The organism is Rhizobium leguminosarum (genome assembly GCF_010668065.1).
Taxonomy (GTDB): Bacteria; Pseudomonadota; Alphaproteobacteria; order Rhizobiales; family Rhizobiaceae; genus Rhizobium; species Rhizobium leguminosarum_S.
In genome coordinates, this window is sequence record NZ_WUEN01000012.1 from 110,334 (window position 1) to 166,010 (window position 55,677).

Annotated in this window: 56 protein-coding genes and 1 pseudogene (2 of these 57 running past the window's edge); 31 read left to right on the forward strand and 26 right to left on the reverse strand. The window is 62.4% G+C overall.

The window, feature by feature from the left end; all coding sequences use genetic code 11:
* Together GR198_RS27055 and GR198_RS27060 are read right to left on the reverse strand one after the other, a co-directional pair.
* A protein-coding gene (locus GR198_RS27055; protein WP_011651107.1) for a hypothetical protein crosses the window boundary here: on the reverse strand, positions 1-281 show its 5' portion. It extends 97 nt beyond the left edge of the window; only the first 281 of its 378 coding nucleotides appear in the window; its start codon is at positions 279-281; its stop codon lies beyond the left edge, outside the window.
* Positions 282-375: 94 nt separating this feature from the next.
* Positions 376-1,776 (reverse strand): MFS transporter, encoded by a 1,401-nt coding sequence (locus GR198_RS27060; protein WP_164023120.1) that lies wholly within the window; start codon positions 1,774-1,776, stop codon positions 376-378.
* Between the two features lie 123 nt (positions 1,777-1,899).
* Here GR198_RS27060 and GR198_RS27065 point away from each other — a divergent pair, with 123 nt between their 5' ends.
* A complete protein-coding gene (locus tag GR198_RS27065; protein WP_011651109.1) occupies positions 1,900-2,862 on the forward strand; it encodes a LysR family transcriptional regulator in 963 nt (320 codons plus the stop codon).
* A gap of 7 nt (positions 2,863-2,869) precedes the next feature.
* Here GR198_RS27065 and GR198_RS27070 read toward each other — a convergent pair whose 3' ends face one another.
* From GR198_RS27070 to GR198_RS35960, 8 genes and pseudogenes are all read right to left on the reverse strand, one after another.
* The gene (locus GR198_RS27070; protein ID WP_164023119.1) at positions 2,870-3,250 is read right to left on the reverse strand and encodes a VOC family protein; all 381 of its coding nucleotides are present in this window, start codon (positions 3,248-3,250) and stop codon (positions 2,870-2,872) included.
* A 148-nt stretch (positions 3,251-3,398) separates the two neighbouring features.
* Positions 3,399-4,652, reverse strand: a complete 1,254-nt coding sequence (gene otnK / locus GR198_RS27075; protein ID WP_164023118.1) for a 3-oxo-tetronate kinase — start codon at positions 4,650-4,652, stop codon at positions 3,399-3,401.
* Position 4,653: 1 nt separating this feature from the next.
* Positions 4,654-4,776 (reverse strand): annotated as a pseudogene (locus tag GR198_RS27080) (D-erythronate dehydrogenase); the annotation flags it as partial.
* A gap of 289 nt (positions 4,777-5,065) precedes the next feature.
* On the reverse strand, positions 5,066-5,908 hold the full coding sequence (locus tag GR198_RS27085; protein ID WP_164023117.1) for a transglutaminase-like domain-containing protein: 843 nt from the start codon (positions 5,906-5,908) through the stop codon (positions 5,066-5,068).
* Positions 5,909-5,935: 27 nt separating this feature from the next.
* Complete coding sequence (locus GR198_RS27090) at positions 5,936-6,211, reverse strand: DUF1488 domain-containing protein (protein ID WP_003546691.1); 276 nt, start codon at positions 6,209-6,211, stop codon at positions 5,936-5,938.
* Positions 6,202-6,519 (reverse strand): hypothetical protein, encoded by a 318-nt coding sequence (locus GR198_RS27095; RefSeq protein ID WP_164023116.1) that lies wholly within the window; start codon positions 6,517-6,519, stop codon positions 6,202-6,204. Before GR198_RS27095 ends, GR198_RS27090 begins: the two co-directional genes overlap by 10 nt.
* Positions 6,516-6,851 carry a hypothetical protein gene (locus GR198_RS27100; protein ID WP_028741524.1) on the reverse strand — a complete coding sequence of 112 codons (336 nt, stop codon included), beginning with the start codon at positions 6,849-6,851 and terminating at the stop codon, positions 6,516-6,518. Before GR198_RS27100 ends, GR198_RS27095 begins: the two co-directional genes overlap by 4 nt.
* The gene (locus GR198_RS35960) at positions 6,848-7,111 is read right to left on the reverse strand and encodes a hypothetical protein (RefSeq protein WP_003546697.1); all 264 of its coding nucleotides are present in this window, start codon (positions 7,109-7,111) and stop codon (positions 6,848-6,850) included. The genes GR198_RS27100 and GR198_RS35960 overlap by 4 nt, the downstream gene beginning before the upstream one ends.
* A gap of 510 nt (positions 7,112-7,621) precedes the next feature.
* On the opposite strand from GR198_RS35960, the gene GR198_RS27110 reads away from it, so the two are divergent.
* From GR198_RS27110 to GR198_RS35550, 4 genes are all read left to right on the forward strand, one after another.
* Complete coding sequence (locus GR198_RS27110; RefSeq protein ID WP_003546699.1) at positions 7,622-7,939, forward strand: co-chaperone GroES; 318 nt, start codon at positions 7,622-7,624, stop codon at positions 7,937-7,939.
* 49 nt (positions 7,940-7,988) lie between these two features.
* The gene (groL, locus tag GR198_RS27115) at positions 7,989-9,623 is read left to right on the forward strand and encodes a chaperonin GroEL (RefSeq protein WP_164023115.1); all 1,635 of its coding nucleotides are present in this window, start codon (positions 7,989-7,991) and stop codon (positions 9,621-9,623) included.
* Between the two features lie 66 nt (positions 9,624-9,689).
* Entirely contained in the window at positions 9,690-10,082 is a 393-nt protein-coding gene (locus GR198_RS27120; protein WP_003546705.1) for a hypothetical protein, read from the forward strand.
* 67 nt (positions 10,083-10,149) lie between these two features.
* A complete protein-coding gene (locus GR198_RS35550) occupies positions 10,150-10,320 on the forward strand; it encodes a hypothetical protein (protein WP_204328502.1) in 171 nt (56 codons plus the stop codon).
* A gap of 131 nt (positions 10,321-10,451) precedes the next feature.
* Here GR198_RS35550 and GR198_RS27125 read toward each other — a convergent pair whose 3' ends face one another.
* From GR198_RS27125 to GR198_RS27135, 3 genes are read right to left on the reverse strand one after another with little or no spacing between them, the layout of a single operon-like run.
* The gene (locus tag GR198_RS27125; protein ID WP_164023114.1) at positions 10,452-11,618 is read right to left on the reverse strand and encodes a Gfo/Idh/MocA family protein; all 1,167 of its coding nucleotides are present in this window, start codon (positions 11,616-11,618) and stop codon (positions 10,452-10,454) included.
* 7 nt (positions 11,619-11,625) lie between these two features.
* Positions 11,626-12,549, reverse strand: a complete 924-nt coding sequence (locus GR198_RS27130) for a TIM barrel protein (RefSeq protein ID WP_164023113.1) — start codon at positions 12,547-12,549, stop codon at positions 11,626-11,628.
* A 44-nt stretch (positions 12,550-12,593) separates the two neighbouring features.
* A complete protein-coding gene (locus tag GR198_RS27135) occupies positions 12,594-13,508 on the reverse strand; it encodes a sugar phosphate isomerase/epimerase family protein (protein ID WP_164023112.1) in 915 nt (304 codons plus the stop codon).
* A gap of 206 nt (positions 13,509-13,714) precedes the next feature.
* Here GR198_RS27135 and GR198_RS27140 point away from each other — a divergent pair, with 206 nt between their 5' ends.
* Positions 13,715-14,728 (forward strand): LacI family DNA-binding transcriptional regulator, encoded by a 1,014-nt coding sequence (locus GR198_RS27140; protein WP_164023111.1) that lies wholly within the window; start codon positions 13,715-13,717, stop codon positions 14,726-14,728.
* 69 nt (positions 14,729-14,797) lie between these two features.
* Here GR198_RS27140 and GR198_RS27145 read toward each other — a convergent pair whose 3' ends face one another.
* Positions 14,798-15,703, reverse strand: coding sequence for a S1C family serine protease (locus GR198_RS27145; RefSeq protein WP_029875269.1), 906 nt, complete (start codon positions 15,701-15,703; stop codon positions 14,798-14,800).
* A 136-nt stretch (positions 15,704-15,839) separates the two neighbouring features.
* The gene (locus GR198_RS27150) at positions 15,840-16,784 is read right to left on the reverse strand and encodes an AraC family transcriptional regulator (protein WP_164023110.1); all 945 of its coding nucleotides are present in this window, start codon (positions 16,782-16,784) and stop codon (positions 15,840-15,842) included.
* Between the two features lie 126 nt (positions 16,785-16,910).
* On the opposite strand from GR198_RS27150, the gene GR198_RS27155 reads away from it, so the two are divergent.
* The 3 genes from GR198_RS27155 to GR198_RS27165 all read left to right on the forward strand — a co-directional run bounded on the left by GR198_RS27155 (position 16,911) and on the right by GR198_RS27165 (position 20,279).
* Positions 16,911-17,870 carry an SDR family NAD(P)-dependent oxidoreductase gene (locus GR198_RS27155; RefSeq protein WP_164023109.1) on the forward strand — a complete coding sequence of 320 codons (960 nt, stop codon included), beginning with the start codon at positions 16,911-16,913 and terminating at the stop codon, positions 17,868-17,870.
* 327 nt (positions 17,871-18,197) lie between these two features.
* On the forward strand, positions 18,198-19,601 hold the full coding sequence (locus GR198_RS27160) for an aminotransferase-like domain-containing protein (RefSeq protein ID WP_011651124.1): 1,404 nt from the start codon (positions 18,198-18,200) through the stop codon (positions 19,599-19,601).
* A 309-nt stretch (positions 19,602-19,910) separates the two neighbouring features.
* Positions 19,911-20,279, forward strand: coding sequence for a DUF983 domain-containing protein (locus GR198_RS27165; protein WP_027665144.1), 369 nt, complete (start codon positions 19,911-19,913; stop codon positions 20,277-20,279).
* Between the two features lie 99 nt (positions 20,280-20,378).
* On the opposite strand, the gene GR198_RS27170 is transcribed toward GR198_RS27165, so the two are convergent.
* A complete protein-coding gene (locus GR198_RS27170) occupies positions 20,379-21,278 on the reverse strand; it encodes a LysR family transcriptional regulator (RefSeq protein ID WP_164023108.1) in 900 nt (299 codons plus the stop codon).
* 143 nt (positions 21,279-21,421) lie between these two features.
* Between GR198_RS27170 and GR198_RS27175 the strand changes: the two genes are divergently transcribed.
* The 4 genes from GR198_RS27175 to GR198_RS27190 all read left to right on the forward strand — a co-directional run bounded on the left by GR198_RS27175 (position 21,422) and on the right by GR198_RS27190 (position 24,156).
* Positions 21,422-22,033, forward strand: coding sequence for a glutathione S-transferase family protein (locus GR198_RS27175; protein ID WP_077976281.1), 612 nt, complete (start codon positions 21,422-21,424; stop codon positions 22,031-22,033).
* Positions 22,034-22,095: 62 nt separating this feature from the next.
* Positions 22,096-23,028 carry a pyridoxamine 5'-phosphate oxidase family protein gene (locus tag GR198_RS27180; RefSeq protein ID WP_164023107.1) on the forward strand — a complete coding sequence of 311 codons (933 nt, stop codon included), beginning with the start codon at positions 22,096-22,098 and terminating at the stop codon, positions 23,026-23,028.
* Positions 23,029-23,113: 85 nt separating this feature from the next.
* Positions 23,114-23,575 carry a nuclear transport factor 2 family protein gene (locus tag GR198_RS27185; protein WP_017959680.1) on the forward strand — a complete coding sequence of 154 codons (462 nt, stop codon included), beginning with the start codon at positions 23,114-23,116 and terminating at the stop codon, positions 23,573-23,575.
* A gap of 20 nt (positions 23,576-23,595) precedes the next feature.
* Positions 23,596-24,156: a TetR/AcrR family transcriptional regulator gene (locus GR198_RS27190; RefSeq protein ID WP_164023106.1), complete on the forward strand. Its 561-nt coding sequence runs from the start codon at positions 23,596-23,598 to the stop codon at positions 24,154-24,156.
* Between the two features lie 145 nt (positions 24,157-24,301).
* Here GR198_RS27190 and GR198_RS36165 read toward each other — a convergent pair whose 3' ends face one another.
* Positions 24,302-24,433 carry a hypothetical protein gene (locus tag GR198_RS36165; RefSeq protein WP_003546730.1) on the reverse strand — a complete coding sequence of 44 codons (132 nt, stop codon included), beginning with the start codon at positions 24,431-24,433 and terminating at the stop codon, positions 24,302-24,304.
* 157 nt (positions 24,434-24,590) lie between these two features.
* On the opposite strand from GR198_RS36165, the gene GR198_RS27195 reads away from it, so the two are divergent.
* Together GR198_RS27195 and GR198_RS27200 are read left to right on the forward strand one after the other, a co-directional pair.
* The gene (locus GR198_RS27195) at positions 24,591-25,295 is read left to right on the forward strand and encodes a hypothetical protein (RefSeq protein ID WP_164023105.1); all 705 of its coding nucleotides are present in this window, start codon (positions 24,591-24,593) and stop codon (positions 25,293-25,295) included.
* 50 nt (positions 25,296-25,345) lie between these two features.
* A complete protein-coding gene (locus GR198_RS27200) occupies positions 25,346-25,651 on the forward strand; it encodes a Dabb family protein (protein WP_007626707.1) in 306 nt (101 codons plus the stop codon).
* 237 nt (positions 25,652-25,888) lie between these two features.
* Here the strand turns inward: GR198_RS27200 and GR198_RS27205 are convergent, their stop codons facing one another.
* Positions 25,889-27,115, reverse strand: a complete 1,227-nt coding sequence (locus GR198_RS27205) for an MFS transporter (protein ID WP_164023104.1) — start codon at positions 27,113-27,115, stop codon at positions 25,889-25,891.
* A 373-nt stretch (positions 27,116-27,488) separates the two neighbouring features.
* On the opposite strand from GR198_RS27205, the gene GR198_RS27210 reads away from it, so the two are divergent.
* The 8 genes from GR198_RS27210 (at position 27,489) to GR198_RS27245 (ending at position 34,810) form a co-directional block, all read left to right on the forward strand.
* Entirely contained in the window at positions 27,489-27,737 is a 249-nt protein-coding gene (locus GR198_RS27210) for a hypothetical protein (protein WP_003546763.1), read from the forward strand.
* Positions 27,738-27,792: 55 nt separating this feature from the next.
* Positions 27,793-28,464 carry a response regulator transcription factor gene (locus GR198_RS27215; RefSeq protein ID WP_029875259.1) on the forward strand — a complete coding sequence of 224 codons (672 nt, stop codon included), beginning with the start codon at positions 27,793-27,795 and terminating at the stop codon, positions 28,462-28,464.
* Positions 28,454-29,857 (forward strand): sensor histidine kinase, encoded by a 1,404-nt coding sequence (locus tag GR198_RS27220; RefSeq protein ID WP_018070966.1) that lies wholly within the window; start codon positions 28,454-28,456, stop codon positions 29,855-29,857. Before GR198_RS27215 ends, GR198_RS27220 begins: the two co-directional genes overlap by 11 nt.
* Positions 29,858-29,975: 118 nt before the next feature.
* On the forward strand, positions 29,976-30,398 hold the full coding sequence (locus GR198_RS27225) for a hypothetical protein (protein WP_164069813.1): 423 nt from the start codon (positions 29,976-29,978) through the stop codon (positions 30,396-30,398).
* A 257-nt stretch (positions 30,399-30,655) separates the two neighbouring features.
* Positions 30,656-31,855, forward strand: coding sequence for a c-type cytochrome biogenesis protein CcmI (gene ccmI, locus GR198_RS27230; RefSeq protein ID WP_441005370.1), 1,200 nt, complete (start codon positions 30,656-30,658; stop codon positions 31,853-31,855).
* The gene (gene ccmE, locus GR198_RS27235) at positions 31,852-32,364 is read left to right on the forward strand and encodes a cytochrome c maturation protein CcmE (protein ID WP_164069815.1); all 513 of its coding nucleotides are present in this window, start codon (positions 31,852-31,854) and stop codon (positions 32,362-32,364) included. Before ccmI ends, ccmE begins: the two co-directional genes overlap by 4 nt.
* Positions 32,361-34,358, forward strand: coding sequence for a heme lyase CcmF/NrfE family subunit (locus GR198_RS27240; RefSeq protein WP_164069816.1), 1,998 nt, complete (start codon positions 32,361-32,363; stop codon positions 34,356-34,358). Before ccmE ends, GR198_RS27240 begins: the two co-directional genes overlap by 4 nt.
* Positions 34,355-34,810: a cytochrome c-type biogenesis protein gene (locus tag GR198_RS27245; RefSeq protein ID WP_164069817.1), complete on the forward strand. Its 456-nt coding sequence runs from the start codon at positions 34,355-34,357 to the stop codon at positions 34,808-34,810. Before GR198_RS27240 ends, GR198_RS27245 begins: the two co-directional genes overlap by 4 nt.
* A gap of 193 nt (positions 34,811-35,003) precedes the next feature.
* On the opposite strand, the gene GR198_RS27250 is transcribed toward GR198_RS27245, so the two are convergent.
* Positions 35,004-35,423: a cupin domain-containing protein gene (locus GR198_RS27250; RefSeq protein WP_062944189.1), complete on the reverse strand. Its 420-nt coding sequence runs from the start codon at positions 35,421-35,423 to the stop codon at positions 35,004-35,006.
* A gap of 57 nt (positions 35,424-35,480) precedes the next feature.
* Here GR198_RS27250 and GR198_RS27255 point away from each other — a divergent pair, with 57 nt between their 5' ends.
* The 6 genes from GR198_RS27255 to GR198_RS27280 all read left to right on the forward strand — a co-directional run bounded on the left by GR198_RS27255 (position 35,481) and on the right by GR198_RS27280 (position 44,066).
* Positions 35,481-35,957 (forward strand): MarR family winged helix-turn-helix transcriptional regulator, encoded by a 477-nt coding sequence (locus GR198_RS27255; protein WP_204337242.1) that lies wholly within the window; start codon positions 35,481-35,483, stop codon positions 35,955-35,957.
* Positions 35,958-36,295: 338 nt separating this feature from the next.
* Positions 36,296-37,891, forward strand: coding sequence for a Do family serine endopeptidase (locus GR198_RS27260; protein WP_029875253.1), 1,596 nt, complete (start codon positions 36,296-36,298; stop codon positions 37,889-37,891).
* 67 nt (positions 37,892-37,958) lie between these two features.
* Positions 37,959-38,714 (forward strand): response regulator transcription factor, encoded by a 756-nt coding sequence (locus GR198_RS27265; protein ID WP_017990850.1) that lies wholly within the window; start codon positions 37,959-37,961, stop codon positions 38,712-38,714.
* Positions 38,711-40,123: a sensor histidine kinase gene (locus GR198_RS27270; RefSeq protein WP_029875251.1), complete on the forward strand. Its 1,413-nt coding sequence runs from the start codon at positions 38,711-38,713 to the stop codon at positions 40,121-40,123. The genes GR198_RS27265 and GR198_RS27270 overlap by 4 nt, the downstream gene beginning before the upstream one ends.
* Positions 40,124-40,357: 234 nt before the next feature.
* Positions 40,358-43,315, forward strand: coding sequence for a bifunctional [glutamine synthetase] adenylyltransferase/[glutamine synthetase]-adenylyl-L-tyrosine phosphorylase (locus tag GR198_RS27275; RefSeq protein ID WP_164069818.1), 2,958 nt, complete (start codon positions 40,358-40,360; stop codon positions 43,313-43,315).
* A gap of 100 nt (positions 43,316-43,415) precedes the next feature.
* Positions 43,416-44,066 carry a glutathione S-transferase family protein gene (locus GR198_RS27280; protein ID WP_164069819.1) on the forward strand — a complete coding sequence of 217 codons (651 nt, stop codon included), beginning with the start codon at positions 43,416-43,418 and terminating at the stop codon, positions 44,064-44,066.
* A 127-nt stretch (positions 44,067-44,193) separates the two neighbouring features.
* Here GR198_RS27280 and GR198_RS27285 read toward each other — a convergent pair whose 3' ends face one another.
* The 3 genes from GR198_RS27285 to GR198_RS36170 form a co-directional block, all read right to left on the reverse strand.
* The gene (locus GR198_RS27285) at positions 44,194-46,503 is read right to left on the reverse strand and encodes a PAS domain-containing sensor histidine kinase (RefSeq protein ID WP_164069820.1); all 2,310 of its coding nucleotides are present in this window, start codon (positions 46,501-46,503) and stop codon (positions 44,194-44,196) included.
* 192 nt (positions 46,504-46,695) lie between these two features.
* On the reverse strand, positions 46,696-49,344 hold the full coding sequence (gene pepN / locus GR198_RS27290; protein ID WP_164069821.1) for an aminopeptidase N: 2,649 nt from the start codon (positions 49,342-49,344) through the stop codon (positions 46,696-46,698).
* Between the two features lie 188 nt (positions 49,345-49,532).
* Positions 49,533-50,639, reverse strand: a complete 1,107-nt coding sequence (locus GR198_RS36170) for a methyl-accepting chemotaxis protein (protein WP_164069822.1) — start codon at positions 50,637-50,639, stop codon at positions 49,533-49,535.
* A gap of 347 nt (positions 50,640-50,986) precedes the next feature.
* On the opposite strand from GR198_RS36170, the gene GR198_RS27300 reads away from it, so the two are divergent.
* Both GR198_RS27300 and GR198_RS27305 read left to right on the forward strand, forming a co-directional pair.
* Complete coding sequence (locus tag GR198_RS27300; protein ID WP_164036757.1) at positions 50,987-51,925, forward strand: DMT family transporter; 939 nt, start codon at positions 50,987-50,989, stop codon at positions 51,923-51,925.
* 245 nt (positions 51,926-52,170) lie between these two features.
* Complete coding sequence (locus tag GR198_RS27305; protein WP_164054414.1) at positions 52,171-53,043, forward strand: hypothetical protein; 873 nt, start codon at positions 52,171-52,173, stop codon at positions 53,041-53,043.
* Here the strand turns inward: GR198_RS27305 and GR198_RS35555 are convergent, their stop codons facing one another.
* The 4 genes from GR198_RS35555 to GR198_RS27320 all read right to left on the reverse strand — a co-directional run.
* Positions 53,044-53,202: a hypothetical protein gene (locus tag GR198_RS35555; RefSeq protein ID WP_204337243.1), complete on the reverse strand. Its 159-nt coding sequence runs from the start codon at positions 53,200-53,202 to the stop codon at positions 53,044-53,046. It lies immediately after the preceding gene.
* Positions 53,203-53,246: 44 nt separating this feature from the next.
* A complete protein-coding gene (locus GR198_RS27310) occupies positions 53,247-53,438 on the reverse strand; it encodes a hypothetical protein (protein WP_003546802.1) in 192 nt (63 codons plus the stop codon).
* A gap of 131 nt (positions 53,439-53,569) precedes the next feature.
* The gene (locus GR198_RS27315; RefSeq protein ID WP_029875243.1) at positions 53,570-54,472 is read right to left on the reverse strand and encodes a uracil-DNA glycosylase; all 903 of its coding nucleotides are present in this window, start codon (positions 54,470-54,472) and stop codon (positions 53,570-53,572) included.
* 69 nt (positions 54,473-54,541) lie between these two features.
* On the reverse strand, positions 54,542-55,677 hold the 3' portion of the coding sequence (locus GR198_RS27320; protein ID WP_164069823.1) for an Hsp70 family protein. It continues 157 nt past the right edge of the window; the window shows 1,136 of its 1,293 coding nt (coding positions 158-1,293); its start codon lies beyond the right edge, outside the window; its stop codon occupies positions 54,542-54,544.

Below are 55,677 nucleotides of genomic sequence, written 5' to 3' on the forward strand. Positions count from 1 at the left end.
TGGTGTTCGAGCGCTTGTGAGAGCATGGCTGGCGAGGTGACGCCCTCTTCGAACAGCCTGATCAACAGCATGGCGGCGACGTTAAAGACACGTTCGTTACCGATCAGGATTTTGGCGTCGTAGCCGGCGTCGTCGAGCACGCCTTGCAGCATGTCGAGATCGGACGAAGTCAGATGCGACTTTTCGAAAGTGGAAGACATCGGTCCTCCTTTCATCGGGGCAAGGGTATAAAAACCCTCAGTCGGCAGCGCCCTTACACTGGCTGCCGAAGTTGCGACCATGCGCCTTTCACCCAGGCAACGCAACGGGATTCTTTGCAGCTGTCGCTCCGGTTCATGAGCAGCCCGCACCGGTCAGGGTGCGGGCCGATGGAGGTCATTCCGCCGCCTGGTAGCTGGGTCTCCGGGCGGCCGATGTCCGCGGCCCGGCGGCTGCAAGCAGGGTAATCGCCACCGCAAGCAGCGCCACGAAAGCGATGCCGGCGACATAGGGGTTCCAGCCGAAATGCGGTGCGGCGCCGAAGACTGCCGAGGCCGCCGCAAGCACGATGCCGCCGCCGATCTGGAAGGAGGCGAAGAGCAGCCCGGAGGCGAGCCCCGACTTGTCGTCCTCCACGTCGGAAAGGGCCGCGACCTGCACCGAGGGGTAGGTCATGGCGTAGCCGAGGCCGAGCGGGATCTGCGAGAACAGCACGAGCAGGATCGGGTCGACATGTCCGAGTGCGGTCACCCAGAAGATATAGCTGAACGCCTGCAGGCCGACACCCGCTGCCATCAGCCCGGTGGCGCCGCGATTTTGCGCGAGCGTCGCAAAACGTGGCGCCAGGAACATCACGAAGACGCCGCCAAGCGCAAAGCAGAAGCCGGTGGTGAAGGCCGACCAGCCGATGACGTTCTGATAATAGAGCGTCGCCAGGAACTGGAAGCCGACATAGGCGCCCTGGAAGAGGGCGGCGATCGCATTTGCATGCCGGAGCTTGGCCCGGCGGAACATGCCGAGCGGCACCATCGGATCGGCATGGCGCGCTTCGACCACGAGGAAGAGCAGGATCAGCACCAGCGACGCGACGAGCGAACCCCAGGTCGCAAAAGCCTGCCAGCCGGCGGCCGCAGCATTGGTGATGCCGAAGACGAAGAGCAGCAGCCCGGGGGTGATCGTCAGCGCACCGGCCCAGTCGAAGCTCGGCCGCGGTCCTGTCCTTTTCGGGTCGGCCGGCAGTGCCAGCGGCGCAAGAAGGAGTGTCAGGATGGCGACGGGCGCGCCCATGACAAGCGTCGCCCGCCAGCTGAAGATCGTTGCGGCACCGCCGAGCACCATGCCGAGCACGAAGCCGGTGGCGCCGGTCGAGGCGAAGACCCCGAGCGCCTTTGCCCGTGCGGTTCCCTCGCCGAAGACGGAGAGCAGCAGCGCAAGGGCGGCAGGCGCGGTGAAGGCGGCGGCAATGCCCTTGATCAAGCGGGCGGCGATCAGCGTCGGCCCGCTATCGACGAAGCCGCCGGCGATGCTGGCGGCGGCAAAGATCGCCAGCGACCAGAGGAAGACGCGGCGATGGCCGAAGACGTCGGCGACCCGGCCGCCGAGCAGCAGGAAGCCGCCATAGCCGAGCACATAGGCGCTGACGGCCCATTGCAGCGATGTCGCCTCCATGCCGAGTTCGGCCTGGATGGCAGGCAAGGCAACGCCGATGGTGGAGACGTCCATGGCGTCGAGGAAATTGGCGGTGCAGAGCAGCAGCAATGCCAGCCCCGCCCCGCTTCGCGATTTGGAAAGAGTCATCGAAATCGTTCCTTCGTTGCTGCCGCCTCATCGGGGGAGGTTGCCGGGCGGCAGGGAACGAGAAAATGTACAGCTTCCTTTCCTATTGCAAATTGATAGTAGCCATGCCAGGTATTACTGACGATGATGAATGACGCCACTCTTCGCAAGATCGACCTCAATCTCCTGCTGGCCTTTTCGGTGCTGATGCAGGAGCGCAATGTCAGCCGTGCCGCCGAGCGGCTGCTGCTCGGCCAGCCGGGCCTGTCCGCCGCCTTGCGGCGCCTGCGCGAGGCGCTGGACGACGAATTATTCGTGCGTGTCGGCCGCGGCCTGCAGCCGACGCCGCGCGCCCTTTCCATCGCCCCGGCGATCGAGGATGCGCTGTCGGGCATCGAGCGCGCCATCCGCCCGCAGGCCGAGTTCGATCCGGCAAGCTGGCAGGGCGAGTTCCGCATCGGCATGTGCGACAATCTCGAATCGGCTTTCTTCGGCCCGCTTGCCGCCCGTCTTCTCCAGCTTTCACCCGGCGCCCGGCTGATCGGCATCGCTTCCGAAAAGCGCGATGCCGCACGCCGGCTGGATGAAGGCGTCTTCGATTTCAGCGTCGCGATGCACGACGAGCCCGCCTCCTGGCACATTCGCGCGCCGCTGTTCGACCAAGTCTCGATCTGCATCTACGATGAAGCTCAGCTCGGGCTGAAGGCGCCGTTGAGCCTCAAGGATTTCGCCAAAGTCGCGCATGTCACCGTCTCGTTTGAAGGCAACACCTCGACCGGTATCGACATGGCGCTGAACCGCACCGGCGATGTGAGGCAGGTGGTGGCGACCGTCCCGCGCTTTTCCGCTCTGCCGATGGTGCTGAAGGCGATGCCCGCCATTGCCACCGTGCCGGAATCGATCGGTCGCTGCATGGCGCAGTTACATGGGCTGATGCTTTGCGAGCCGCCGCTTTCGCTGCCGGCCGATCCCGTGACGATGCTTTATCGCCGCGTCGACCAGACGGACGGCCGGGCGCGCTGGTTCCGTCGCCTGTTCATCGATGTAGCCAATAAAGCGCTCGAAGCTTCCGGCTGCTGCGTATCCATTCCGAGAGCCGCTGCCTGACGGTCCGTTATAGCTCGCCTTTGTGAAAATACGCTTCGAGGCGGTAGCCGTCCGGGTCGATGATGAAGGCGGCATAATAGAAGCGCCCGTAATCCGGCCGCACACCCGGTTCACCATTATCCGTGCCGCCGGAGGCGACGGCCGCCGCGTGAAAGGCATCGACCGCGGCCTCGTTCGGCGCGACGAAGCAGAAATGCAGCCCGGATCGCATGTCGGCAACAACAGGCTGCTCGACCTGCATCAGCCAGAGCCCGACCGTGTCCGGGCCGTAACCGATCGTGGTGTCGGAATTGGACAGGCGCTCATATCCGAGAGGCGCCAGCGCCGCATCGTAGAAACGGCGGGCTCTTTCCAGGTCTTTTACGCCGATGGAGATATGATCGAACATGGACTGCGAACTCCTTCTCTGCTCATCCCCGGTGTGAGCTCTCTCACCCCCGGTGTGAGCTCTCTCACCCCCAAGATGGCACGATGACAACATCTTTCAATCGCCGTCCTAAGTCAGCGAACGGGCGCGTCGTCAGTGGCCTGCGCGCTCATTCATGGCCGGCGATCCTGTCCAGCGCCTTGGCGAAGAAATCGGGGGCTCCGAAATTGCCGCTCTTCAGCGCAAGCCCGAGGGGCCCTGCGCGATCGGCCACAAGAACCGGCACGCCGGGATCGATCTCCGGCCCGATCATCATGTTTTTGAGACCGAGCGCTTCCACCACCGCGCCGGAGGTTTCTCCGCCGCCGACGACGATCTGCCGCATGCCGGCATCGGCGAGCCGCCGCGCCAGCCCGCCAAAGAAGGTCTCGATTTTTCCAGCCACGTTCTCGCGCCCGAATCGCTGCTGCACGAAGTTCACCACTTCAGGAGCAGCCGTCGAATAGACGATCGGATTTTCGGCGGCATTCGCCTCCACCCAGCGTGCCGCGCGCTCCACCGACATCGAGCCGCGCATCAGCACCGCCGGATCGATCGCCAGCCCCGGATGGTTCTGCAGGTGACAGGCGACCTGGTTCTGCGATGTCGTGGAGCAGGAGCCGCAGATCACGACACCAGGACCGTCGACCGGGGGAACTTCGGCCGCCATACCCGAGAGCTTGCCCTGGTTGCGGAAATTCTGCGGCAGGCCCTGCGCAATGCCCGAGCCGCCGGTCACCAGCTTGTGGTCGGCGACCGCGGCCGCGATCGTCGTCAGGTCGCCGTCCTCGATGGCGTCGACGACGACGAGACGGTGGCCGGCGGTGAGTTCGGCGCGCAGGCCGTTGCGCAAGGCCGCAGCGCCAGAGCGCACCACGTCGAGCGTAATGCTGCCGATCTCGCCCTTCGTCTGCTGCCGCAGCCAGCGGCGGATGTCGGGATCGGTCATCGGCGTCAACGGATGGTTCTGCATGCCGGATTCGCTGAGCAGCCGATCGCCGACGAAGAGATGTCCCATGAAAAGCCGCCGGCCGGTCGCCGGAAAGGCCGGGCAGACGACGGCGACGCCGGTGCCGGTGAGGCGCAGCAGCGCTTCGGCCACCGGCCCGATATTGCCTGAAGGCGTCGAATCGAAGGTCGAGCAATATTTGAAGACGATCTGCTCGCATCCCTGCTCGAGCAGCCAGCGCGCCGCCTCCAGCGACTGGCGCACCGCATCGTCGACCGACGCCGAGCGCGTCTTCAGCGCGACGACGCCGGCCTCGCAATCCGTCTTGCCGCGGCCGGTGCCGACGAACTGCACGGTCGACATGCCGCCTCTCGCAAGCGTGTTGGCAAGATCGCTGGCGCCGGTGAAATCATCGGCAATCGCCCCAAGCAGCATGTCAGGAAAGCTCCGGCAGGCGGCCTTCGAGCCCGTCCTCGATATGCACGCGAATGATCTCGTCGAAGGATGTTTCAGCGCTGAAGCCGAGCGCCTGCGCCCGGCTCGCATCGAAATTGCCCGGTTCAGCCACCAGCTTGCGGCCGACCATTCCGGCCGCGCCTATGACAAGGTTTTTCATCTGAAGCGGCCCTCCACTCGAAGACATCGACGCCGACTTCCGGCGCGAGTCGGCCCCGAACCGGCAATGTCTCAGTTAAGACAAGGCGAGCGACGCTGTCACGTGATTTTGGGGGGAGGGCGCAGTTCGGCTCGGCGCTGCTGTGGGCGGCTGCTATGAACCGGAAACGGACAGGCAGTCCTGCCTGCGGCAGCCTGAGGCTGGGCGTGCCGCATCCTGCCCAGGTCTCGTTCTAAACAGCACCCTCGGCGACGCTTTGCATCTGCTGCAGGTTCGTCACCTCATAGGTCCAGACTCGAAACGCCTTCAGCACATGCGGTCCGAAGGAATTGATGAGCGGTATGTCGGCGGCGTCGCGCCCGCGTGCGACGATGATGCGACCGATCCGCGGCGTGTTGTTGCGCGGATCGAATGTATGCCATGCACCGTCGAGGAAGACCTCGATCCAGGCGCTGAAGTCCATCGGGTCGACGACGGGAACACCGATGTCGCCGAGGTGGCCGTTGACATATCGTGCTGGAATGTTGAGGCAGCGGCACAACGCCACCGCGAGATGCGCGAAGTCGCGACAGACGCCGATACGTTCGTGGAACGCCTCGAAGGCTGTCCGCGTCGATCGCGCCTGCATGTAGTCGAATTGGATATGGCCGTGGACGAAGTCGCAAATCGCCTGAACGCGGCCCCAGCCGGGTGAGACCGTGCCGAACATATCCCACGCAATCTGGCTGAGGCGGTCCGTTTCGCAATAGCGGCTGCCCATCAGGTAGTTAAGGCAATCGTCCGGCAACTCCGAAACCGGGACTTCGCTGGCGCCTGGCAGATAGCTGTCCGGTTTGCCGTCGTCTTCGATCGTCGCATCGCCCCATATGGTCAGGTCGCCCGCCGGGGCAACCAGCCGAAGACAGCGGTTGCCGAAGAGATCGCGATAAGTCGATGTGGGAACATCGGGCGTGGTGAAGACCGTTTCCGGAATTCTGATGTCGGCCGCACGATCATCATGAACCGACAACAGACATACCAATGCGGTCGGCTGCGGGCAGGTCAGCGTGATTTCATAGCCGTAACGGATCAACATGGAGCGTTCCCGCGCGTCCGGATCCGCCTAGCGGAAATCCGCCGCAGTTAGAGTATAGAAGGCGCGGCGGCGGTAGGAATAGGCTTTGTGTGCCACGTCCTGAATGGAGTTGCGCAGGGCGTCGAACGACGAAAGCCACCTCGTTTCCGAAGGCTCGGTTCTTTGCAATGTGGTGTCGGATTTCGCCAGAGCGCCAACCTCGATGAAGAACAACACCTGGAACATGCCGTCATGGCCGACGAAGCGCACAGCATTTCTCGCCGCATCGAAGCTACGGCTTTGGTTCAGGAAGGCTAGCGCCATGGTTGGACCGGCGGGACCTTGCGAGCACTCCGAGCGGCGCCCGACAGCCTCAGCCATTCCTTCCGGTATCCTATGTTGAGGAGATTGAAGGACATCATGTCTTTCCCGGCCTGCGAACGGCTCTTGCCGATCATGGCATGGTCGGCGTGCACGGGACCGCTTGAAGATGCACGATAGACGGTCCACGAACGGGCGGATTCGATCCGGCGGTCGTGTTCGATCTCCATGGAGTAGCGGCCGGGCGCTTCCCATGTGTGGACGGCAAAGACATTCCGTCTTCGTTCGGCTTCGTCTTCATGGCTGTTCACGATGTCAACCTTTCGTCATTCGGGCCGTGGCCATGGCCAAACGTCCTCTCGATCAGTGTTGCGCCGCTGCCGGCGGGCGATAGGTTTACCAGTTCCAGGCTGTCTTCCGTCGCGACCCGCTCATGACGTTCATCGTCACTGCGGATGCGGTATTGCAGCATATTTCCCCTGAGAGGCAGCGTGGCGGTAATGCGGTATGTGTCGGGGAGCTTGGAGGGAACAACCAGGAACCCGTCCTTCACTCGGACAGTCTGCCCCACTTTGAAGATATGAGTTGCTGCCTCGCGCCTGATCGAGCGTCCATTGCGTTGCGGGATGCGCGTAGCGGTCATGACGGTTTGTGGTCCTTTTCGAGCGCGGTTTCGAGATCTGACAGGTGGATAGGCATCATCTGCTGCGTCGAACTCTGCGCGGCGATCGCCGGCAGGTGGATGAAGGCGCCGACCCTTAGCCAGGCAAGCCTGGAAACGCTATCGATCAATTCCTCGTCATAATCGACGCGGTATTCTCCGGCTGGCTGCGCCCCGTCGAAACCGGGCAGGCGGAATGGGGATGAAAAGCGGACGACGGTTTGTGTGGTGCGACTGGTCACGGCTGAGGCCTCCGCAGGAAGACACCGATACGTTTCCTGTATCGTTGAGATCCGACCCGGACGAACTCGAGGCTGCCGGTACATCCGCGGTCAGCGCCAAGCTCATTCCGGATCGGAATAGACGAAATCAACGCCGGAACGACGTCATAGATTGCTATCGAAAATTCAGTGGTGATGGCGGGTCGTAGGTCTCTGACACCGCGAAGCCAAGTCGGCCAAATCGACGAGGCCTATCATTGCGCCTCGATTGAGTTTAAATCAAGATAATTCGGATTTATCTATGAAAAACGCTAAATTAACTCGACGAGACCTTAAATAAAATTGAGCGCGATGGCGTAAAAATTCTATTCATTTGCTGATTATTACAAAATATCCGCTCAAATTGATTTCCTGAATTTTTAAAGAAATTCCCTGCGTGAACAATATTTCTTGGCACTCCTATCAATCGAGTGCCACGGGTGCTATTTATGAATTGCAGCCGCCCTACGCGCCGGTAGCAGAAAGACCTCTATGAAATTCCGTTCACTTCACGACCGCGTCGTCATTCGGCGTGCGGAAGGCGATGTCAAATCCAAGGGCGGGATCATCATTCCAGACACCGTCAAGGAGAAGCCGCAGCAAGGCGAAGTGGTCGCAGTCGGCCCGGGCCTGCGCGACAAAGGCGGTAATCTCGTCCCGCTCGATGTCGAGGTCGGCGATCTCATTCTGTTTGGAAAATGGTCGGGGACCGAGGTCACGATCGATGGCGAAACCCTTCTGATCATGAAGGAGACCGACATCATGGGCATCGTCGAAAAGACCGAAGCGGCTGCCGACAAAGCCGCCTGAGGGTCGAATTTGTGACCCGCAACTCAAGAGCGAACTGGGAAGAAATATCATGTCTGCCAAGGAAATCAGATTCTCCACCGACGCGCGCGACCGCCTGCTGCGCGGCGTCGAATTGCTCAACAATGCCGTCAAGGTGACGCTTGGCCCGAAAGGTCGCAACGTCGTCATCGACAAGGCCTATGGCGCACCGCGCATCACCAAGGACGGCGTCAGCGTCGCCAAGGAGATCGAGCTCGAAGACAAGTTCGAGAACATGGGCGCGCAAATGGTGCGCGAGGTGGCTTCGAAGACCAATGATCTTGCCGGCGACGGCACGACGACGGCAACAGTGCTCGCCGCCTCCATCTTCCGCGAAGGCGCAAAGCTCGTCGCTGCCGGCATGAATCCCATGGATCTCAGGCGCGGCATCGATCTCGGTGTTATCGCCGTCGTCAAGGAAATCAAGGCGCGGGCGATGAAGGTCAAATCGTCAGGCGAGATCGCCCAGGTCGGCACCATTGCCGCCAATGGCGACGCCACCATCGGCGAGATGATCGCCAGGGCGATGGACAAGGTCGGCAATGAGGGCGTCATAACAGTCGAAGAGGCGCGAACCGCCGAGACCGAACTCGATGTCGTCGAGGGCATGCAGTTCGATCGTGGATATCTCTCGCCCTATTTCGTCACCAATGCCGAGAAGATGCGTGTGGAACTGGAGGAGCCCTATATCCTCGTTCACGAGAAGAAACTCGGCAGCCTGCAGGCGCTGCTGCCGATCCTGGAAGCCGTCGTACAGACCGGCAAACCGCTGCTCCTCATCTCGGAGGACGTCGAAGGCGAGGCGCTGGCGACGCTTGTCGTCAACAAGCTGCGCGGCGGCCTGAAGGTCGCAGCCGTCAAGGCGCCGGGCTTCGGCGATCGCCGCAAGGCGATGCTCGAAGACATTGCCGTGCTGACCGCCGGCCAGATGATTTCTGAGGATCTCGGCATCAAGCTCGAGAACGTCACGCTCGATATGCTCGGCCACGCCAAACGCGTGCTGATCGAGAAGGAAAGCACCACGATCATCGACGGCTCCGGCGACAAAGCGGCCATCCAGGCGCGCATCCAGCAGATCAAGGCGCAGATCGAGGACACCACCTCCGATTACGACAAGGAAAAACTGCAGGAACGCCTGGCGAAACTCGCCGGCGGCGTTGCGGTCATCCGCGTCGGCGGCGCGACTGAGACGGAGGTCAAGGAAAAGAAGGACCGCATCGACGATGCGCTGAATGCCACCCGTGCGGCGGTCGAAGAGGGCATCGTGCCCGGCGGCGGCGTGGCACTGTTGCGCGCCAAGTCGGCGCTCATGGGCCTGACCGGGGAGAACGCCGACGTGACGGCGGGCATCTCGATCGTGCTCAGGGCGCTCGAAGCCCCGATCCGGCAGATCGCCGACAATGCCGGGTTCGAAGGCTCCATCGTCGTCGGCAAACTCGCCGACAGCAATGATCACAATCAGGGCTTCGACGCACAGACGGAGACCTATGTCGATATGATCGAGGCCGGCATCGTCGATCCTGCCAAGGTCGTGCGCACCGCTCTGCAGGACGCCGGTTCGATCGCGGCGCTGCTGATCACCGCCGAGGTGATGATCGCCGACATTCCCGCGAAAGATTCTGCGCCTGCTGCCGGAAATGGCGGCATGGGCGCTATGGGATACTGAGGCCAGCTTGACCCGGTCCGGCGTCGCCGGACGGCACAACCCGAATAACAGACAGGGAGAATTCCAATGTCCGTACAGAGCAGCAGCAAGACATCGATTACCCAGCGTTTCGACAGTTACCAGCCGTCCAAGACGCTTCTCGCCTGGGCCTGCGTCGTCACGGCGATCGCCACGATGATCATCGGCTTCAGCTGGGGAGGTTGGGTCACAGGCGGCACATCAAGCAAAGCGGCAGCCGCTGCCGGCGACACCGCACGCGGAGAACTGGCGTCGGCCATTTGCGTCGAGCGATTCAAGGCGGCGCCGGATGCGAGCGCTAAATTGATCGAGTTCAAGGCGATTACCGAAGGCTACAAGCAGCGTCAGTTCGTTGAGGCCGGCGGTTGGGCGACTATGCCCGGCCAGACTTCAGCCGATAGCCGAAGTGTTCAAGGCTGCGCCACAGCGCTTGCCGTCTGACACCGTTTTTCCAGAGCGCTCCGATATATGTGCGGAGCGCTCCCACTGTTGAAGCAGGAAATGACCCATGATCCGTTTCGTGAAAAAGAGCGACCCGAAGCCAGCCGCAGAAGACGCCGGCGGCGAAAGCGTCAAGAAAGTCCCTGAGGCAGCCGCCGAGGGGCCCAAGAAAGCCGCCAACGACAGCACGCCTCGCCGCGCGCCGCGGGCGGCTGAAGACGACGACCAGCTTATCTGAGCACAGCGCCGCACCGCAGTTCACGACCTAAAGCATGTCGCGCAAAAGTGTGCAGCGGTTTTGCGACAACGGCATGCGTAAAAACAAAGACCTAAAGCGCGAGGAGCGAATCTGAAAGATCGCGACGCGCTTTAGCGATAGTCCAGCCAGACTCCGCCTGCGTCGGCGGACCGTACGCAGTTTTCGACCCAGCGCACGCCTTCCAGTCCGGCATCGACATCGGGAAAGACGAGGTCTTCGATGCCCGCAGGGGCGAGGCCGCGCTCATTGTTGATGGCAAAGCCGAAGCGGCGATAGAGGTTCGCCCAGGCTTCGAAGAGACCTTCCGGGTGACCGCCGCCGATCCGGTCGTCGATTCTGGCCTCGGGATAGAGATAGTCCATGCCACGCTCGAGAATGCGGGCCGGTTCGCCCTGGATCTCGTAAGACAGCTGGTTCGGCCGCTCGTCCCACCATTCGATGCTGGCCTTCGAGCCGACGATGCGGATCTTCTGGCCGTGCATGGAGCCGGCATTGACGGCGCTCGACCAGATGGTGGCGATCGCGCCATTATCATATTCCATCAGGGTCACCGCATTGTCTTCGAGCGGCGCTCGGCTTTTGACGAAGCTCTGGCGGGTGCAGAGCAGTCGCCTGATCTTCAGATGCGGCAGGATGACCTTGGCGATATAAAGCGGGTGGGTCCCGACGTCGCCGAGGACATAGCTGGGACCTGCGAATTTCGGATCGACGCGCCACCGCGTCGCGGGGTTCTGCTCCTCCACCGCAGCACTATGGAAGCCATGGGCAAATTGCAGGTTGACGATGCGGATCTCGCCGAGATCGCCATTCCTGACCATGGCGCGCGCCTGCTCGATCATCTGGTGGCCGGCATAACCATAGGTCACGCCGACGATCCGGCCGCGCACTTTAGAAAGCGCCTTCAGTTCTTCGGCTTCGGCGATCGTGAAGCAGAGCGGCTTTTCGCAGATCACATGCAGATCATGTTCGAGTGCTGCCTTGCAGATCGCGAAATGGGTATTGTTGGGCGTTGCGATCGACACCGCCTCGATGCCGTCGGCCCGCCCGGCTTCAGCCGCAAACATCGCCGCATAGTCCCGGTAGCTCCTGGCTTCGTCGAGCCCGAGATCGACGCCGAAGGCGCGGCCGCGTTCCGGATCGATATCGAAGGCGCCCGCCGCAAGGGCAAAAACGTCGTCGCGATGCGCCGCCGAGCGATGAATATAGCCGATCTGGCTGCCTCTGCCGCCGCCGACCATGCCCCAGCGGATCGGCTTTCTCCTGTCATGCGTCATCATCTTTTCCCTAAAAACCGACCGACCTGAGATAGTCGCGGCTTTGCTTCACGTCTTCGAGGCTGCCGGCGACATTGAGCGGATTGCGCTCCTGCTCGACGGTGATGAAGCCGTGATAGCCGATCTCCTCGAGCGTCCGCCTGACGGCGGGATAATCGATGACGCCGCGGCCGATCGGGCACATGACGCCCTGTCCGCAGGCCTCGAAGAAGCGGATCTTCTCGCCAAGCACACGGTCGAAGACGGTCTGGTCGATGTCCTTGAAGTGGACGTAGTCCAGCCTGTCGGCATAGCGGCGAAGCATCTCCACGGGATCCATGCCGGCATAATAGCTATGGCCGGTGTCGAGGCAGAAGCCGGCGATCTCCTGCGGAACGTCGCCTGCCACCCGCTCGATCTCATCGGCGAATTCGATATAGCCGCCCGCATGCGGGTGGATGACGGCGCGCACGCCGTATTTGCGCGCCGCGAGTTCCGCAATCGCCATGATATTGGCGACCATCCCGGCCCAGGCCTTGTCGTCGAGACGCGGCGCACGATCCGAATGGCCGGCGGTATAGTCGCGCTCGTCGTGGCCCCAGTCCATGACCGTGAGATAGGGGGTCCTGAACCGCTGGCCCGCCACCTGTTCCGGCTGCGGCAGCCTGGTGATGACGGCGCAGATTTCCTCCGTCTGCCGCAGCAATGTCTCCCGATTTTCAGGCGAGACGAGATCGTCGAAGATCGTGCCGGCAACGATGAAGAGATTGCGCTCGGCGAGCGCCTTTGCAACGAGCGCATCATCGAGCGGCACGTAGCCGTATGGTCCGAGTTCGAGGCCGCCATAGCCGGCCGCCGCCGCCTCGTCGAAGACGCGCTCCCAGGCGGGAAGATTTGGATTGTTGACGTCGTCCACGCCCCAGCAGCAGGGGGCTGTCGTAATCGTGATGGTCACGGTTTCATTCCTGAAAAGTGGTGGTGCCGGGCGGATGTTGACGATCAGCCAAGTTTCCCGGGCCAGTATTTGTCGACATATTTCTGGATTTCGGAGCGCATGAAGCGGCCGGAATCATCGGCGCGCTCCTCCCAACCGAAGACGCAGGCGGTGATGATCCCGTCGAACCCGACCGCAGCGAGCGAGGAGAAGAAGAGATCCCAATTGATCTCGCCCTGGTACATATCCATGTGCTGATGGATGGTGACCTTGGCGCCCGGCGGATTGATGATGTAGCGCAGCCCTGACGACGCCTTGTGATTATAGGTATCGGCCACATGCACATGGGCGATCAGCGGGCCGGCATCGCGGATCATACGCGCCATGTCGTCACCGAAATAGAAGGTATGCGGCGCGCAATAGAGGAATTTGACGTTCTTCGAGCCGATGGTCTTCAGCATGTCGATCGCTGGATGCAGCGTCTCGCACCAGTCTTCCGGATGCGGTTCCATGTTGAGCGTGACGCCCTCGCGCTCGAACACCGGGACGAGCTCTTCGATCGAGCGCCACCAGGCGGCTTCGCTGTGCTCGTGGGTATGCATGCCGCCGCAGCAGCTGGCGCGGTGGCTGCGATCCGGCGACGGCCCGCGGCCGAATTCCGAGTTCATCGTATCGCAGCCCATCTCGGCCGAAATCGCGATCGCTTCCTTCCAGTAGCGCACCGCTGCCTGCCGCTCGTCCTCATGAGGGCTCGCCCAGCGATACATCGGCAGGATCGAAGCCAGCTGGACGCCGTGATCCTTCAGGGCCGACTTGAATTCCGCGATGCGTTCCTTGTGTGCCCGCGGGCGCACCCACCAGGGCAGAAAATCGTCGCGCGGTGAAAGCTCGATATGCTCGTAGCCGAGCTCCGCCGCCTTGCGGCAGAGGTCGCGCAGGTTGAGGTGACGGTGCATATGCGGGTCGAGTGCGATCTTCATCTGGCTCCTCCGTCATCCCCGGCCGCTTCGTGCCGGCGGATGATCCTTGATCTCGGTTGTTTCGGACGTCCGGTGCTCCTCCCGGATTGCTGGCACGATACGGCTGCGGCGCCCCCATGCTCCAATGCTTCCTTGATCAAATTTGATCATTGACCTCACGGCAGGCCGATGCTTTGCTGTGTCAGCTTTGGGAGTGGGTGAGCCTGATGAAGGTGACTTTGAAGGATGTCGCAAGCCAAGCCGGCGTTGGCACAGCGACCGTCGAGCGCGTCCTCAACGGCCGCGGCGGCGTGCGGCCGGAGACGGTGGAGAAAGTCTTCCTGGCGGCAAGACAGCTTGAATACCGGTCAAGCCTGCCGGTCGCCCATCGCGGTCTGATCCGCATAGAGGTAATCCTCGTTCGCCCGGAGACCAGCTTCTATTCGCGCCTGAACCGGGCGTTCGAGCGCATTGCCGCCTCACTCGACGACAGCATTGTCGTTCACCGCACCTTCGTCCGCGAGAACGAGCCGGCGCAATTCGCTCGCTATATCGCCAACCCGACGGCACGCCGTTCGGCGCTGATCGTGGTTGCGCCCGACCATGCCGATGTCGTCACCAGTGTGCGCAAGGCGGCCGGTCTCGGCATTCCCGTCGTCCAGATCATGACCCGTCCGGCCCCCGAACTGCCCTATGTCGGCATCGACAACTATGCTGCCGGACGCACCGCGGCTCACTACATGTCGGGCATGCTGGCGCAGCGTCCCGGTTCGTTCGTCGCTCTCTGCCACAGCGGCGCCTATGAGAACCATAAGGAGCGGATCCGCGGCTTCTCCAGCTATCTCTCGGAGAATGCTTCGAATGAGGGTTCAAACGAACATCGTTTCGTCGAGGTCATGTTCGACCTTGATGATGAGCACAATGCCATGGAACTGCTGCAAACGGCCCTCCGGCGCGAACCCGGCATCATCGGCGTCTATAGTGCGGGCGGCGACAACAAGGGTGTTGCCAGGGTGCTCGCGGCCAACAAGGCTAGGCGGCCGTTCTGGGTCGGCCACGAGTTGACGGGAGAGACGCAGGATTATCTCCGCCGCGGCATCATGTCGATCGTGCTCGACCAGGCGCCGGAGGTGCAGGCGAGGCGATCGATAGATCTTGCCTTGAACAGGCTGGGTCTCATCGAGGTGGAGGTCAGCGCCGAACCGGTGCGCTTCCTGACGATCACACCCGAAAATCTTTGAGGCGGGATAAGGAGGCCCGAACAATCCGCTCGAATGAGCGCCAGCGGCTTTCACGACGCTGGCGCCACCTTACTGCAGCTGTGGCTTTCTGAGAAAGCTGTTGCGGTCTGCGGATTTGACGCGCAGCCAGGCTTCCCGGCCGTTCCTAAGGATCCGCATGGGAATCTCGGCGCCGGCGGGGCCGCTGCTCCAGATCTTGCGATAGAAATCGGCCAGGCCATCGACCTCTTCGTCGCGGATCTCCGAAATGATGTCGCCCTGACGTAGGCCCGCTTGGGCGGCCGGACCGCCTTCGGCCACGCTCATGACCACCACGCCACCATTGCTTTCGGCGGAGAAGGCGCCGAGCCACGGCCGTGGCGGTCTGTTGACCTGGCCGCGGTTCAAGAGATCGTCTAGGATCGGCGGCAAAAGGTCGATCGGCACGACCATGTTGATATCGGCAACCTCGTCGCCATGGCTCATCTGCAGGCGAAGCGAACCGATGCCGAGAAGCTTGCCGTCCGAACCGATCAGCGCCGCGCCACCCCATGAGGGATGGGCTGGTGCCGTGAAAATCGCCTCGTCGAGCAGATATTCCCAATAGCCGGCAAACTCCTGCCGGGCGACGATATTTGCCTCGACGAATTCTCCGATGCCATCGGCCAGCACGACGGGATCGCCGGCCTTGGCCGTCGCCGCGTCGCCGAGATCCACCGCCGGCGCATTCAGGGGCCCAAGCGCCTGGACCAGGCCGAAGCCGCTTTCCTGATCATAGGCAAGCGCATGCGCGGGAACCACGCGTCCGTCATGGGTCGTCAACCAGACTTCTTCGGCTTCGGTGATGAGATAACCGATGGTCAGCACCAGCCCGTTGTCGCGAATGACTACGCCGCTGCCTTCCCGGACAGTGCCCAGCGTCTCCGCCGTGAAGGCATCTTCCGGAATGGAGGAACGGACGGCCACGACTGACCGCAAAATCGGATCGATATTCATGCTTTCATCCCGATGGGCGCCGGCGCATTCTTCCTTGAATAGGTAAGAGAATGAACGGCGGGTGCAAGACCGTATCGGAGGGAATTTCGGCAGGCCAACGCGCGACCTCCCTCCGATGCCTGCACCAATCAAGGTTTCACTGAGCGCCGAGACTATCTCGCATGGCAATGGCGGGCGGCTGAGCGCGACCATATTGCCGCGGCGAGCATCCCATCACTCTCTTGAAAGCGGTGCTGAATGCGCTTTCGGATTCATAACCGAGCGACAGGGCGACACCGGCAATTGCTTCGGCCGAGCTTGTCAATCGGTCACCTGCGAGAAGCATGCGCCAGCGCGTCAGATAATCCATCGGCGCAAGCCCGACCTTTTCCTTGAAGTGGAGAGCAAAACTGGACCGCGACATCGAGGCACGTTCAGCCAGCGACTGCAGCGTCCACTTGCGGGCTGGATCGGCATGCAGGGCACCGATAGCCGCACCGATCCGCCGGTCGGTAAGCGCGAAAAGCCAGCCGACGCCGCGCGCATTCGGCGATGCGATATGGAGGCGCAACACCTGCATGAGCATGACATGAGCAAAATGCTCCGCCATCAGAAAGCCACCTGGCTGCTGGTCGCGCAATTCGCGCGTCATCCGATCGAGGCACCAGCGCAGCACGGCGGCGTGATCGGAATCCCTCTTCACATGGACGATCGGCGGCAGGATTCCGAGAAGGATGTCCGAATTTCCTCCCGAAAAGGAAAAACGGCTGCCGATCAGGAAGAAATCGCCGCCGCCATTGCAAGTCGCAATGCCGTCGCGGGCGATCGAATAGATCGCATCGGACGGGATCGCTTCGAGAGCCGGATCGCTGGCGAGACGAAAAGCTCGGCGGCTCGTCAGCAGAAAGCAGTCGCTTTCCTCCAGGCGGACAGCTTCGGGGACGCCATCGACGCTCAGCCAGCACGCGCCTGAAATCACTGCGTTGAACTTGATGCCGTCAGGGGGCGGAAAATCGATCGCCCAAGCACCGCCAGCGTCAAGCCCCGCGGAAACATAGCTGCGCGGTTTGAGCAATGCGAGAACATCGGATAACGGGTCCATGTAGAAATCCGGACGATGGCGAAGAGATGCCGGACTTTAGCGCATGGATCGTCTGGAGGCCACGCCTTATTCTCGCGACCGTCATCCCGAGCGACGGCAACGCGCCGCAGAACAAAGGTAATTATCATGAGTGACAAACAAGTCCCCATCCGCTCCGGATTTGGAGCCCACACGACGGCCGGCGAGGTTCTGGCCGGTCTCGATCTTTCCGGCAAGCGCGCCATCGTCACCGGCGGCCATTCCGGCCTCGGGCTCGAGACCACGCGCGCTCTGGCGGGCGCCGGCGCGAAGGTGACCATCGGCGCAAGGAGCATCGAGGCGGCGCGTAGCGCGGTCGCCGGTATCGATGGAGTAGAGATCGATCGGCTCGACCTTTCCGACCTCGAAAGCGTTCGCGCCTTTGCCGAGCGGTTCGTCGCATCTGGCCGCAGCATCGACATTCTGATCAACAGCGCCGGCATCATGGCCTGCCCGGAAACGCGTGTCGGCGACGGATGGGAGGCACAGTTCGCGACCAATCATCTCGGCCATTTCGCCTTGGTCAACCGCCTTTGGCCGGCGATCTCGCGCGGCACTCGCATCGTTTCGGTTTCCTCCGGTGGCCATCACAACTCGGCCATACGATGGGAGGATGTGCAATTCGACACCGGTTACGACAAATGGCGGGCCTACGGCCAGTCGAAGACCGCCAACGCACTTTTCGCCGTGCATCTGGACAGGCTCGGGCGCGACACCGGCATCCGCGCCTTCTCGCTGCACCCGGGCAAGATCCTTACCCCCTTGCAGCGCTATCTCGCACAGGAGGAAATGGTCAGTGCCGGCTGGATCGATGCAGACGGCAATCCGATTGATCCGACATTCAAGACACCAGCCCAGGGGGCCGCCACGCAGGTTTGGGCGGCGACCTCGCCGCAACTCGACGGTATGGGAGGCCTCTATTGCGAGGACTGCGATATCGCCATCCGCGCAACGGCTGGAGAACCCGGCGGCGTCAGCGACCATGCAGCCGATGCCGAGGAGGCGGCACGCCTGTGGATCTTGTCGGCAAGGCTGACCGGGATTGACGCTTTCGCGGCCTACGCCTGAAGCCATAGCGCGCGGCAAACCGTCGTCAATGCGCGATGAAGACGCTGCTGATGTCTTGCCGTCCTCGCGCCTCACCCGGGCGGGTGAAAGCCCGATCGGCAAGCCGAGCGGATCGTCAGCACGTCATTGGCGCACACGCTGCCGAAATCGGCCTGCGACAGCGCGGTCGCCGTGCCGGATTGTATTTGCGCAGATAGCAGTCAAGTCCGGCGACAATCCGTCCTGCGTCGTTCTCCGGACTTGGCGCGCGACATTTTTCGTGACAGCGGCAGTGTGCAACAATATACGGTCAATCTCATCAGGAATCAGACCGACACGGATCACGACATGAAAGACTGGCATCCCGATCTCAGCCGCAGCAGCAGTCCGCGTTATATGGCGATCGCCGATGTGATCGAAATGGATCTGCGCAGCGGGCATCTGGTGGTTGGGGACCGGCTGCCGCCGCAACGTGAACTCGCCAAGCGGCTGAATGTCGATTTCACGACGGTGGCGAGAGGTTATGTCGAGGCGCAGAAGCGCGGGCTTGTCGATTCGCATGTCGGTCGAGGCACCTTCGTCACCGGTGGCGCGGACAAGGAGCGCCAGGGATTCGCGCCCGACGCCGCGCCCGATCCCCGCCGCGCCTCCATCGTCGATTTCTCGATGAACATGCCGCCGGAAACGGACGACCCGGAGCTGATCGCCCGCATGCGCGAGGGCATGTCGGCGGTGACGGCGAACCTCATTCCGCTTCTGCGCTACCAGGGCTTCGGCGGCTCCAGCATGGACAAGGAGGCTGCCGCCTCCTGGCTCAGCCGTCGCGGGCTGGTGCCCTCGCAGGAACGCATCTTCGTCACACCCGGCGCCCATCCGGCCCTGCTGGCGATCTTCGGCCTGCTGGCAAAGCCGGGCGAAACCGTGCTTTCGGAAATCATCACTTATCCCGGCATGCGCTCGATCGCCGCCCAGCTGCGGCTCAATCTGGCCGGCCTGCCGATGGACGAGGACGGTATCCTGCCGGACGCCTTTGCCGAGGCCTGCGAGAGATTGAAGCCGAAGGCGCTCTATCTCAATCCGACGCTGCAGAACCCGACGACGCTGACCATTCCGGCCAGGCGCCGCGAGGAGATCTGCGCCGTTGCCCGCAAATATCACGTGCCGATCGTCGAGGACGATGCCTATGGCTTCATTCCGCAGCATGGCCCGGCGCCGCTCGCCGCAACAGCGCCCGATCTGACCTGGCATATCGGCGGACTGGCGAAATGCATCGGCGCGGGTCTGCGACTTGCCTATGTCGTAGCGCCTGATAGCAAGGCCGTGTGGCCCTTCGTCAGCGCCATGCGCGCCAACAATGTCATGGCCTCGCCACTGACCGTGGCGCTCGCCACCCGCTGGATCGAGGACGGCACCGCCGATACGATCCTGCGTTTCATCCGTGCCGAGGCCGCCGCCCGCCAGCAAATGGTCGCCGCCATTCTGCCGGCCGGCAGCTACCGCGCCGATCCGATCAGTTTCAACATCTGGCTGCCGCTCTCCAACGGCTGGACCCGCTCCACCTTCGGCAGCCATACCCGCTCTTCCGGCATCGGCGTCGTCGCAAGCGATGCCTTCACGGTCGAGGGCACGGCACCCGAGGCCGTGCGTGTCTGCCTTGGCGGACCGATCACCCGGGAGAAACTGCAGGGCGCACTGGAATTCATGGCCCATGCGCTGGAAGGCCCGCCGGAAATGGCGGCGTCGTTCTTCTGACGCGGAACCCAGCTCCGGGCTGATCAGACACGGACGAAAGCCGGAGGCGGTCGAGATCAGATCGGTCGTGCCCAGATCTATCCGGGCATGGGCGAAGCGTAACCGTCACGTTCACGTCTGATCCGCCCTGGCTGCGCCCCCAAATGCTGCTTGAAAATCTGCAGTCAGCTTGCTGCCGGCATGCGCTGGGGAGCTCTGCGGCATTCTGGCGAATTGACTGGTAATTTCCCTATAATGTAATTATATTGCATGCAGTCATTGCAGCTATTGATCGTATCAATATTTGCGGAGCAAGAAAGCGAGATCGTCATGGACACGGAATATCCCCCACTTCCTCCGATGCAGACCGGCATCAAGGGACGCTGCCCGCGCTGCGGCCAGGGCCATATGTTCAAGGGCTTCCTGACGTTGCAGCCGGAATGCGAGGTCTGCGGTCTGGATTATTCCTTCGCCGATCCGGCCGACGGTCCGGCCTTCTTCGTCATCTGCTTCGCCTGCATCCCGAGCGTGCTGCTCGGCGTCTGGCTGGAGGTGGCCTTTTCGGCGCCGATCTGGGTGCAGCTTCTGGTCACCGGTCCCTTCATGCTCGCCACCTGCATTCCGCCGCTGCGGCCGCTGAAGGGCTGGCTGGTGGCCAGCCAGTATTTCTACAAGGCGGAAGAGGGTAAGCTTGCCTAAAGCATGTCGCGCAAAACTGTGCAGCGGTTTTGCGCAAACGACATGCGTAAAAACAAAGACCTAAAGCGCGAGGGCGAATCTGAAAGATCGCCACGCGCTTTAGGACTTGTTTAGCGTCGCGCGCAGGCGCGGCGTCGCGAAATCGAGCAGCGCCCGCAGTTTCAGGGGCACCAGTCCCTGCGCGGGATAGACGAGATGCACCGGGGCCGGCGGCGGTTCGAAATCTTGGAGCAGCGGCACCAGCAACCCGGCCATCTCGGCGCGTGCGGCCTGGTAGGAAAGCACCCGGGTGATGCCGAGGCCGGCGACGGCCGCATCGACCGCGGCCTCGGCTGTGTTGACCGCGAGCCGCGAGCGGATCGGCACGGCGAGATCATGTTTCCCCTCGATGAATGTCCAACTCAGCATCGAGGCCATACCCTCGAAGGTGACGCAGTCATGCCCGGCAAGATCGCCTGGATGCCGGGGCAGGGCGTGCCGCGTCAGATAATCCGGGCTGGCATAGACCGTACGGCGGATCGCGCCGAGCCTTGTGGCGATCAGGTTGCTGTCCGGCAGGTTGCCGATCCTCAGCGCCACGTCGATATGATCCTCGATGAGGTTCGACAGCCGGTCGCCAAGCATCAGCCGCAGATTGATATCGGGATAGGCTTTCAGGAAATCCACCACGACGGGCAGGACATGCAGCCGACCGAAGACGATCGGTGCGGTCATCGTCAACTCGCCCTTCGGGGCGCTGTATTCACCGGCTGCCGTCCGTTCCGCCTCTTCCACCCGATCGAGAATCTCCCGCGCCGCCTCGACGTAGGAGCGGCCGGCTTCCGTCAGCGTGATCTTCCGGTTGCTCCGTTGCAGCAGCTGAGCGTTGAGATGTGCTTCCAGTTCCGAAACCTTGCGGCTGACGGTTGCGAGCGGCGATCGCAGATGCCGTGAGGCGGCCGACAGGCTGCCCTGTTCGACAACGGCAAGAAGCACGGTCATGGCGTCGAGGCGGTCCATTCTATCCTTCCATGAATTGGTAGCATGCCTTCCAGATTAGCATTCTACTGCAGTCATATGGAAGGCAGTAAATTACACCGCAGATGGTTCGAAGCGGCCATCGCCAACCGCGTCCCGTCGATTCGAAGACCAGAGGAACCATCATGAAACTCTATCACCACCCGCTTTCCGGCCATGCCCACCGGGCTCACCTGTTCCTGTCGCTGCTTGGCGTACCCTATGAACTGGTCGAGGTCGACCTGGCGGCTGGCGCTCACAAGGCGCCGGACTTTCTGAAGCTCAATCCCTTTGGCCAGGTGCCGGTGCTCGACGACAATGGCACGGTCATTGCCGATTCCTCCGCCATCCTCGTCTATCTCGCGCGCAAATACGGCCGCACCGACTGGCTGCCGGAAGAGGCGGTGGCCGCGGCGCGGATACAGAAATGGCTTTCGGTCGCAGCGGGCGAGATCGCCTATGGGCCTTGTGCTGCGCGCCTGGTCACCGTCTTCGGCGCCGATTTCCGCACCGACGAGGTGATCGCCCGGGCGCACCGCATTCTGGCGCTGATCGAGGCAGAACTGGACAACCGCAGCTTCCTGCTCGGCGACAATCCTGTGATCGCCGACGTGGCACTCTACAGCTACATCGCCAATGCGCCGGAGGGCAATGTCGATATCTCGGCCTATCCAAGCGTTCGTGCCTGGCTTGCGCGCATCGAGGCGCTGCCGGGTTTCGTCGGCTTTCGCAAGACCAAGATCGGCCTTGCCGCGTGAGAAACCACCGGGGCAGGGACGCTGTCCCGGTTCCCCCAAATGCTGCCCTGAAGGAGGCCGTGATGCTGGAACAGACAAGACAGGACGCCACATCGCCCTGGCATAAGGGTGAACTCGCCATGCAGCGCAGCGTCGGTGTCGCCGAACGCATGGACGGGCCGGGCCGTAATTTCGTCCGCAAGGCCATGCCGGAGCAGCATCGCGCCTTCTTTCCGATGCTGCCTTTCGTCGTGCTCGGCGCCGTCGATGCGAAGGGCGATGTCTGGGCAACGGTCAGGGCCGAGCGCCCGGGTTTCATGGTCTCACCGGAGCCGGAGATTCTCGATGTCCGCCTGCCGCGCGACGCGGCCGATCCTGCCGATGCCGGCATGGAGGATGGCGACGCAATCGGAATGCTCGGCATCCAGCTCGAGACGCGGCGGCGCAACCGGCTGAACGGCGTGATCCGCAGGACGGATCCTGGAGCTTTCCAGGTGCACGTCGGCCAGAGCTTCGGCAATTGCCCGCAATATATCCAGCTTCGCTCTTCCGCCTTCGTCCGCGATCCCGATGTGCCCACAGCGATGCCGCCGCTACACTCTGGCCAACTCGACGATCGGGCGCTAGAGATGATTGAGGGTGCGGATACCTTCTTTGTCGCCTCCTATGTCGACCGGGAGAACGGCGAGCGGCAGGTGGACGTGTCCCATCGCGGCGGCAATGCCGGCTTCGTGCGTGTCGGCGCCGACGGCGTGCTGACCGTTCCAGACTTTCCCGGCAATCGGTTTTTCAACACGCTGGGCAATTTCCTCGTCAATCCGAAGGCGGGGCTGGTCTTCATCGATTTCGAAACCGGCGACGTGTTGCAGATGACGGGCAGGGTCGAGGTGCTGCTGGATTCGCCCGAGGTCGCCAGCTTTCAACGGGCGGAAAGGCTGTGGCGTTTCACGCCCGAAGAGATCGTGCTTCGCCCGGATGCCCTGCCGCTGCGGTGGAGCCTGCCTCCCGGCCTTTGAGAAATACCGCGCCGAACCGGCTTGCCAATCATTGTACTGATCAGTACAATGATAACCATTGAGTACAGGAGCGCCCGGAGAACCTATGTCCAGCCTCGTCCCGCCTTTTACCCTTGAGACCGCCACCCAGAAAGTCCGTCTTGCCGAGGACGGCTGGAACAGCCGTGATCCCGAGCGCGTCTCGCTCGTCTATACGCCGGACAGCCGCTGGCGGAATCGCGCCGAATTCATCACCGGCCGTGCCGAGATTGTCGCCTTCCTCACCCGCAAATGGGCAAAGGAACTGGATTACCGGTTGATCAAGGAGATCTGGGCCTTCACCGATCATCGCATCGCCGTGCGCTTCGCCTATGAATGGCACGATGACAGCGGCAACTGGTTCCGCTCCTATGGCAACGAGAACTGGGAATTCGACGCCGCCGGTTTGATGCAGCGCCGCTTCGCCTGCATCAACGACCTGCCGATCCGGGAGTCGGAGCGCAAGTACCATTGGCCGCTCGGCCGGCGGCCGGACGAGCATCCCGGTCTGACCGAGCTCGGCCTCTAAACAAGCCAAGGAAGCCGCGGGTGAAGACCGTTTACGAACGCGCCGACATCGTGCCGTTGCTCGCCGAAATCTTCCGCGAGCTCGGCTATGAGGGCACGTCGCTCAGCCGCATCACCGAACGCACCGGCATCGGCAAGGGCAGCCTTTACCACTTCTTCCCCGGCGGCAAGCAGGAGATGGCGGGCGCCGTGCTCGCCGATGTCGATGGCTGGTTCGAACATGCGATCTATCAGCCGCTGAGAAAGGACGACGCCCGTGAGGCGATCGCGGCAATGTGGACGAATGTGAACGATTACTTCCGCTCCGGCCGTCGCATCTGCCTCGTCGGTGCCTTCGCGCTTGACGAGACCCGCGAACGGTTTTCGGCAGAGATCGGCAATTATTTCATTCGCTGGATCGACGCCTTGCGGTCAGCGCTGATGCGGGCAGGCTGCTCTGAGGGGGAGGCGCAAACGCTCGCCGAGGAGGGCGTCGCGGGTATTCAGGGCGCGTTGGTGCTGTCGCGTGCGCTTGATGACAGGATGGTTTTCACCCGGTTCTTGGACACGCTGGCGAAACGGTTTGATTCTGTGATGCGATGAGGGGCGGTGATGTGATGAGGGGGCAAACCGCTGGGACGTTTATTGTACCTATGAAAAAATTCACCCGGCCACGAGTGACTGGCCGGGGCATTGATCGGGCGCTGCGCGGCGCTCGAGCTTACATCGGTAGCGTTTTGCGTCTATTTCAGCGTTGCTGTTGAGGCTGCTGGGCCGGGCGCGTATTTTCCCGTTCAGGGCGAACCTGGCGCCATTCGTTTTCCATCTGGTCGACGACATGCTGGGGAATGGTGGTTTGGCTATTGGCGGGCGTCTGCATCGGAAGTCTCCTCTGTTCGTGGTAAGGCTTCGGGGCAAGAAGATGCATTGCATAAGACAAAAGGCGTGTAAATCAGTGGCTTAAACACTTTAAACGATTAAATGGAATTTAATCGATTAAGACGGTTTTAACCATGATATTTCGAGGGAAGCGCGGAATGGTTGTCCACATGGACCGGGCATTCTTTTTCGATACTGTACGGCACGGACTCTTCAAGGGAAACCTGACTCAGCCTCAGGTAGTGGGCATCACGGCGATTCTCGACGCCTGGGAAGAACGGTTTGCCGATGCCGACCGGCGGTGGCTCGCATACATCCTCGCAACCGCTTACCACGAGACCGCTTATACGATGCAGCCGGTGCGCGAGACGCTGGCGGAAAGCGATGTGCGCGCGGTCGAGATCCTCGAGACGGCCTTTGCCGCAGGCCGGCTCTCCTGGGTGAAGACGCCCTATTGGCGGCCGGACGAGGATGGCCGCAGCTGGCTCGGACGCGGCCTGGTGCAGCTCACCCACAAGCGGAACTACGAGGCGATGAGTGTGCTGACGGGGATCGATCTCGTTGACGATCCCGACCGGGCGATGGAGATGGATGCGGCGGTGACGATCCTGATCGAAGGCATGCTGCAGGGCAGCTTTACCGGCCACAGGCTCGCCGATCACCTGAACGAGACGACCGCGGACTGGGTGAATGCGCGCCGCATCGTCAATGGCACCGACCGGGCGGAAAAGCTCGCCGCCTATGCCATGGTCTTCGATGCGGCGATACGTCCCGATGGGGCTCGTAGCATGCTCGCGCGGTTGAAGGCCTGGGGCGCGCATGTTATCGCCCGGCTGACAGCTGGAGTGCGGCGCGTCCGATAGGATGCGCCAACGTCGCTCCATCATTTTATACATCTGACAGGAGCTTCCGCGTGATCCGTCATATCGTCTTCTTCACCGTACAGGAGGAACATCTGCAGGAGGTGAGGGCCGGGCTTTCTATACTGACCGGCATTCCGCATGCGCGGCTGCTTGAAATCGGCACCAATGTGAAGACCGATCAGTTGGGCACCGAGATCGATCTCGTAGTCTATGGCGAATTCGACGACGAGGCGGCCCTTGCCGCCTACAAGGCGCATCCCGATTATCAGCTCTCGATCGAGCGCGTGCGGCCGCTCCGGGAAAAGCGCATCGCCGCCGACTACGACAGCCGCACGGCGGTGACGCGGCCGCTCTGACTTGCCCAGGCGTTTGGCCACGCTGTATTCTATTGAAATCTCAAATGGATGAATGATTTTCCGGATTCGGATCAGTCCGAAGCTGACTCAACTTCCGAAGTACCGGACTCAACTTTCGAAAAAGCGGCGGCAAGCGATTCTAAAGATTCGCCAAAACCGGCTGCTGGTTCATGGTCAGGTTGCCCCGGCGGTTGCGGCGTGGACGGACAGCCGCTCTCGTCCATGCGTGGATGATAGTCAGGAGATATTAAGAATGGCTGATTCCGACGCACGGGCGCCGCGCACCAGCGCCATCAGCATCAGCACGAAGATGAGCGACAATGCCGCCAGAACGGCGCAGGCGGCGAGCGCCGGGCCGGTGCCGGCGCGGTCGAGGATGGCGGTGAAGATGACGGGGGCGATGGCGTTGGCGAGGTTCTGCGGCAGCGACAGCCGGGCCGATTGCAGTCCGAATTCGCGCGGTGAGAACAGCGCCAGTGGCAGCAGCGCGCGGGCGACGGTCATGACGCCGGTGCCGAACCCGTAAAACAGGACGAAGGTGACGAGCAGCGGCGTCGACGGGCTGGCAACCAGCATAATAAGGAAGCTCATCATCATCAGGCTGATGCCCATGGCCGCGCTGAGCATGGGATTGCCGCGCCGGCCGAGCAGCATGTCGAGGAAACGTGCCGAGATGCCGAGGATGCCGCGTGCCGAGCCGAGCTGCAGCGCAAAGGCCGGCGAAGCGCCGGACTGGCGGAAAATTTCGAGCAGCGATGGCGAGATGCCGAAGGTGACGAAGGTCGAAATCGTCGTCGCCGCGGCGATCAGCAGAAAGGCTTTGCGCTGCTTGGCCTTCGACAGCGGCACCGGGGCAATTTCGGCTGTGCCGCCGTCGACATGTGTTGCGATCGGCCTCGGCAGGGCGAAAAGATGCAGCGGCAGGCAGACGAAGAATTGCAGCGCCGCGCAGACGAGGAAGGTGAGGCGCCAGCCGACCGCCTCGTTGAGCAGGCTGAGGATCGGCCAGAAAATGGCGCTGGAAAGCCCGGTGAACAGCATCAGGATGGCGATTACGCGTTTGCCGTTTGCCCCTTCGCGCTCGACGACGGCGGTATAGGCCGGCGCCGACAGGCCAAATGCGCCGCCGATGCCGATGATGATCCAGGCGCTGGCATAGAGCACGATGCCGTTTGCGGCGGCAAGCAGAAGCAGGCCAAGCGCAAAGGTCAGCGAGGCGGCCGAAAGCACCCGGGCAGCACCATAGCGGCCGAGCCAGCGGCCGGTCGCCGGACCGACGATGGCGCTGACCACCATCATGATCGTCAGGCCGGCAAACGCCACTTCGTTCGCCAGGCCGAGATCGGGCGCCACGACGCGGCCCATGACCCCGAGCATGTCGAAGGTCGTGCCCCAGCCGATCAGTTGGGTAACGGCAAGGACGGTGACCGTCTGCGCCGAGCGGAAGCGGGAGGATTTTGGCATAGGTGCTGAAACGGTCTGAAATGTGGGGCAGCAAGGGCATAACAGTTTCAACCGGCCGGTGAAAGCTGCGGGCGGCAGGAAAGAGAAGAGCGCGGCCGATTCGCAGACAAAGACTGTGGTGTCGGCCCCGCCGGCTCCCGCCTTTACCGGAGGTGATCAAGAATGCGCGGATCCCAAGGCTGAGTGTATCGTTTTTGGGCGCAGCGGCGGCCGCCGGAGCTTGCTGCGGCGGCAATTTAGAGGCGCTGAAACAGGCTGTCCCGAACAGTCGAGAACCGTTCTAAACACCCTGCATTACAGCGCATTCATTTGCCATTCAGGTCGCGTGAGTACATATTCGGGACAAGTTGGAATTACCTTGAAAGCATAACACATGGCCTTTCCTCTGAGCGTCGCAGCATTGGCCGCCGGACTGGTGGTATCGGCGCCCTCACCGGACGCCGCGAGCACTTTTGTCGTGCGTATCGGAGGCGATTGCAGCGCCGCCGCAGCCCAGGTCGTCGAGCAGACGGGCGGCCAGCTCCTGTCCGTGCAACCGGTGGGCGATACCTGCATCATCACCGTTCTTGTGCAGGGAAATGGCCAGCGCCCACGCAAAGTCACGGTAAAGGTTCCGATGTAGGCGGAATCGGCTTATTCAGGACATTGATCGATTTGAAGCGGACGAAGGCGGACCGATGCGCATCCTGGTAGTCGAAGACGACGTTAATCTGAACCGGCAGCTGGCCGACACGCTGAAGGAGGCAGGCTATGTCGTCGACCAGGCGTTCGACGGCGAGGAAGGCCATTTCCTCGGCGACACCGAACCCTATGACGCCATTATCCTCGATATCGGCCTGCCGGAGATGGACGGGGTCACCGTTCTTGAAAAATGGCGCGGCGCCGGCCGCGGCGTGCCGGTGCTGATCCTGACGGCGCGCGACCGCTGGAGCGACAAGGTCGCCGGCATCGACGCCGGTGCCGACGACTACGTCACCAAGCCCTTCCATGTTGAGGAAGTGCTTGCCCGCATTCGGGCGCTGATCCGGCGTGCGGCCGGGCATTCCTCATCCGAGATCATCTGCGGGCCGGTGCGGCTCGATACCAAATCCTCGAAGGCGACGGTCAACGGCGCGACGCTGAAGCTGACCTCGCACGAATATCGCCTGCTTTCCTATCTCATGCATCACATGGGCGAGGTCGTCTCGCGCACGGAACTGGTCGAGCATATGTACGACCAGGATTTCGACCGTGATTCCAACACGATCGAGGTCTTCGTCGGCCGCCTGCGCAAGAAAATGGGGGTCGACCTGATCGAAACGGTGCGCGGTCTCGGTTACCGTATCCAAGCGCCGAAACATGCGAATTAAGTCGCTCACCGCACGTGTGTTGTTGTTGACCACGGTCTGGTCGACGGTGGCGCTGGTGGTGATCGGCCTCTTGATCTCCACCCTCTACCGCAAGAGCGCCGAACGCGGTTTCCAGGATCTGTTGCGGGCGCAGCTCTACAACGTCATCAATTCGGTGACGATCGGCGATCAGGGCGCGCTCAGCGGCAGCCCGCAGCTCGGCGACCTGCGTTTTGCCCAGCCGAAGACCGGCTGGTACTGGGTGGTGGAGCCGCTCGGCACCTATACGACCGCACCGCTGGTGTCGCCTTCGCTCGGCTCGGCGCTCATTCCGGTTCCCTCCGTCGTCGAAGCGCCCTTCGACAAGAATTACGAGCGCTACTACCAGGTGACGGATGCTTCCGGGAACCGCGTGCAGGTGGCCGAAACCGAAGTGGTGCTCGATACCGACGGGCGCGCGGCGCGCGTCCGCGTCACCGGCAACGTCGATGTCGTCGAAGACGACGTGCGTACCTTTTCCCACAGCCTCTATCTGGCGCTCGCCGGTTTCGGCGTCGGCAGCCTGATCGTCAACGCGCTGGCGATTCTCTACGGCCTGAAGCCGCTCGACAAGGCACGCGCCGCGCTGGAGCGCATCCGCGCCGGCGAGAGCGAACAGCTGAAAGGCGACTTCCCGCGCGAAATCCTGCCGCTCGCCAACGAGGTGAACGCGCTGATCGACAGCAATCGCCGCATCGTCGAGCGGGCCCGCATGCAGGTCGGCAATCTCGCGCATTCGCTGAAGACGCCGATCGCCGTGCTTCTCAACGAGGCGCGCGTGCTGGAAAAATCCCATGGCGAGCTGGTGCGCAGCCAGGCGGAATCGATGCAGGGGCAGGTGCAGTCCTATCTCAATCGGGCGCGCATCGCCGCGCAGCGCGAATCCGTGCTCGCCCGCACCGATGCCGAGCCGGCGCTTGAACGGCTGGTGCGCGTCATGCGCCGGCTGAACGTCGATACCGAATTCGATCTCGTCGTCTCGCCGCCGCATCTGGCCGTTGCCATGGAGCAGCAGGATCTCGAGGAGACCGTCGGCAACCTCCTGGAAAATGCGGCGCGTTTTGCCAAAAGCAGAGTGCGCCTTTCGGCCGTCGAGGCCGGCGAGGATGTGAAGGGGGTGGAGGCGAGCGCGCGCCGCCACTGGGTGGAGCTCGCCGTCGAGGATGACGGGCCGGGCCTGGAGCCGGACCAGATCCGCGAGGCGCTGAAGCGCGGCCGCCGGCTCGACGAAAGCAAACCCGGAACCGGGCTCGGCCTTTCGATCGTCACCGAGATTTCCAACGAATACCAGGGACGGCTCGAGCTTTCCCGCGGTGAATGGGGCGGGCTGAAGGCCAAGCTTATCTTGCCCGGCGTCACAAAGGATGTTGCATGAGCAACTGCTTGATGTCACAAAGATACTGGCAAATGTATAGCATGCTTTGCCTTAATGCTGACACGGGGACGCTGCACTTCGATCGGCTGAATTTGACCCCTGATCGTGGTTCGACGCAATGATTTTACGCTCGCAAGGCATGATCGTTTCCGCTCTTCTCGTCGCCGTCGCGCTGTCCGGCTGCACGACGACGAAGAGTGCTGCCTCGCGCGGCATTTTTTCGAGCAAGCCCTCGGCATCGGCCGCCTTCATCACCGCGCTGCAGGGCGGCATCGTCGGCCGCAGTGGCGTGAGCTTGAACGACAGCGACAAGCAGAGGGCGCTCGAGGCGGAATATCGGGCCCTGGAAGCGGCCGCCGTCGGCCAGCCGGTGCTCTGGACAGGCAAGGACGTGACCGGCAAGGTGGTGGCAGCAGCACCCTATCAGGTCGGTTCGCAGAACTGCCGGCAATATACCCACACGCTGACCGTCGACGGAAAGGACACCGTGGTGCGCGGCGCTGCCTGCCGCAACAACGACGGCAGCTGGTCGCCGCTCTGAATTGCGGCTTATAGAGCGCCGCGCGTCCGACAGGACGCGCCAAGGACGCTCTATCGCTTTAAATCAGCGTATAGGGATTATGCGCTAAAGCATGTCGCGCAAAAGTGTGCAGCGGTTTTGCGATAACGACATGCGTCAAACAGAGAGCTAAAGCGCGAGGAGCGAATCTGAAAGATTACGACGCGCTTTAGCCTCAAATCTTCGTCATTCCGGCTTTGGCAGTTGGAATGACGGCGCGCTTCACGTATTTGGGCGACATGCTGTTCTGGATTCTCGTTGCCGTTCTGACGGCAGCCCTCGCCGTCATCCTGCTCTACCCCCTTCTGCGCGGAGCGAAGGCGGCGGATAATATCCGTGCGGGCGAGGCGGCGGTCTACCGCGACCAGTTGCGAGAACTCGACCGCGATCTCAATGGCGGGCTGATCACTCCGGAGGAGGCTGATTACGCCAGGGCGGAAATCGGCCGGCGGCTGATCGCCGTCTCTGCCGACGAGCCGGCTGAGACGCCGAAACCCGCACGGCATCACCATTTCACCGAGGCCTTCGTCCTCCTGGTCCTGCCGGTTCTCGGGCTCTGTCTTTATTTGACGACGGGCAGGCCGGACCTGCCCTCGCAGCCGCTGGAAGCGCGGCTGGAAAACCCTGGCAACGACGTGGCGGTGCTGATCACCAAGGCGGAACGGCACCTGGCTGAGAAGCCCGATGACGGCAAGGGCTGGGATGTGCTGGCGCCGATCTATTTCCGCACAATGCGCGTCAACGACGCGCAAGTGGCCTATCGCAATGCGATCCGGCTTCTCGGCCCGAGCCCTGTCCGGCTCGATGGTCTTGCCGAGACGCTGATGGCGGTCTCGGACGGCGTGGTGACGGAGGAGGCGCGGCAAGTGCTGGAACAATCGCTGACGCTCGAACCTGACAATCCGCGTGCCCGCTTCTACATCGCCCTCAGCATGGAGCAGGCGGGACGGCTCGATGAGGCGCGCCAGGCTTTCGAGGCGCTGGCAAAACAATCGCCCGCCGATGCGCCCTGGCTGCCGCTGGTCAACGAGCATATCGCCATGAACGGCGGCGCGAAGTCAGGCGCCGATCCGGCTGCCCCGGGCGCCGATCCGGCTGCCCCGGGCGCCGATCCGGCTGCCCCGGGCGCCGGTCCGGCTGCCCCCGGCAATCCCACGCAGCAAGATGTGGCGGCGGCCGAGACTATGAGCGCCGGCGACCGGCAGCAGATGATCCGCGGCATGGTCGACAGCCTCGACGCCAAGCTCAGCGAGGATCCGAACAATTTCGAGGGATGGGTGCGGCTCGTCCGCTCTTATGCCGTATTGAACGACAAGGATCGCGCAGCCGGCGCCCTGAAGCGCGGGCTTGCGGCCTTTCCGCCGCCCGGCGAACAGGGCAGGCAATTGCTGGCGCTTGCCAGGGAACTCGGCATAGCCACGGAGGGAGCGACGCAATGACGCGCAAGCAGAAGCGCCTCGCGGTGATCGGCGGCGGCATGGGCTTCATCATCGTCGCCGTGCTGCTGGTCATGTTCGCCTTCAGCCAGTCGGTCGCCTATTTCTACATGCCGGCGGATCTTGCCAAGACGCCGGTGGCGCCGGAAACCCGCATCCGTCTCGGCGGGCTGGTCGGCGAGGGCAGCGTCGTGCGCGGCACCGGCTCGACGGTGGAATTTGCCGTCACCGACGGCAGCACCAATGCCGTGAAGGTCAAATATACCGGTATTCTCCCCGATCTCTTCCGCGAGGGCCAGGGTGTCGTCACCGAAGGCATGTTCGCCGCCGGCACCAACGTCTTCGTCGCCGACACCGTGCTTGCCAAGCATGACGAGACCTATATGCCGAAGGACGTGGCCGACAGGCTGAAATCCCAGGGGCTGTGGAAGGAAGGGCAAGGCCAGGAAGCTCAGGGCCAGGAAAACCCTGGGAAGCAAGCTCAGGGCCAGGAAGTGAAGGCGACGCCATGATCATCGAGATCGGCCATTACGCGCTGGTGCTGGCGCTCGCCACCGCGCTCATCCTCTCCATCGTGCCGGTGATCGGAGCCCGTCGTCATGATCGGGCGATGATGGATGTGGCGACGATCGGCTCGCTGGCGATGTTTTCGCTGGTCGCCTTCTCCTTCGGCGTGCTGACCTATGCCCATGTCGTCTCGGACTTCTCGGTCGAGAACGTCTGGGAGAATTCGCATTCACTGGTGCCGCTGCTCTATAAATATTCCGGCGTCTGGGGCAATCACGAAGGGTCGATGATGCTCTGGCTGTTGATCCTGACGCTGTTCAGCGCGCTGGTCGCCGTCTTCGGCCGCAATCTGCCGGAGACGCTGAAGGCCAATGTATTGGCCGTGCAGGCCTGGATTTCGGTTGCCTTCACCCTCTTCATTCTCCTGACTTCCAACCCCTTCCTCCGTCTCGATCCGGCGCCGGCCGAGGGCCGCGATCTCAACCCGGTTCTTCAGGATGTCGGCCTCGCGATCCACCCGCCGCTGCTCTATCTCGGTTATGTCGGCTTCTCCGTCTGCTTCTCCTTTGCCGTTGCGGCCCTCTTGGAAGGGCGCATCGACGCCGCCTGGGCGCGCTGGGTACGGCCCTGGACGCTGGCCGCATGGACCTTTCTGACGCTTGGCATCGCCATGGGCTCCTACTGGGCCTATTACGAGCTCGGCTGGGGCGGCTGGTGGTTCTGGGACCCGGTGGAAAACGCTTCCTTCATGCCCTGGCTCGCCGGCACCGCACTGCTGCATTCGGCGCTCGTCATGGAAAAGCGCGAAGCGCTGAAGATCTGGACGGTGCTGCTCGCCATCCTCACCTTCTCGCTGTCGCTGATGGGGACCTTCCTGGTGCGCTCCGGCGTGCTGACCTCGGTGCATGCCTTTGCCAGCGACCCCTCCCGCGGCGTCTTCATTCTCTGCATCCTGCTGATCTTCATCGGCGGGGCGCTGTCGCTGTTTGCCTTCCGCGCGCCGAAGCTGTCGGCAGGCGGGCTGTTTGCGCCGATTTCGCGCGAAGGCGCGCTCGTCGTCAACAATCTGATCCTGACGGTCGCCTGCGGCACGGTGCTGACGGGCACGCTCTATCCGCTGCTGCTGGAAACGCTGACCGGCGACAAGATTTCCGTCGGAGCGCCCTTCTTCAACCTGACCTTCGGCCTGCTGATGGCGCCGCTGATCGTCATCGTGCCCTTCGGGCCGATGCTTGCCTGGAAGCGCGGCGATCTGCTCGGTGCCCTGCAGCGGCTCTATGTCGTCGCAGGTCTGGCCTTCCTTGCCGCGGTGGCCTTCTTCTATATCCAACATGGCGGGCCGGTGCTTTCAGTGCTCGGCCTCGCTGCCGGGCTGTTCCTGGTCCTCGGTGCGGTGGCCGATCTCTGGTACCGCGCCGGCATCGGCAAGGTCGCGGGCAGTCTCGCCTGGCGCCGGCTTTCCGGCCTGCCGCGTTCGGCCTTCGGCACGGCGCTCGCCCATGCCGGGCTCGGCGTCACCGTGCTCGGCATCGTCGCGGTCACGACGTTCGAAAGCGAGCACGTCATCGAGATGAAGCCGGGCGAGGTGACCGAGGCCGGCGGTTACAGCCTGCATTTCGACGGCATGCAGCCGGCGACCGGGCCGAACTATACCGAGGACCGTGGCCACTTCACCATCCGGCGCGCCGGTGTCGCGGTTGCCGATACCTGGTCGGCCAAGCGCCTCTACACCGCCCGCCAGATGCCGACGACCGAGGCGGGTATCCTGACCTTCGGGCTCAGCCAGCTCTATGTTTCTCTGGGTGACGCCACCAAGGACGGTGGTATCGTCGTGCGCATCTGGTGGAAACCGTTCATTCTCTGCATCTGGGGCGGAGCGGTGTTCATGGCCTTCGGCGGCCTCGTCTCGCTCAGCGACCGGCGCCTGCGTGTCGGCGCCCCGCGCCGCAAGGCGAAGCCGGCAAGGCCGGCAGCTCCCAAAATGGAGCCGGCGGAATGATGCGGCGTCTGCTCGTGGCTTTTGCTTTGCTGCTGATGGCCGCCCCCGCCTTCGCCGTCAATCCGGACGAGGTGCTGGCCGATCCGGCGCTCGAGGCGCGGGCCCGCGCCCTTTCGGCGGAATTGCGATGCATGGTCTGCCAGAACCAGTCGATCGACGATTCCAACGCCGATCTGGCCAAGGATTTGCGCCTGCTGGTGCGCGAGCGCATCACCGATGGCGACAGCGACGAGGCGGTGCTGACCTATATCGTCTCGCGCTACGGCGAGTTCGTGCTGTTGAAGCCGCGTGTCAGCATGAAGACGGTGCTGCTCTGGGGCGCACCGGTACTGCTGGTGCTCGCCGGCGGGCTGTCGCTGCTGGTCTTTGCGCGCAAGAGGGCGGGCAAGCCGACCGGCAGCAAGCTGACGGCAGACGAGCAGGCGCGGCTGAGCGAGCTTCTGAAAAAATAACCGGCCAGCCCGGCAACTCTCCAGCGCGACTTGCGCGCCGCGACGGGTGATGCGCAATCAACTGGAAAATTACGAGGCTTAGAGCAATTCCAGCAAAAGTGCGCAGCGGTTTTGCGTCCGGAATTGCGTAAAAACAAAGCGATAGAGCGTTTCCTTGATTCTGAGAAAAACGGAAATGCTCTAGGTGAGTTGATCAGACCGGGACCAGTCCATGGCGGAGCATGATCTCATTGGCCTTACCGAGGTCCGGTTTGCCGGGCACGTTCACCACCTCGGCAATTTCCTCGAAATAACGCCGTCCAATTGTACCCGGCGTGATGGTCGCCAAGACCTTGGCTGTGCCATCATGCAGGTTCTCGTGATGGTGCACCGCGCCTCGCGGAATGAATATGGCGTCGCCGGCGCGAATCTCGCGCGTTTGCCCGTCGACGATGACGGTGAGCGCGCCTTCAAGGCCGTAGAGGAATTCGTCAGCATCCCGATGACTGTGCGGAGCGGGAACGCGCGCCCGAGATGGCACTGTGAATTCGAATACCGTGGCGCCGACCTCACTGATGAGAAAACGCAGTTCGAGTTGCCCGATCCGCACAATATCGTTTCGTACCGCTTCCATCTAAGGTTTCCACAATGTAAAGTAACTTTACATCAAACGTAAAGTGGCTTTACACATATGTCAATCCCATTGCCCCCGGATTCAATTCCCGACGCGTTGCCCGGTCCGCCGTTCTTCGGCGCGCTGCTGCGCATTGTCTGGCAGCATGTGCGCGAACGCATGCTGCAAGCCATTCACGAGGCGGGCTTTGCCGACTTCCAGGAGGCGCATTTTGCCGTGTTTTCGTTTCCGTTGCCGGATGGCATGAGACCGTCAGAGCTCGCGCGTCAGAAGCGGATGTCGCGGCAGGCTGTGAACTATCTGCTCAGCCAGCTTGAAGAGCTGGGCTATGTCGAGCGGCGCGCAGCCGACGGCAGTGATCGCCGACTGGTCTATCTGACGCCACGGGGACATGAAGTCGTCGCGGCCATTTTCGCATGTCTTCGGCAATTGCATGAGCAATGGTCAAAAGAGGTTGGAAAGGAGCGCTTCGATGACTTCGTAGATGTGTTGAAGCAGCTGTCGACCAAAGCACAGGAACCGATAAACCGCTGAAAAAAATCAACTTTGCGACGGCGGTAAGGACTGTCTCAGAACGGTTCGAGAACCGTACCTCTCAACGTAAGCCGGCCTGAAAGCATAAATATTAGCAGACCGAAGTCTAAGGGAATTGAAGGCCGCTTCCGCAAAGGAGCGCTGTAGCGCAGTATACCTGAGCCGGAGCCGCCGCGGGTGAAGGCCATATGCGTTCAGCCGTTTGCCAAACATTGCAAACATTACCAACTTTTCATTGGCCGGACAGTTCGCAGTAAGGTGCGGCGTCCTATATCTTTACTCATCGACTGATCCGGCATCGCCGGCTCTGAGAACTAAGAACAAGAGAAGGTGCTCCAATGCTCAAGAATTTCAACGGACGTCCGTCCCTCGCCACTGTGCTCAAGGCTTCTACCGTCGCCGGTATCGCAGCCGCTGTGCTTGCAACCGGCGTTCCGCTCGAAATCACCCGGTCTTATGCCGAAGCTGTCAAGGTTCAGGCGCCTGCCGTTCCGAGCTTCGCCAATGTCGTCGACGCCGTTTCACCGGCTGTCGTTTCCGTCCGGGTCGAAAATCGCGTCAATCCCGTCTCCGATAACAACAATGACGGCTTCTCCTTCGACTTCAACGGCCGCGGCTTCGACGACCTTCCTGACGATCATCCGCTGAAGCGGTTCTTCAAGCAGTTCGGCCAGGATCCGAACGATCAGCAGGGCCATTCCAGGCGCTTCGGCCAGAACGGACCGAATGGCGGCCCGAATGGTCCGGGCGGCAAGGGTCGCCTCCGCCCCGTCGCCCAGGGTTCCGGCTTCTTCATCTCCGAGGACGGCTATATCGTCACCAACAACCACGTCGTTTCCGATGGCCAGGCCTTCGTCGCGGTCATGAATGACGGTACCGAGCTCGATGCCAAGCTGATCGGCAAGGATCCGCGCACCGACCTCGCGGTGCTGAAGGTCGACGGCAAGGGCAAGAAGTTCACCTACGTCAACTGGGCCGACGACAATAACGTCCGCGTCGGCGACTGGGTCGTTGCTGTCGGCAACCCCTTCGGTCTCGGCGGCACGGTCACAGCCGGCATCGTCTCGGCTCGCGGCCGCGATATCGGCTCCGGTCCCTATGACGATTACCTGCAGGTGGATGCCGCCGTGAACCGCGGCAACTCCGGCGGTCCGACCTTCAACCTCAGCGGCGAAGTCGTCGGCATCAACACCGCGATCTTCTCGCCGTCGGGCGGCAGCGTCGGCATCGCCTTCGCCATTCCCGCCTCGACCGCCAGGGACGTCGTCGCCGATCTGATGAAGGACGGCCAGGTTTCACGCGGCTGGCTGGGTGTCCAGATCCAGCCGGTGACCAAGGATATCGCCGAATCCATCGGTCTCTCCGAGCCGAGCGGCGCCCTTGTCGTCGCCCCGCAGGCCGGTTCGCCGGGTGACAAGGCCGGCATGAAGGCCGGCGACGTCGTCACCGCGCTGAATGGTGAGACGATCAAGGATGCGCGTGATCTCAGCCGCCGCATCGGTGCGATGCAGCCGGGCAGCAAGGTCGAGCTTTCGGTCTGGCGCGCCGGCAAGGCCCAGCCTCTCACCGTCGAACTCGGCACGCTTCCGGTCGACCAGAAGGATGCATCTGCCGATGACAACAGCCAGCCGCAGCAGCCTGAGGCACCGGCTTCCGAGAAGGCGCTTGCCGATCTCGGCCTGACGGTCGGTCCTTCCGATGACGGCAAGGGCCTGGCGATCACAGGCATCGATCCGGACTCCGACGCTGCCGACAAGGGCATCAAGGAAGGCGAAAAGATCACTTCGGTCAACAACCAGGAGATCACCAGCCCTGAGGATATCGTCAAGGTGCTGAACCAGGCCAAGAAGGACGGGCGCACTCGCGCGCTCTTCCAGATCCAGTCCAATGAAGGAAGCCGTTTCGTCGCGCTTCCGATCAACGGCCAGGGCTGATCCCTAAGACAATTTGGAGCCGCGCGGACGAAACTCCGCGCGGCTCGATTCTTCTGACCTTTGAAGGATGATCGCGATGAGCGCCGCCCCGCAGGAAGATGCTTTGAGCCTTGCCGAAACGCAGCCGGCGGGTAATGTCGGCCGCATGAAGATTCTCATCATCGAAGATGATCTCGAAGCCGCGGTCTACCTCACGAAAGCCTTTCGCGAGGCGGGCATCGTCGCCGATCACGCCAGCGACGGCGAGAGCGGCCTGTTCATGGGGTCGGAAAATACCTACGACGTCATCGTCATCGACCGCATGCTGCCGCGCCGGGACGGGCTTTCCGTCATCAGCGAGTTGCGCCGCAAGGCCATCCATACGCCGGTCCTCATCCTCTCGGCGCTCGGCCAGGTCGATGACCGCGTGACCGGTCTTCGTGCCGGAGGCGACGATTATCTGCCGAAGCCCTATGCGTTCAGCGAGTTGCTGGCGCGCGTCGAGGTGCTCGGCCGCCGTAAGGGCACGCCGGATCAGGACGTCGTCTATCGCGTCGGCGATCTCGAACTCGACCGGCTCTCCCACGAGGTGCGCCGCGGCGGCAAGGAGATCCCGCTGCAGCCACGCGAATTCCGGCTGCTGGAATATCTGATGAAGAATGCCGGCCAGGTGGTGACCCGCACCATGCTGCTCGAAAACGTGTGGGACTATCACTTCGACCCGCAGACCAACGTCATCGACGTCCATGTCTCGCGGCTGCGCTCGAAGATCGAAAAGGACTACAGCCAGCCGCTCCTGAAGACTATTCGCGGCGCGGGGTACATGATCAAGGATGAGGGATGAGCCGTTTCAAGGTTCTCTTCAAGTCCACCGCAGTCCGCCTTTCGGCACTCTACATCCTGCTTTTCGCCATCTGCGCCGCGACGCTCGTCTTCTATGTGACGGCGATGTCGGAGCGGTTGCTGACCGGCCAGATCCGCGACGCCGTCCGGCAGGAGGTGGAGCAGGTGCAGCGCGCCTATGACACCGGCGGCATGAACCTTCTCCTGCGCACGATGGAGCGGCGTGCTCGCCAGCCGGGCGCCAACCTCTATATCATCGCCGGTCCCTCGGGCGATATTCTCGCCGGCAACGTCGCCTCGGTGCAGCCGGGTGTCTTCGAGGAGATCGGCTGGACCTCCGCGCCCTTCGGTTACCAACGCTATACTGACGGCGGGGGTGTCGAGCGCCGCCACAAGGCGATCGCCAATATTTTCGTGCTCGACAATGGCCTGAGAATCCTGATCGGCCGCGACCTCGGCGACCCCGAGCGTTTCCGTCTGCTGGTGCGCCAGGCGCTGATGGTGGCCTTGGCGATCATGGGGCTTGGCGCCATCATCATCTGGTTCGCCATCGGCCGCAACGCGCTGAAACGCATCGACCGCATGTCGGATGCCAGCAAGAAGATCATGGCCGGCGACCTGTCCCAGCGCCTGCCGGTGGGCGGATCCGGCGATGAATTCGACCGCTTGTCGATGTCTTTGAATACCATGCTGGAGCGCATCGAGAAGCTGAACGAGGGCCTGCGGCAGGTCTCCGACAACATCGCCCACGATCTCAAGACGCCGCTGACGCGGCTGCGCAACAAGGCGGCGGATGCGCTCGATATCGCCGATGGCGAGACGCGGCGCACCGCACTCGAAGGCATCATTTCCGAATCGGACCAACTGATCCGCACCTTCAACGCGCTGTTGATGATCTCCCGCGTCGAGGCCGGATCGGTCGCCGCCGAGATGTCGCCGGTGGAGCTTTCGGCCATCGTCTCCGATAGCGCCGAGCTTTACGAACCGGCGGCGGAGGAGGCGGGGCTTGGCTTGAGCTCCAGCATCGAACCCGATGTCGAGGTGCAGGGCAATCGCGAGCTGATCGGCCAGGCAATCTTCAATCTGCTCGACAATGCCATCAAATATTCCTCCGATACGGAAGGGGCGGGCAAGGTATCGCTGAAGCTTGCCCGCCGCCCGGATGGCATCTGCCTTTCGGTCGCCGACCATGGGCCGGGCGTTCCAGCCGACAGGCGCGACGACGTGGTGAAGCGCTTCGTCCGCCTCGATGAAAGCCGATCGAAGCCGGGAACGGGGCTCGGGCTTTCGCTGGTGGAAGCGGTGATGGAGCTGCACAACGGCCGGTTGGAACTCTCCGATACCGATCCCGACAAACCCGAAAAACGCGGATTGACCGTCAGCATGATCTTCCCCGCCAAGGCTGCCTGATTGCCGAGACCGATGATCGGCTGAATCGCGTATTGGCGGTTTTCCACCTAGACCCTAGTTTAATGCCGATCGAAGGAGGCGTTCCCGCGATTCTGCGTGGTCGTTTCCCTCGAGCATGTCGCGCAAAAGTGTGCAGCGGTTTTGCGACACGGCATGCGTAAAACAAAGGCTGAAAGCGCAAGGAGCGAATCCGAAAGATCGCGATGCGCTTTAGGCGCTAAAGCAGGAGAGCGCATGCTGACGAAATCGACGCATGGTCTGAAGGATGTGGCCGAAGGGCTGCTACGTCCGCTGAACCAGACGGAGTTGAAGCTGGCGCTGGCCGACCTTCAGGAGGCCGGCAGGAGCGAGCCGTCGGTCGCGGCGATGCTGAAGACGGAAGGCCCGCTTCGCGATTTCATTGCAGCCGTGCTGACGCTGTCGCCTTATCTGCGCGAAATCGTAAATCTCGATCCCGCTATCCTCGCCGGTGCCATCACCCAGCCGCTGGAGCCGCAGATCGAGGCGCTGGTCGCCGAGGCGCGGCGTTGCTGGCAACGGGACGGCGAGGGGGCCGCACCTTCGGAATCCGTGGTGATGAGCAGGCTGCGCATCATCAAGCGCAAGGTGGCCTTCCTGGTCGCCCTCGCCGATCTCGCGCGCATCTTCGACGGCCGGGCGACGACGGCCTGGCTGAGCGAGCTTGCCGAAGCTTCGGTTGCCGCCGCGATCGACCATCTGCTGCTTTCGGCGCATGAGGGTGGAAAGCTGCGGCTGCGGGATCTGGCGGCGCCGAGCGACGGCTCCGGGCTGATCGTGCTCGGCATGGGCAAACTCGGCGCATCCGAACTCAACTATTCCTCCGATATCGACCTCGTCGTCGTCTTCGACGAACAGGCGGGCATCGTGCCGGACCCGGATGACGCGATCGAGGTATTCCCCAGGATGATGCGGCGGCTGGTGCGCATCCTGCAGGAGCGGACAGCCGACGGCTACGTCTTCCGCACCGATCTCAGATTGCGCCCCGATCCCGGTTCGACGCCGCTGGCGATCCCGGTCGATGCGGCGATGATCTATTACGAGGGCAGGGGTCAGAACTGGGAACGGGCGGCTTTCATCAAGGCGCGCGCCGTTGCCGGCGACTTGACCGCGGGCAGTGATTTCCTGCGCGGACTCGCCCCTTTCGTCTTCCGCAAATATCTCGATTACGCGGCGATTGCGGATATCCATTCGATCAAACGGCAGATCCACGCGCATAAGGGCCACGGCGCCATCGCGGTCAAGGGTCATAACGTCAAGCTCGGCCGCGGCGGCATTCGCGAGATCGAATTCTTCGTCCAGACGCAGCAGCTGATTGCCGGCGGCCGCATGCCGGCATTGCGTGGCCGGGCGACTGAGGAGACGCTCGGTGAACTCACCAAGGCGAAATGGATCGACGCGGAAACCCGTGACGAACTGACGGAGGCCTACTGGTTCCTGCGCGATGTCGAGCATCGCATCCAGATGGTGCGCGACGAGCAGACCCATCTGCTGCCGGAGACGGATGCCGACCTGAAGCGCATCGCCTTCATGATGGGCTTTTCCGACACGCCGAGCTTCTCCGAACGGCTGGTCGGCGTGTTGAAGACGGTCGAGCGGCGTTATGCCCACCTCTTCGAGCAGGAGAGCAAGCTTTCCACAGACACCGGAAACCTCGTCTTCACCGGCCAGGGCGATGACCCGGATACGCTGGAGACGCTGAAGAAACTCGGCTTTACCAGACCGTCCGATATTTCCCGCATCATCCGCACCTGGCACTACGGCCGCTACCGGGCGACGCAATCGGTCGAGGCGCGCGAAAGGCTGACGGAGCTGGCGCCGGAGCTCCTGCGCGTTTTCGGCGAAAGCAAGCGCGCCGACGAGGCGCTGCTGCGCTTCGACAGCTTCATCTCGGGCCTTCCCTCTGGCATCCAGCTGTTCTCGCTGCTCGGCAGCAACCCGGCGCTGCTGTCGCTGATCGTCAACATCATGTCCTCGGCACCCCGGCTTGCCGAGGTGATCGCCGCCAAACCGCATGTCTTCGACGGCATGCTTGATCCCGGCCTGATGGCCGAGCTGCCGACGCGTGACTATCTCGGCGAGCGGCTGAAGGGCTCGCTTGCCCAGGCGCGCCACTATGAAGAGGTGCTCGACCGGCTGCGAATCTTCGCAGCCGAGCAGCGCTTCCTGATCGGCATCCGCCTGCTCACCGGTGCGATCAACGGCGCGATGGCCGCACGCGCTTTCACCCATCTCGCCGACCTCATCATTGCGGCGGCACTCGATGCCGTGGTCGGCGAGATGCAGGCCGCACACGGCGACTATCCCGGCGGGCGCATCGCGGTCGCCGGCATGGGCAAGCTCGGCAGCTTCGAGCTGACGGCCGGTTCCGACATCGATCTGATCCTGCTCTATGATTATGACGATGCGGCTTCCGAATCCGACGGGCCGAAGCCGCTCGATGCGACGCGTTACTTCACCCGCATCACCCAGAGGCTGATGGCCGCCTTGTCGGCGCCGACCGCCGAAGGCGTGCTCTATGAGGTCGACATGCGGCTGCGCCCATCCGGCAACAAGGGGCCGGTCGCCACCCGCATCAATGCCTTCGGCAAGTATCAGCGTGAAGAGGCATGGACCTGGGAGCATATGGCGCTCAGCCGCGCCCGGCTGATTTGCGGCAATGAGAGCCTGATCGTCGAGGCGGAACATATCGTCCGCGAGGTGCTGTCGGCCGATCGCGATATTGTCAAGGTGGCGCATGATGTCGCCGAGATGCGCGAACTGATCGACAAGGAAAAGCCGCCCTCCGGCCCGTGGGACCTGAAGCTCATTCCCGGCGGCGTCATCGATCTCGAATTCATCGCCCAGTACCTGGCGCTGATCGCGCCGACCAGGGGCGTCGGCATTGCCGTCAACGGGATGAGCACCGGCGAGGCCATGAAGGTGCTCGGCGACCGGCTGATGGCGACCGCCGATCTCGACATATGCCTCGAGGCCTTCACGCTTTATACCGGCCTTTCGCAACTGATCCGCCTCTCCATCGACGGCCTGTTCGATCCGAAGGAAGCGCCGGCCGGCCTCGTCGAACTCGTCTGCCGCGCCGGCGACTGCCCAGATATCAAGACGCTCGAAGCGGAGGTGAAACGGCTGTCGAAAGCGGTTCGGAAAATATTCCTGAATGTCGTGAAAGCCTGATCTCACATCAGATGGAACGACCGCGAGGATTATCTCGAGCCCGGCCTGTCGGATTCTCGTTTAGCCAGTCGTCTTCAGGACAGAGCTATGGAGAACACCAATGACGATTACCATTACCGCCTTTGAACGGTCGCCCGATCGCGGCAGGGGTCTGGCGCGTGACATGCGCGTTCGCTGGGCGCTCGAAGAAGTGGGCCAGCCTTACGACGTTCGTCTTGTTTCGTTCAAGACGATGAGAGAACCCGCGCATCTGGCACTTCAGCCTTTCGGGCAGATCCCGACCTATGAAGAAGGCGATCTCGCTTTATTCGAGTCCGGCGCCATCGTCTTCCATATCGGCGAGCGCCATGCGGGCCTGCTGCCGGACGATGCGAATGCCCGGGCGCGCGCGCTCGCATGGATGTTCGCCGCGCTCAACACGGTGGAACCACCGATCTTCGACCGCGCTCTCGTCATGATCCTCGAGCGCGACAAGCCTTGGTACGACCATCGCCTTTCCGCCCTTGAGGACAGCATCCGGAAACGGCTGACCGACCTCTCCCGCCGTCTTGGCGATGCCGACTGGCTCGATGGTGCGTTCAGCGCCGGTGACCTGCTGATGGTATCGGTGCTGCTCAGGTTGAAGGGATCTGCTATACTGGAGGAATATTCGAACCTCATCGCCTATGTCGCCCGCGGCGAAGCGCGGCCGGCATACAAGCGTGCTTTCGACGCTCAGCTGGCGGTTTTCACCGCCGCATCGGCCGGCTGAAAAAGGCCGGCTCTGACCTGAACCTAAAGCATGTCGCGCAAAAGTGTGGAGCGGTTTTGCGACAACGACATGCGCAAAACCAAAGACCTAAAGCGTGGCAAGCGAATCTGAAAGATCGCGACGCGCTTTAGATATCGTCGGGAATGCGCAGCGAGATCACGGTGCCGACCGCTTCGCGTGAGCGGATCTTCATGCGGCCGCCATGCAGCGAGGTCAGCGAGCGGGAGATGGCGAGCCCGAGGCCGGAGCCGCCCTTGCTCTTGGCATATTGGCTCTGCACCTGCTCGAAGGGCTGGCCGATCTTCGACAGCGCCGAGCGTGGAATGCCGATGCCGGTGTCGGCAATGGTGACGAAGACGGCGCCGTCGACGCGGCGTGTACGCAACGCAATGCGGCCGCCATTGTCGGTGAACTTCACCGCATTGGAGAGCAGGTTGAGCAGCACCTGTTTCATTGCCCGGCGGTCGGCCATCAGCGTCAGGCCGGAGCAAATTCGCTGTTCGATGACGATGTTCTTTTCAGCCGCGGGCATGGCGGTGAAGCGCAGGCTTTCCTCGATCAGCGGTACGAGGTCGATGCGCTCGCAGTGCAGCCTGACATGGCCCGCCTCGATCTTCGACATGTCGAGGATATCGTTGATGACGTTGAGCAGATGTTTGCCGCTGTCATGGATATCGCGGGCATATTCGTCATATTTCAGCGAGCCGAGCGGGCCGAACATCTGGTTCTGCAGGATCTCCGAGAAGCCGAGGATGGCGTTGAGCGGCGTGCGCAGCTCATGCGACATGTTGGCGAGGAATTCCGATTTCGCCTTGTTGGCCGCCTCGGCGCGTTCCTTCTCCGCCTGGTAGTTGGCGTTGGCCGTCGACAGCTCGGTTTTCTGGGTCTCCAGCGTCTGGCGCGAGGCGGAAAGATCGCCGATTGTCGCCATCAGCCGGCGTTCGGATTCGCGCAGTCGCTCCTGATGACGTTTCATCAGCGTGATGTCGGTTCCGACCGAGACCTTGCCGCCGTCGCGGGTGCGCCGCTCGTTGATCTGCAGCCAGCGCTCGTCGGCAAGCTGCACTTCGGTCGTCCGCGAATAGCCGGAGCCGTCGGCATCAGAAATCCGCCGCTCGATGACAGGACGGGCGGCGGCAGCATTGACGGTCGAGCGCTCGGTGCCGGGCACGAGCACGCTGTCTGGCAGGCCATAAGCCTGCTGGAAATGCGTGTTGCACATGACGAGCCGATCGTTCTTGTCCCAGAGCACGAAGGCTTCCGAGGTGCATTCGATGGCGTCGGCCAGACGTTGGTCGGCTTCTGCGTAGCGCTGGGCGAGCCGATGCTGTTCGGTCACGTCCATGGCGATGCCGATCAGGTGCATACGGCCGGAATTGCTGCGGATCACCTGGGCACGTGCCCGCATCCAGACATAGTGGCCGCCGGCATGGCGCATGCGGAAGATCTGATCGACCTGGCCGGAAGCGCCCTTGCCGATGGCGCGCGCGATCTCGTAGAGCCCGCCGTCATCGGGATGCATCAGTCGCGCGGCTTCGCCGAAACCCATCGTCTTGTCGGAGCCCGGCAGACCGAGCATGTCGTACATCGAGCGCGACCAGAAGAATTCGCGGTTCTCGAAATCGAAGTCCCAGAGGCCGCAGCGGCCGCGCGACAGCGCCGTCTCGACGCGCAGGTTCGATTCCAGGAAGATGTCGTCTGCGTCGCGGGCGCGCTTTACCTGCGTGTAATAGGCATAGAGGATGACGAGCAGGATCGAGGAGATGCCGGCAAACAGCGTGACGTTGAGCGCCAGCTCCTCGCGCCAGAGCCTGTCGATCTCGTCGAGCGAGGTGGCAGCGACGATATAACCGCCGGCATTGCCCATCAGCGTGATCTCGGCATAGTGCGGCACGCCGCCGATCGTCGTTTCGATGACGCCGGCGCGATCGCCGAAGCGGCGGATCGCCGAGACCTCGGGGAAGAAATCGCCGACATTGCTGCCAACATGCGAAAGCCCGGCGGTGGTCGCGGCAAAAACCTTGCCGCTTGCCTGCACGAGCAGCACGAAAGCGCCGCTGTCCAGCCGGTCCTGCGGCAGGTATTTGGCGAGGCGGGCCTGCGCCCCTGTAATATCGCCGCTGTCGAAGATGTCGGCCGTATCGGCAAACACCGCAGAGGCGGTCGCCGCTGAAAGTGCGGTGGCATGGCGAGCCGAGGCCTCCAGCCGCCCGTATTCGCTCATCATGCCAAAGAAATGCGAGGCGGCGACGACGGAGAGGAAGGCGACGATCAGCGCCGGGATGGCCCGCTTCAAGACCAGCTCGGCCTTCGGCAGATAACGGAGAAGTGGTTCCGATGTCGCATGGCCCGAAAGGCTGTCGCGCCAGGCTTTGAGCCCGTCAAAATCGACACGCAGCCGTCCTTCGGCCACGGTTGCCCGCCGCACGTCCATCATCTCTTCGCCTTGTCCCTCATGTGATTCGCGCGCCGCTCGCTCGAACCTGACCTAGAGAATCATGGGTGATTCGCCTTGTCCAGAGGCAAAGGTAAAAATCCGTTAACTATTTATAATTTCGGGTTTTTCCAGGTGATTCGAGGTGCTGGGCGACCGGCCGCCGAATTTCTCCTGATGGCCGGTCGAATCAAATTACCCCTTAAGCGTGCGCTCGACGATATCGCGCACGTCGGTTGAAAGATGGGCGGCCCGCTCGATCTCGATCAGCGCCGAGCGGGCGTGATCGGCACGCACGGGTTCGAGCGAGCGCCAGGAGCGCATCGAGGTGAGGATGCGGGCGGCAAGCTGCGGGTTGCGCCCGTCGATATCGAGAATCTGATCCGCGAGGAAGCGATAGCCTTCGCCGTCGGCGCGGCCGAATCCGGTCGGGTTGGCAAAGGCGAAGGTGCCGACCAGCGACCGCATCCGGTTCGGATTGGTGCGCTTGAAGAGCGGATCGTCCATCAGGGCGCGGACCCGTCCCAGGGTTTTTGCGCCCGGAATGCCGGCCTGGATCGCGAACCATTTGTCGATGACGAGCGCATTTTCCGCGAAGCGCTCACGGAAGGTGGCGAGCGCCTCGCTCGTCTCCGCGCTGTCGGGAAAACGATGGGCGAGGATGGTCAGCGCATGGCTGAGATCGGTCATATTGTTGGCCGCATCGAAGGCGGCCTTGGCGCGGGCCGGCGTCTGTTCGGCATGCGAGAGATAGGTGAGGGCGCTATTGCGCAGCGCCCGCAGGCCGGCGCTTTTCGCATCCGGGTTGAAATCGCCTGATGTCGTCATCGCTGCGTAGAGGCCGGCAAAGACATCCTTTCCGGCATCGGCGATCTGTTTCAGGACCGCCTGCCGGCCGGCATGGATGGCATCGGGATCGTTGTTGCCGCCAAGTTCCCGGGCGATATCGGATTCGCTCGGCAGAGCCAGCGCCTGGGCGCGGAAGGCGGGCTCGAGGCTCTCGTCGGCGGCGGCGGCAATCAACGTCTCGACGAAGGTCGCCTCGCAGACCACAGGCTTGCCCTCGCGGGCGTCGCGTGCCGCTTTCAGCAGGTTCGGCAGCGCCAGATCGGTCAAGGCCTGCCAGCGGGCGAAGTGATCGGTCTCATGGCGGGCGAGATGGGCAAGATCGGCCGGGCTCTGATCGAAATGCAGGTTGATCGGCGCCGAGAAGCTGCGGTTGATCGAAACGACCGGCCGCGAGCCAACGCCATGGAACACGGCCGTCTGCGTGCGCCCTGCAAGATGCAGCACCTCGCCGGCATATTCCGCGCCGTCGACCGAGGTTGGCTCGATCTTGCCGCCGTTTTCGCCAAACAGCGCGAGGCTGAGCGGAATATGCATCGGCTCCTTGCTCGGCTGGCCGGGCGTTGCCGGGATCATCTGTTCGAGCGACAGGGTGAAGCTGCCGGCCGCCGCATCATAGCTGCCCGATGCGGTGACGAGCGGCGTGCCGGCCTGATGGTACCAGAGCGAAAATTGCGCGAGGTCGCGCCCGCTTGCATCCTCGAAGCATTTGACGAAATCCTCGATCGTCACGGCCTCGCCGTCATGGCGGTCGAAATAGAGGTCCATGCCTTTCTTGAAGCCGTCCTTGCCGAGCAGCGTCGCGATCATGCGCGTGACTTCGCTGCCCTTTTCGTAGACGGTCGTCGTGTAGAAATTATTGATCTCGCGATATGTCGTCGGCCGCACCGGATGGGCGAGCGGGCCGCCGTCCTCCGGGAACTGCTCCGATTTGAGATGGCGCACTTCGGCGATGCGCTTGACGGCGCGCGAGCGCTGGTCGGAAGAGAATTCGTGGTCGCGATAGACCGTCAGGCCTTCCTTGAGGCACAGCTGGAACCAGTCGCGGCAGGTGATGCGGTTGCCGGTCCAGTTGTGGAAATATTCATGCGCGATGATCGTTTCGATATTGGCATAGTCGGCATCGGTGGCGATCTCGGGATCGGCGAGCACGTATTTGTCGTTGAAGACGTTGAGGCCCTTGTTCTCCATCGCGCCCATGTTGAAGTCGGAGACGGCGACGATCATGAAGATGTCGAGATCGTATTCGCGGCCGAACCTCTCTTCATCCCACTTCATCGAGCGTTTCAGCGCGTCCATGGCATAGGCTGCGCGCGGCTCCTTGCCGTGCTCGACATAGATTTTCAGCACCACCTCACGGCCGGACATGGTCGTGAACGTGTCTTCGACGACGCCGAGATCGCCGGCGACGAGCGCAAAGAGATAGCTTGGCTTCGGATGCGGATCGAACCAGGCGGCGAAATGCTTGCCGGGGCCATAACCGGCGCCGCCGAGGAAGTTGCCGTTCGACAAAAGCAGCGGGTTGGCGTCCTTGTCGGCGATGATGTTGACCGTGAACGGCGCAAGCACGTCGGGCCGGTCGGGGAAATAGGTGATGCGGCGGAAACCCTCCGCCTCGCACTGCGTGCAGTAGATGCCGCCGGTGCGGTAAAGGCCCATCAGCTTGGTGTTGGCCTCAGGGTTGATGACGGTGGTGATCGTCAGTTCGAAGGGCGCGCTCTCCGGCAGGTCGCGCACCGTCAGGCTTTCCGGTGTTGCGTCGTAACGCGAAGGGTCCAACTCCACCTGGTCGAACAGCAGCCCCGACAGTGTCAGTTCGTCGCCGTCGAGAACGATCGGCGCTGCCGGATCGGTGCCTGGGCGACGATGAAAGATCAGACGCGCCTCGACCTTTGTCTCCGTCGGGTCGAGTTCGAAGGTCAGGTCCACACGTTCCAGCACGAAGTCGGTGGGACGGTAATCTGCCAGATGAATGACCTGGCCGGTATCTGTTCGCATGGTGTTTCCTGAAGACCGTTATTTGATAACCGTGGAATACAGAGGCGGGCGCACTCTGCCATAAATTTTGCCGGGAATGATTACATTAAAGTCTGAACTAAACTTAAAGCAAATTGCCCGCGAACACCAAGTTCGCGGGCAAAATATCTTATTGGACATGGATAAACGCCACCGGCGCGAGATGGGCGCTACCTCAGGTTGAGAGTAGCCTTGATCGTCGCGTCGTTTTCCGTCTGCTGCACGACGACGCCGTACCAGCCGAGCCCGTCGTAATCCTCGTAGCCGAGAGTGCGCGCGAAGGCGACGATCGAGCCGTTATTGTCGTAATAGCTGCCTTTCGCCTGACCGGACGGATTGGCGAGCGCAAAATGGGAAAAGAGCAAGGCGGGATTGGTGGTGGCGATCACCCGGCTCTTGCCGTCGAGCAGCATGACCGTCGTTTTTTCCGCCAGCTGCGGTGGCAGGTTCGCCTCTTTCTCGACGATCGCCTGGCCCTGGTTCTGCCAGTCGAAATAGACGCCGAGTGTGCCGACCAGCCGCCCGTCGAGCTTGCCCTCTTCGCGGATGCCTGTGGCATAAACGAGCGCATGCCTGGCGTCGTGGAGCGGGCTCGCTTTGACATCATCGACGATATAAGCGTCGCCGGAGGAGCAGGCCGACGCCGCGCGGAACCATGGATCGCCGGCAAGGCTCGTGCCTGCGATCTTGCGCTGGAACTTGGGATTGGCGGATGCGACCACCTTGCCAGAGAGATCGGTCATGACGAGATCGAGATACACGGTGTAGAAGCGGTTGATGGCGCCGAGACGCTCCGCCGCAAAGGCGACGGTTTCCCGGCCCGGGTTCTGCAGCGCCTGCCAGAGCGCCGGGTCCGTCGCCCACCAGCGCACATCGGCCGTGCGCTCGAAGAGATTGCGGACGATGAGCTGCACCAGCGTCTGCGCCAGATCGGTGAGGCGAACGCCCTCCATCTCCTCGACCAGCGAATCGGCCATGGCGCGGCTGAGGCCGATGCGGCCGAGCACGTTGCTCTCGAACCTGCCGGTGATATCGGTTGCGATCTGCGCCAGCCGCTGCACCTCGTTGGCAACGACGGCAAAGCCCTTTCCGGTCTCGCCGGCCCTGGCCGCCTCGATCAGCGCATTGATCGCCAGCAGCTTGATCTGCTTGACGATATGAGTGTTGTCGGCGCTGAAGTGCTCGAGGTCGGTGCTGATGCCGTCGGTGACGACGCGCATGGAGCGCGGGGTCGCATTCTGCGACTGGGCAATGGTTTCGGCGCTAAGCGGCTTCATCAAATGGGATCCTGAAAGGAGCGGGCAATTGTTTGTGCGGTGAAGAAAATTTCGAGATCAGCGATAAAAAACGATGCTTGCCTATGGTTTTCAATTGGTTAACGGTCAGCCTCGCGAAATGAACATTTTCGGGGTGAATGGCTCAAAAGGGGAAATTTCAGAGCGGTGGCGCATAAGCAGCACGGTTGAGCCTGCCGCTGACGACGTTTTCGTGATTCTCTCAAGTTGCTTGCGGTTTTTTCGCCAATCGGGTTTTTCTTTCGCTACGATGGGTGACGTCACCTGCTGCGTTCCCGAGTCGAACGCGTCTCCCCGTTCCGGTTAAGTCAGTATCAAGAGCCAGGATCATGCACTCGGTTCTCAGAAACCCGATGAGAGGCATTGCGCTGAAAGTCTCGTCGGTCGTGGTCTTCCTGGCCATGCAGACCTTCATCAAGCTGGCGGGCTCAGACATCCCGCCGGGGCAGGTCACCTTCTGCAGGTCGTTCTTCGCGCTTTTCCCGATCATGGCCTATCTGGCCTATAACAGGCAGCTGCGCGCCGCCTTCTACACGGCCAATCCAATCGGTCACCTGAAGCGCGGCACGATCGGCATCTTGTCGATGGCTTTCGGTTTCTACGGCCTGCTGCATCTGCCGCTGCCGGAGGCGATTGCGCTCGGTTACGCGTTGCCGCTCGTCGCCGTCATCTTCGCCGCCGTTTTTCTCGGCGAGACCGTGCGCATCTATCGCTGGAGCGCCGTCCTAGTCGGCATCGTCGGCGTCGCCATCGTTTCCTGGCCGAAACTCACGCTGTTTCGCGACGGCGGCATGGAAGCAGAACAGGCCGTCGGCGCGCTCTGCGTGCTGCTCTCGGCCGTTCTCGGCGGCGTGGCGATGATCCAGGTGCGCCGCCTCGTCGAGGAAGAGAAGACGGCGACGATCGTGCTCTATTTCTCGATCACCGCCTCGGTCTTCTCGCTGGCTTCTCTTCCCTTCGGCTGGCTCATCCTGGCATGGCCGACGGCGCTCTATTTGATCGCCGCCGGTTTTTGCGGCGGCGTCGCGCAGATCCTGCTGACGGAAAGTTACCGCCACGCCGACGTCTCCACCATCGCGCCGTTCGAATATACCTCGATCCTGCTCGGCGGCATTGTCGCCTACTTCGTCTTCGGCGACGTGCCGAGCGTGACCATGCTGATCGGCACCGTCATCGTCGCCGCCGCCGGCATCTTCATCATCTATCGCGAGCATCAGCTGGGCATCGAGCAGAGAGAGGCGCGCAAGGCCACGACGCCGCAAGCCTGACGCCTGCAAGCGCATGTCTATCAAGGTTTTAACGCAGGGATTGCGGCGGCTTGAAACTTGCGCTCAAAGAGTGAAAAGAATGGTGAATTCTTGGGATACCGTCGGCCTGCGGAATATGATTGTTGAACATGAGAGAGTATCATTTATTCCAAACTGTGCATGTCTGAATGGCCGCTGATGCCGGAGGAGCTCTCGGTGTCGTTGCTCCGAACGCCGGCCGGCGAGCGGGGGTGGAGAAAAGCATAATGGCATTCACAGCGGAGCAATTGGTGGGGAACTCTTCCTTTCTGATGAGCATTCGCTTTTTGGCTGGGCAGATGCGCGGCATGTTCGATGCCGGTCCACGGCTGGCGCGACTGCTCGCCTCGCATCAACGCTGGCTTCTGACCCAGACTGCCTATGCCCTCCACCTGGAATATGATCCGCGCGACCCGACGTCGGGTTTCACCGCCGTGCGGCTGACCGGGCGCATCACCGCGCACAAGGTAGCGAGTCGCAACACCGTGCTCGCTTTCATCGAAGAACTCTATACCTACCGCTTCATAACCCACACGCCCGGCGACGAGCGGCGGCGGCCACGTCATTTCGAACCGGCCGACGTCAGCCATCAGGGAATGTTTGCCTGGCTTTTCTCCAATCTCGGCGCGCTCGACCTGCTCGACGGCGGTCAAAGGGCCGCCTTTTTCCAGGCAAATCCATCGCTGATGCGGCTCATTCAGCCGCGCATTGCCCGCCATTGCCTCGAAGATGCCGCCTGGCGCGAACCGCCGGAGCAGGTGGCGCTGTTCCTCTGGACGGAAGCCGGCGGCCTCGTCGTCGACAACTTCATCGGCCGGATGGATATGGAAAGCAGCGAGCCGGGGCGGCTGTCCGTCGGCCGTGTCGAAACCCGTGCGCTTGCTGCCGATTTCATGATGTCGCGCACGCACCTGCAGCGGCTGCTGGCAAAAGCGGCGCAACGCGGCTGCGTCGGCTGGCAGGACGAGCCGCGCAAGACGCACCTATGGATATCGCGGGATTTCGTTGAGGAATACTGCGCCTGGCAGGCTGTCAAGTTCGCCTATGTCGACGAAGCCTTCGAATGGGCGAAGGCCCAGATCGAGGAGATGGCTATTTGATCAGAGAACGATCGCCGCTGTACCTGCGCCATTGCGCGTGCCGGCATCGGCTGGCTTGACCGAGAGCTCGCGCTCATATTCCCGCGCGGCGCAGACCGCGACGCGGATGTGCTCGAAGGTTTCGATGTTGCGCAGAAGCGATATCAGGGTCGTTGACATGTTGGGTACTCTTGACACGAAAGGGCAGGCGAAGAGCCTGCCGCTCAATATTGCTGGAAGTCCGAAAAAATGGCGTTCGGGCGCGCCGTACGGCTGTTGATGCCGGTGCCGCGGGCAATCATCTGTTCGTTCGTGGCAAAGCCAAAACGGCTGTAGCCTTGAGTGGAACGAACCTGGTCGCCGGCAAGGCGAAGGGTTTCAAACCCGCTATGGATAGGACGAAAACGCTTGTTCATGGCCTTGGTTCCTGTGATTCCTCCCAAGACACAGCTGATATTGCGATGCAGCATAGATTCCGCAATGCGTCACGGCGGGATGCAGCCATGCGAAAAACGCATGGATTGATTCACAAATTATTCAACTTTGGCTAATTTCTAAGCAAAGAGAGGGACTTAAGCTTCGCCTGAAAAGCCAGAAGGTCATTCCAGGCCAGCCGCTTGTTTACAGGTGCGGTTAACAGATCCTGCGGATGCAGGCTGGCTATGGCAGGAATGACACAGTCCCCAGCCGCAATCTCCTTCCAACGGCCACGCAACCCGTGAATCGTATCGTTTTCGCCGAAGAAGAAACGCGCCGAAAAATTGCCGAGCAGCAGGATCGCCTTCGGTTCGGCAAGCGCGATCTGCCGCTCGATGAAGGGGCGGCAGATGTCCATTTCCGCCGCCGAGGGCGCACGATTGCCAGGTGGTCGCCAGGGGATGACCTGCGTCAACAGAATGGCTGAGCGCGTCAGCCCGATCGCCGCAAGCATCTTGTCGAACAACTGGCCGGATTTTCCCGAGAATGGCATGCCCTCGCGATCGTCTTCGGCGCTCGGTGCCGAGCCGATCACCATGATCCCGCTTTCGGCATCGCCGCTGGCAAAGATGGTCGAGCGGGCGCTGTGCTTGAGGTTGCAGCCGTTGAAGGCTTCGATCGCGGTCTTGAGCTCGACGAGCGATCGCGCGGTTTCGGCGACGAAGCGCGCCTGCTGCACCGCCTCGCCATCCGGGATTGCCGGTTGCGGACCGGATGCTGCGCGTTCGGCAGGCGCTGGGCGTGCCGCTGCATTCGGGCGCACCTGTGCCTGACCTGGGGCAGGGCGTTCCCCAGCGGCGGGACGTTGCTGCTGCGCCTGTGCCGCCGCCGGACGGCGGGCGGCCTTCATCGCCTCGAATTCGGCGAAGCGGTCGATCGCCTCTTCCTCCAGCAGCCATTCCACACCGGCATCGGCATGGAAATGCAGAAGCGCTGCGAGCTCGGCTGGGGAAAGGTCGTTGGCGGAGATCATGCGGGCAAGCTTAGCGGAGTGACCGGGGCATTGAAAGGGCGGGCGGCCGATTGCCCGACCTTGCCGGCTCTATTGCGCAGTCCATTGCGCGATGTCGTCGCGTTCGCCGATCAGCGCCAGGCCATGGGCGATCGACAACAGCTCGCCGCCGCTTTCGATCCGGTCGCGCTCGAAGCGTTCGGTAAAGATGCGGCGCACCGCCGGCACGAAGGAGGTGCCGCCGGTCAGGAACACCTTGTCGATCTCCGCAGGCTTCGTCTCGGTCTTGTCGAGCACGTCATCGAGCGCGCCTTCGATGCGGGCGAGATCATCGGCGATCCAGCCTTCGAAGTCGCTCCGCTTGATGCTGCGATGTCCGCTGCGGCCAAGCGGCGCGAAATCGAAAGGCGCCTCCTCGGATGCCGAGAGCGCCATCTTCGTCGCCGACACCGCCTGATAGAGCGGGTAGCCCTCGTCATGATCGATGAGGTCGATGAAGATTTCGAGCTTTTCCGGTTCCAGGCTGGTGCGCACCAGCTTCTTCAGATCCTCGAATTCGCGCGTCGTCTTGAAGATCGACAGCTGGTTCCAGCGGCCGAAGCTGGAATAGTAGTTGGACGGCACTTCGAGGATCTTGTCGAAGCTTTTGAAATGGCTGCCCTTGCCGATCAGCGGCGCGACGATGTTGTCGATCATCCTGTAGTCGAAATGGTCGCCGGCGACGCCGACGCCTGAATGGCCGATCGGCGTTGCCGTCAGCTTGCCGGCGACGGTCTCGAAGCGGATCAGCGAATAGTCGGTCGTACCGCCGCCGAAATCGGCGACCAGCACGGTGGCATCCTGCTTGAGGTTCTGCGCGAAATAGAAGGCGGCGGCGACCGGCTCGTAGACATAGTGGATTTCGGGAAAGCCGAAGCGCGACAGCGCCGCGTTGTAGCGCTCGGTCGCCAGCGCCGGATCGGGGCTGGCGCCGGCAAAATGCACCGGCCGGCCGGTGACGATGCGACCGACATCCGAAGGCCAGTTGTCGCCCGCATAGTTGCGCAGGCGCCGCACGAAGATCTCCATCAGATCCTCGAAATTATGCCGCTTGGCGAAAATTAGCGTGCCCTGGAACAGCGCACTTGCCGCAAAGGTCTTGATCGATTGCAGGAAGCGACATTCGCCGGGATTGTCGATGAATTGGCGGATCGCCGCATGGCCTGCTTCCACCTTCAGCGCCGAAG

Excerpts from the sequence above, each read along its gene's own strand:
- GR198_RS27060 (WP_164023120.1), bottom strand. The coding sequence starts at position 1,776 with ATGACTCTTTCCAAATCGCGAAGCGGGGCGGGGCTGGCATTGCTGCTG.
- GR198_RS27065 (WP_011651109.1), top strand. The coding sequence starts at position 1,900 with ATGATGAATGACGCCACTCTTCGCAAGATCGACCTCAATCTCCTGCTG.
- GR198_RS27070 (WP_164023119.1), bottom strand. The coding sequence starts at position 3,250 with ATGTTCGATCATATCTCCATCGGCGTAAAAGACCTGGAAAGAGCCCGC.
- otnK (WP_164023118.1), bottom strand. The coding sequence starts at position 4,652 with ATGCTGCTTGGGGCGATTGCCGATGATTTCACCGGCGCCAGCGATCTT.
- GR198_RS27085 (WP_164023117.1), bottom strand. The coding sequence starts at position 5,908 with ATGTTGATCCGTTACGGCTATGAAATCACGCTGACCTGCCCGCAGCCG.
- GR198_RS27090 (WP_003546691.1), bottom strand. The coding sequence starts at position 6,211 with ATGGCGCTAGCCTTCCTGAACCAAAGCCGTAGCTTCGATGCGGCGAGA.
- GR198_RS27100 (WP_028741524.1), bottom strand. The coding sequence starts at position 6,851 with ATGACCGCTACGCGCATCCCGCAACGCAATGGACGCTCGATCAGGCGC.
- GR198_RS27110 (WP_003546699.1), top strand. The coding sequence starts at position 7,622 with ATGAAATTCCGTTCACTTCACGACCGCGTCGTCATTCGGCGTGCGGAA.
- groL (WP_164023115.1), top strand. The coding sequence starts at position 7,989 with ATGTCTGCCAAGGAAATCAGATTCTCCACCGACGCGCGCGACCGCCTG.
- GR198_RS27120 (WP_003546705.1), top strand. The coding sequence starts at position 9,690 with ATGTCCGTACAGAGCAGCAGCAAGACATCGATTACCCAGCGTTTCGAC.
- GR198_RS35550 (WP_204328502.1), top strand. The coding sequence starts at position 10,150 with ATGATCCGTTTCGTGAAAAAGAGCGACCCGAAGCCAGCCGCAGAAGAC.
- GR198_RS27125 (WP_164023114.1), bottom strand. The coding sequence starts at position 11,618 with ATGATGACGCATGACAGGAGAAAGCCGATCCGCTGGGGCATGGTCGGC.
- GR198_RS27135 (WP_164023112.1), bottom strand. The coding sequence starts at position 13,508 with ATGAAGATCGCACTCGACCCGCATATGCACCGTCACCTCAACCTGCGC.
- GR198_RS27140 (WP_164023111.1), top strand. The coding sequence starts at position 13,715 with ATGAAGGTGACTTTGAAGGATGTCGCAAGCCAAGCCGGCGTTGGCACA.
- GR198_RS27145 (WP_029875269.1), bottom strand. The coding sequence starts at position 15,703 with ATGAATATCGATCCGATTTTGCGGTCAGTCGTGGCCGTCCGTTCCTCC.
- GR198_RS27150 (WP_164023110.1), bottom strand. The coding sequence starts at position 16,784 with ATGGACCCGTTATCCGATGTTCTCGCATTGCTCAAACCGCGCAGCTAT.
- GR198_RS27155 (WP_164023109.1), top strand. The coding sequence starts at position 16,911 with ATGAGTGACAAACAAGTCCCCATCCGCTCCGGATTTGGAGCCCACACG.
- GR198_RS27160 (WP_011651124.1), top strand. The coding sequence starts at position 18,198 with ATGAAAGACTGGCATCCCGATCTCAGCCGCAGCAGCAGTCCGCGTTAT.
- GR198_RS27165 (WP_027665144.1), top strand. The coding sequence starts at position 19,911 with ATGGACACGGAATATCCCCCACTTCCTCCGATGCAGACCGGCATCAAG.
- GR198_RS27170 (WP_164023108.1), bottom strand. The coding sequence starts at position 21,278 with ATGGACCGCCTCGACGCCATGACCGTGCTTCTTGCCGTTGTCGAACAG.
- GR198_RS27175 (WP_077976281.1), top strand. The coding sequence starts at position 21,422 with ATGAAACTCTATCACCACCCGCTTTCCGGCCATGCCCACCGGGCTCAC.
- GR198_RS27180 (WP_164023107.1), top strand. The coding sequence starts at position 22,096 with ATGCTGGAACAGACAAGACAGGACGCCACATCGCCCTGGCATAAGGGT.
- GR198_RS27185 (WP_017959680.1), top strand. The coding sequence starts at position 23,114 with ATGTCCAGCCTCGTCCCGCCTTTTACCCTTGAGACCGCCACCCAGAAA.
- GR198_RS36165 (WP_003546730.1), bottom strand. The coding sequence starts at position 24,433 with ATGCAGACGCCCGCCAATAGCCAAACCACCATTCCCCAGCATGTCGTC.
- GR198_RS27195 (WP_164023105.1), top strand. The coding sequence starts at position 24,591 with ATGGTTGTCCACATGGACCGGGCATTCTTTTTCGATACTGTACGGCAC.
- GR198_RS27205 (WP_164023104.1), bottom strand. The coding sequence starts at position 27,115 with ATGCCAAAATCCTCCCGCTTCCGCTCGGCGCAGACGGTCACCGTCCTT.
- GR198_RS27210 (WP_003546763.1), top strand. The coding sequence starts at position 27,489 with ATGGCCTTTCCTCTGAGCGTCGCAGCATTGGCCGCCGGACTGGTGGTA.
- GR198_RS27215 (WP_029875259.1), top strand. The coding sequence starts at position 27,793 with ATGCGCATCCTGGTAGTCGAAGACGACGTTAATCTGAACCGGCAGCTG.
- GR198_RS27220 (WP_018070966.1), top strand. The coding sequence starts at position 28,454 with ATGCGAATTAAGTCGCTCACCGCACGTGTGTTGTTGTTGACCACGGTC.
- GR198_RS27225 (WP_164069813.1), top strand. The coding sequence starts at position 29,976 with ATGATTTTACGCTCGCAAGGCATGATCGTTTCCGCTCTTCTCGTCGCC.
- ccmI (WP_441005370.1), top strand. The coding sequence starts at position 30,656 with ATGCTGTTCTGGATTCTCGTTGCCGTTCTGACGGCAGCCCTCGCCGTC.
- ccmE (WP_164069815.1), top strand. The coding sequence starts at position 31,852 with ATGACGCGCAAGCAGAAGCGCCTCGCGGTGATCGGCGGCGGCATGGGC.
- GR198_RS27240 (WP_164069816.1), top strand. The coding sequence starts at position 32,361 with ATGATCATCGAGATCGGCCATTACGCGCTGGTGCTGGCGCTCGCCACC.
- GR198_RS27245 (WP_164069817.1), top strand. The coding sequence starts at position 34,355 with ATGATGCGGCGTCTGCTCGTGGCTTTTGCTTTGCTGCTGATGGCCGCC.
- GR198_RS27250 (WP_062944189.1), bottom strand. The coding sequence starts at position 35,423 with ATGGAAGCGGTACGAAACGATATTGTGCGGATCGGGCAACTCGAACTG.
- GR198_RS27255 (WP_204337242.1), top strand. The coding sequence starts at position 35,481 with ATGTCAATCCCATTGCCCCCGGATTCAATTCCCGACGCGTTGCCCGGT.
- GR198_RS27260 (WP_029875253.1), top strand. The coding sequence starts at position 36,296 with ATGCTCAAGAATTTCAACGGACGTCCGTCCCTCGCCACTGTGCTCAAG.
- GR198_RS27265 (WP_017990850.1), top strand. The coding sequence starts at position 37,959 with ATGATCGCGATGAGCGCCGCCCCGCAGGAAGATGCTTTGAGCCTTGCC.
- GR198_RS27270 (WP_029875251.1), top strand. The coding sequence starts at position 38,711 with ATGAGCCGTTTCAAGGTTCTCTTCAAGTCCACCGCAGTCCGCCTTTCG.
- GR198_RS27275 (WP_164069818.1), top strand. The coding sequence starts at position 40,358 with ATGCTGACGAAATCGACGCATGGTCTGAAGGATGTGGCCGAAGGGCTG.
- GR198_RS27280 (WP_164069819.1), top strand. The coding sequence starts at position 43,416 with ATGACGATTACCATTACCGCCTTTGAACGGTCGCCCGATCGCGGCAGG.
- GR198_RS27285 (WP_164069820.1), bottom strand. The coding sequence starts at position 46,503 with ATGATGGACGTGCGGCGGGCAACCGTGGCCGAAGGACGGCTGCGTGTC.
- pepN (WP_164069821.1), bottom strand. The coding sequence starts at position 49,344 with ATGCGAACAGATACCGGCCAGGTCATTCATCTGGCAGATTACCGTCCC.
- GR198_RS36170 (WP_164069822.1), bottom strand. The coding sequence starts at position 50,639 with ATGAAGCCGCTTAGCGCCGAAACCATTGCCCAGTCGCAGAATGCGACC.
- GR198_RS27300 (WP_164036757.1), top strand. The coding sequence starts at position 50,987 with ATGCACTCGGTTCTCAGAAACCCGATGAGAGGCATTGCGCTGAAAGTC.
- GR198_RS27305 (WP_164054414.1), top strand. The coding sequence starts at position 52,171 with ATGGCATTCACAGCGGAGCAATTGGTGGGGAACTCTTCCTTTCTGATG.
- GR198_RS35555 (WP_204337243.1), bottom strand. The coding sequence starts at position 53,202 with ATGTCAACGACCCTGATATCGCTTCTGCGCAACATCGAAACCTTCGAG.
- GR198_RS27310 (WP_003546802.1), bottom strand. The coding sequence starts at position 53,438 with ATGAACAAGCGTTTTCGTCCTATCCATAGCGGGTTTGAAACCCTTCGC.
- GR198_RS27315 (WP_029875243.1), bottom strand. The coding sequence starts at position 54,472 with ATGATCTCCGCCAACGACCTTTCCCCAGCCGAGCTCGCAGCGCTTCTG.